At 73.0% G+C, this 55,830-nt stretch carries 53 protein-coding genes and 3 tRNA genes (1 of these 56 only partly in view); 30 read left to right on the top strand and 26 right to left on the bottom strand.

Annotated features, from left to right (window positions below; genetic code table 11):
• The 4 genes from ACWGH1_RS05945 to ACWGH1_RS05930 form a co-directional block, all read left to right on the top strand.
• Positions 1-1,167, top strand: partial view of a lysine N(6)-hydroxylase/L-ornithine N(5)-oxygenase family protein gene (locus ACWGH1_RS05945; RefSeq protein ID WP_453353754.1) — the 3' portion only. Its footprint begins 135 nt before the window's first position; only the last 1,167 of its 1,302 coding nucleotides appear in the window; its start codon lies off the left edge, out of view; the stop codon is at positions 1,165-1,167.
• The gene (locus ACWGH1_RS05940) at positions 1,164-1,742 is read left to right on the top strand and encodes a GNAT family N-acetyltransferase (protein ID WP_453353753.1); all 579 of its coding nucleotides are present in this window, start codon (positions 1,164-1,166) and stop codon (positions 1,740-1,742) included. Before ACWGH1_RS05945 ends, ACWGH1_RS05940 begins: the two co-directional genes overlap by 4 nt.
• A complete protein-coding gene (locus ACWGH1_RS05935; protein WP_453408461.1) occupies positions 1,739-3,520 on the top strand; it encodes an IucA/IucC family protein in 1,782 nt (593 codons plus the stop codon). The genes ACWGH1_RS05940 and ACWGH1_RS05935 overlap by 4 nt, the downstream gene beginning before the upstream one ends.
• Before the next feature lie 80 nt (positions 3,521-3,600).
• On the top strand, positions 3,601-4,230 hold the full coding sequence (locus ACWGH1_RS05930; RefSeq protein ID WP_453353751.1) for a class I SAM-dependent methyltransferase: 630 nt from the start codon (positions 3,601-3,603) through the stop codon (positions 4,228-4,230).
• A gap of 22 nt (positions 4,231-4,252) precedes the next feature.
• Here the strand turns inward: ACWGH1_RS05930 and ACWGH1_RS05925 are convergent, their stop codons facing one another.
• On the bottom strand, positions 4,253-4,975 hold the full coding sequence (locus ACWGH1_RS05925) for a hypothetical protein (protein WP_453353750.1): 723 nt from the start codon (positions 4,973-4,975) through the stop codon (positions 4,253-4,255).
• 385 nt (positions 4,976-5,360) lie between these two features.
• On the opposite strand from ACWGH1_RS05925, the gene ACWGH1_RS05920 reads away from it, so the two are divergent.
• Positions 5,361-5,969, top strand: coding sequence for a DUF2867 domain-containing protein (locus tag ACWGH1_RS05920; RefSeq protein ID WP_453353749.1), 609 nt, complete (start codon positions 5,361-5,363; stop codon positions 5,967-5,969).
• Between the two features lie 139 nt (positions 5,970-6,108).
• Here the strand turns inward: ACWGH1_RS05920 and ACWGH1_RS05915 are convergent, their stop codons facing one another.
• Complete coding sequence (locus ACWGH1_RS05915) at positions 6,109-6,312, bottom strand: ATP-binding protein (protein WP_453353748.1); 204 nt, start codon at positions 6,310-6,312, stop codon at positions 6,109-6,111.
• Between the two features lie 20 nt (positions 6,313-6,332).
• Here ACWGH1_RS05915 and ACWGH1_RS05910 point away from each other — a divergent pair, with 20 nt between their 5' ends.
• Entirely contained in the window at positions 6,333-6,530 is a 198-nt protein-coding gene (locus ACWGH1_RS05910; protein WP_453353747.1) for a DUF397 domain-containing protein, read from the top strand.
• A 25-nt stretch (positions 6,531-6,555) separates the two neighbouring features.
• On the opposite strand, the gene ACWGH1_RS05905 is transcribed toward ACWGH1_RS05910, so the two are convergent.
• From ACWGH1_RS05905 to ACWGH1_RS05885, 5 genes are all read right to left on the bottom strand, one after another.
• Positions 6,556-7,545, bottom strand: a complete 990-nt coding sequence (locus tag ACWGH1_RS05905) for a YrhB domain-containing protein (RefSeq protein ID WP_453408460.1) — start codon at positions 7,543-7,545, stop codon at positions 6,556-6,558.
• Between the two features lie 584 nt (positions 7,546-8,129).
• Positions 8,130-9,827: a putative T7SS-secreted protein gene (locus tag ACWGH1_RS05900; RefSeq protein ID WP_453408459.1), complete on the bottom strand. Its 1,698-nt coding sequence runs from the start codon at positions 9,825-9,827 to the stop codon at positions 8,130-8,132.
• Positions 9,824-10,459 carry a hypothetical protein gene (locus tag ACWGH1_RS05895; RefSeq protein ID WP_453355245.1) on the bottom strand — a complete coding sequence of 212 codons (636 nt, stop codon included), beginning with the start codon at positions 10,457-10,459 and terminating at the stop codon, positions 9,824-9,826. The genes ACWGH1_RS05900 and ACWGH1_RS05895 overlap by 4 nt, the downstream gene beginning before the upstream one ends.
• On the bottom strand, positions 10,456-10,932 hold the full coding sequence (locus ACWGH1_RS05890) for an SseB family protein (RefSeq protein WP_453355246.1): 477 nt from the start codon (positions 10,930-10,932) through the stop codon (positions 10,456-10,458). The genes ACWGH1_RS05895 and ACWGH1_RS05890 overlap by 4 nt, the downstream gene beginning before the upstream one ends.
• A gap of 84 nt (positions 10,933-11,016) precedes the next feature.
• A complete protein-coding gene (locus tag ACWGH1_RS05885; protein ID WP_453355247.1) occupies positions 11,017-12,618 on the bottom strand; it encodes a beta-N-acetylhexosaminidase in 1,602 nt (533 codons plus the stop codon).
• Between the two features lie 52 nt (positions 12,619-12,670).
• Between ACWGH1_RS05885 and ACWGH1_RS05880 the strand changes: the two genes are divergently transcribed.
• The 3 genes from ACWGH1_RS05880 to glmS all read left to right on the top strand — a co-directional run bounded on the left by ACWGH1_RS05880 (position 12,671) and on the right by glmS (position 15,851).
• Positions 12,671-13,573, top strand: coding sequence for a DUF4429 domain-containing protein (locus ACWGH1_RS05880; protein WP_453355248.1), 903 nt, complete (start codon positions 12,671-12,673; stop codon positions 13,571-13,573).
• A gap of 107 nt (positions 13,574-13,680) precedes the next feature.
• Entirely contained in the window at positions 13,681-13,956 is a 276-nt protein-coding gene (locus ACWGH1_RS05875; RefSeq protein ID WP_453355250.1) for a hypothetical protein, read from the top strand.
• A 77-nt stretch (positions 13,957-14,033) separates the two neighbouring features.
• Complete coding sequence (gene glmS, locus ACWGH1_RS05870; protein WP_453355249.1) at positions 14,034-15,851, top strand: glutamine--fructose-6-phosphate transaminase (isomerizing); 1,818 nt, start codon at positions 14,034-14,036, stop codon at positions 15,849-15,851.
• Between the two features lie 76 nt (positions 15,852-15,927).
• Here glmS and ACWGH1_RS05865 read toward each other — a convergent pair whose 3' ends face one another.
• Complete coding sequence (locus ACWGH1_RS05865) at positions 15,928-16,497, bottom strand: acetate uptake transporter (protein WP_453356309.1); 570 nt, start codon at positions 16,495-16,497, stop codon at positions 15,928-15,930.
• Between the two features lie 99 nt (positions 16,498-16,596).
• Positions 16,597-17,127: a universal stress protein gene (locus ACWGH1_RS05860; RefSeq protein ID WP_453356308.1), complete on the bottom strand. Its 531-nt coding sequence runs from the start codon at positions 17,125-17,127 to the stop codon at positions 16,597-16,599.
• Positions 17,128-17,548: 421 nt separating this feature from the next.
• Between ACWGH1_RS05860 and ACWGH1_RS05855 the strand changes: the two genes are divergently transcribed.
• The 4 genes from ACWGH1_RS05855 (at position 17,549) to ACWGH1_RS05840 (ending at position 20,348) form a co-directional block, all read left to right on the top strand.
• Positions 17,549-17,869 (top strand): hypothetical protein, encoded by a 321-nt coding sequence (locus tag ACWGH1_RS05855; protein ID WP_453356307.1) that lies wholly within the window; start codon positions 17,549-17,551, stop codon positions 17,867-17,869.
• A gap of 376 nt (positions 17,870-18,245) precedes the next feature.
• The gene (locus ACWGH1_RS05850) at positions 18,246-19,412 is read left to right on the top strand and encodes a helix-turn-helix domain-containing protein (protein WP_136214349.1); all 1,167 of its coding nucleotides are present in this window, start codon (positions 18,246-18,248) and stop codon (positions 19,410-19,412) included.
• A gap of 140 nt (positions 19,413-19,552) precedes the next feature.
• Positions 19,553-20,155 (top strand): oligoribonuclease, encoded by a 603-nt coding sequence (orn, locus tag ACWGH1_RS05845; protein WP_453356306.1) that lies wholly within the window; start codon positions 19,553-19,555, stop codon positions 20,153-20,155.
• A 120-nt stretch (positions 20,156-20,275) separates the two neighbouring features.
• Positions 20,276-20,348, top strand: a tRNA-His gene (locus tag ACWGH1_RS05840).
• A gap of 56 nt (positions 20,349-20,404) precedes the next feature.
• On the opposite strand, the gene ACWGH1_RS05835 is transcribed toward ACWGH1_RS05840, so the two are convergent.
• Positions 20,405-21,430, bottom strand: coding sequence for a LacI family DNA-binding transcriptional regulator (locus ACWGH1_RS05835; RefSeq protein ID WP_453357283.1), 1,026 nt, complete (start codon positions 21,428-21,430; stop codon positions 20,405-20,407).
• Between the two features lie 113 nt (positions 21,431-21,543).
• Between ACWGH1_RS05835 and ACWGH1_RS05830 the strand changes: the two genes are divergently transcribed.
• From ACWGH1_RS05830 to ACWGH1_RS05815, 4 genes are read left to right on the top strand one after another with little or no spacing between them, the layout of a single operon-like run.
• Positions 21,544-22,875, top strand: coding sequence for an ABC transporter substrate-binding protein (locus ACWGH1_RS05830; protein WP_453357282.1), 1,332 nt, complete (start codon positions 21,544-21,546; stop codon positions 22,873-22,875).
• Positions 22,876-22,903: 28 nt separating this feature from the next.
• Positions 22,904-23,857: a carbohydrate ABC transporter permease gene (locus ACWGH1_RS05825; protein ID WP_453408480.1), complete on the top strand. Its 954-nt coding sequence runs from the start codon at positions 22,904-22,906 to the stop codon at positions 23,855-23,857.
• Positions 23,788-24,678, top strand: a complete 891-nt coding sequence (locus tag ACWGH1_RS05820; RefSeq protein WP_453355522.1) for a carbohydrate ABC transporter permease — start codon at positions 23,788-23,790, stop codon at positions 24,676-24,678. Before ACWGH1_RS05825 ends, ACWGH1_RS05820 begins: the two co-directional genes overlap by 70 nt.
• Positions 24,679-24,683: 5 nt before the next feature.
• Positions 24,684-26,009 carry a GH1 family beta-glucosidase gene (locus ACWGH1_RS05815; RefSeq protein ID WP_453355521.1) on the top strand — a complete coding sequence of 442 codons (1,326 nt, stop codon included), beginning with the start codon at positions 24,684-24,686 and terminating at the stop codon, positions 26,007-26,009.
• Positions 26,010-26,071: 62 nt separating this feature from the next.
• Here ACWGH1_RS05815 and ACWGH1_RS05810 read toward each other — a convergent pair whose 3' ends face one another.
• From ACWGH1_RS05810 to ACWGH1_RS05800, 3 genes are all read right to left on the bottom strand, one after another.
• Positions 26,072-26,404: a DUF3303 family protein gene (locus tag ACWGH1_RS05810; protein WP_453355520.1), complete on the bottom strand. Its 333-nt coding sequence runs from the start codon at positions 26,402-26,404 to the stop codon at positions 26,072-26,074.
• 65 nt (positions 26,405-26,469) lie between these two features.
• Positions 26,470-27,846, bottom strand: a complete 1,377-nt coding sequence (locus ACWGH1_RS05805) for a sensor histidine kinase (protein ID WP_453355519.1) — start codon at positions 27,844-27,846, stop codon at positions 26,470-26,472.
• 10 nt (positions 27,847-27,856) lie between these two features.
• The gene (locus ACWGH1_RS05800) at positions 27,857-28,543 is read right to left on the bottom strand and encodes a response regulator transcription factor (protein ID WP_453355518.1); all 687 of its coding nucleotides are present in this window, start codon (positions 28,541-28,543) and stop codon (positions 27,857-27,859) included.
• Positions 28,544-28,621: 78 nt separating this feature from the next.
• Between ACWGH1_RS05800 and ACWGH1_RS05795 the strand changes: the two genes are divergently transcribed.
• Together ACWGH1_RS05795 and ACWGH1_RS05790 are read left to right on the top strand one after the other, a co-directional pair.
• Positions 28,622-29,161 (top strand): hypothetical protein, encoded by a 540-nt coding sequence (locus ACWGH1_RS05795; RefSeq protein ID WP_453408458.1) that lies wholly within the window; start codon positions 28,622-28,624, stop codon positions 29,159-29,161.
• Positions 29,162-29,198: 37 nt separating this feature from the next.
• The gene (locus ACWGH1_RS05790) at positions 29,199-30,692 is read left to right on the top strand and encodes a class I adenylate-forming enzyme family protein (protein ID WP_453353075.1); all 1,494 of its coding nucleotides are present in this window, start codon (positions 29,199-29,201) and stop codon (positions 30,690-30,692) included.
• Here the strand turns inward: ACWGH1_RS05790 and ACWGH1_RS05785 are convergent.
• Complete coding sequence (locus tag ACWGH1_RS05785; RefSeq protein ID WP_453353076.1) at positions 30,689-31,555, bottom strand: spermidine synthase; 867 nt, start codon at positions 31,553-31,555, stop codon at positions 30,689-30,691. The two genes, ACWGH1_RS05790 and ACWGH1_RS05785, sit on opposite strands and share 4 nt — an antisense overlap.
• Before the next feature lie 67 nt (positions 31,556-31,622).
• Positions 31,623-32,066 carry a hypothetical protein gene (locus tag ACWGH1_RS05780; protein WP_453353077.1) on the bottom strand — a complete coding sequence of 148 codons (444 nt, stop codon included), beginning with the start codon at positions 32,064-32,066 and terminating at the stop codon, positions 31,623-31,625.
• Positions 32,067-32,310: 244 nt separating this feature from the next.
• Here ACWGH1_RS05780 and ACWGH1_RS05775 point away from each other — a divergent pair, with 244 nt between their 5' ends.
• Positions 32,311-33,639: a tetratricopeptide repeat protein gene (locus tag ACWGH1_RS05775; protein WP_453353078.1), complete on the top strand. Its 1,329-nt coding sequence runs from the start codon at positions 32,311-32,313 to the stop codon at positions 33,637-33,639.
• Positions 33,640-33,653: 14 nt separating this feature from the next.
• Here ACWGH1_RS05775 and ACWGH1_RS05770 read toward each other — a convergent pair whose 3' ends face one another.
• Positions 33,654-33,917 carry a VOC family protein gene (locus ACWGH1_RS05770; protein WP_453353079.1) on the bottom strand — a complete coding sequence of 88 codons (264 nt, stop codon included), beginning with the start codon at positions 33,915-33,917 and terminating at the stop codon, positions 33,654-33,656.
• A gap of 62 nt (positions 33,918-33,979) precedes the next feature.
• Complete coding sequence (locus ACWGH1_RS05765) at positions 33,980-34,576, bottom strand: histidine phosphatase family protein (RefSeq protein ID WP_453353080.1); 597 nt, start codon at positions 34,574-34,576, stop codon at positions 33,980-33,982.
• Between the two features lie 206 nt (positions 34,577-34,782).
• Here ACWGH1_RS05765 and ACWGH1_RS05760 point away from each other — a divergent pair, with 206 nt between their 5' ends.
• From ACWGH1_RS05760 to ACWGH1_RS05750, 3 genes are read left to right on the top strand one after another with little or no spacing between them, the layout of a single operon-like run.
• Positions 34,783-35,964, top strand: a complete 1,182-nt coding sequence (locus tag ACWGH1_RS05760) for a hypothetical protein (protein WP_453353081.1) — start codon at positions 34,783-34,785, stop codon at positions 35,962-35,964.
• Positions 35,952-37,520 (top strand): hypothetical protein, encoded by a 1,569-nt coding sequence (locus ACWGH1_RS05755; RefSeq protein ID WP_453353082.1) that lies wholly within the window; start codon positions 35,952-35,954, stop codon positions 37,518-37,520. The genes ACWGH1_RS05760 and ACWGH1_RS05755 overlap by 13 nt, the downstream gene beginning before the upstream one ends.
• Positions 37,517-38,848, top strand: a complete 1,332-nt coding sequence (locus tag ACWGH1_RS05750; protein WP_453408457.1) for an AAA domain-containing protein — start codon at positions 37,517-37,519, stop codon at positions 38,846-38,848. Before ACWGH1_RS05755 ends, ACWGH1_RS05750 begins: the two co-directional genes overlap by 4 nt.
• Before the next feature lie 9 nt (positions 38,849-38,857).
• Here ACWGH1_RS05750 and ACWGH1_RS05745 read toward each other — a convergent pair whose 3' ends face one another.
• A complete protein-coding gene (locus ACWGH1_RS05745) occupies positions 38,858-39,355 on the bottom strand; it encodes a MarR family winged helix-turn-helix transcriptional regulator (RefSeq protein ID WP_453353083.1) in 498 nt (165 codons plus the stop codon).
• 137 nt (positions 39,356-39,492) lie between these two features.
• Between ACWGH1_RS05745 and ACWGH1_RS05740 the strand changes: the two genes are divergently transcribed.
• The 5 genes from ACWGH1_RS05740 to ACWGH1_RS05720 all read left to right on the top strand — a co-directional run bounded on the left by ACWGH1_RS05740 (position 39,493) and on the right by ACWGH1_RS05720 (position 41,892).
• Positions 39,493-40,050 (top strand): NADPH-dependent FMN reductase, encoded by a 558-nt coding sequence (locus ACWGH1_RS05740; protein ID WP_453353084.1) that lies wholly within the window; start codon positions 39,493-39,495, stop codon positions 40,048-40,050.
• A 78-nt stretch (positions 40,051-40,128) separates the two neighbouring features.
• Entirely contained in the window at positions 40,129-40,389 is a 261-nt protein-coding gene (locus ACWGH1_RS05735; RefSeq protein WP_453353085.1) for a hypothetical protein, read from the top strand.
• Between the two features lie 402 nt (positions 40,390-40,791).
• Positions 40,792-41,139: a hypothetical protein gene (locus ACWGH1_RS05730; RefSeq protein ID WP_453353086.1), complete on the top strand. Its 348-nt coding sequence runs from the start codon at positions 40,792-40,794 to the stop codon at positions 41,137-41,139.
• Between the two features lie 110 nt (positions 41,140-41,249).
• Entirely contained in the window at positions 41,250-41,828 is a 579-nt protein-coding gene (locus tag ACWGH1_RS05725; RefSeq protein WP_453353087.1) for a bifunctional DNA primase/polymerase, read from the top strand.
• Positions 41,819-41,892: transfer RNA gene (locus tag ACWGH1_RS05720), tRNA-Lys, on the top strand. The genes ACWGH1_RS05725 and ACWGH1_RS05720 overlap by 10 nt, the downstream gene beginning before the upstream one ends.
• A gap of 74 nt (positions 41,893-41,966) precedes the next feature.
• Here the strand turns inward: ACWGH1_RS05720 and ACWGH1_RS05715 are convergent.
• Positions 41,967-43,202, bottom strand: coding sequence for a M6 family metalloprotease domain-containing protein (locus ACWGH1_RS05715; RefSeq protein ID WP_453356784.1), 1,236 nt, complete (start codon positions 43,200-43,202; stop codon positions 41,967-41,969).
• 477 nt (positions 43,203-43,679) lie between these two features.
• Between ACWGH1_RS05715 and ACWGH1_RS05710 the strand changes: the two genes are divergently transcribed.
• Positions 43,680-45,437, top strand: coding sequence for a putative bifunctional diguanylate cyclase/phosphodiesterase (locus ACWGH1_RS05710; protein WP_453356785.1), 1,758 nt, complete (start codon positions 43,680-43,682; stop codon positions 45,435-45,437).
• A 112-nt stretch (positions 45,438-45,549) separates the two neighbouring features.
• Here the strand turns inward: ACWGH1_RS05710 and ACWGH1_RS05705 are convergent, their stop codons facing one another.
• Both ACWGH1_RS05705 and ACWGH1_RS05700 read right to left on the bottom strand, forming a co-directional pair.
• Entirely contained in the window at positions 45,550-47,250 is a 1,701-nt protein-coding gene (locus ACWGH1_RS05705) for a glycosyl hydrolase family 18 protein (protein WP_453356500.1), read from the bottom strand.
• Between the two features lie 254 nt (positions 47,251-47,504).
• On the bottom strand, positions 47,505-48,707 hold the full coding sequence (locus tag ACWGH1_RS05700; RefSeq protein WP_453356501.1) for an LLM class flavin-dependent oxidoreductase: 1,203 nt from the start codon (positions 48,705-48,707) through the stop codon (positions 47,505-47,507).
• A gap of 238 nt (positions 48,708-48,945) precedes the next feature.
• Between ACWGH1_RS05700 and ACWGH1_RS05695 the strand changes: the two genes are divergently transcribed.
• On the top strand, positions 48,946-49,704 hold the full coding sequence (locus tag ACWGH1_RS05695) for an IclR family transcriptional regulator (protein WP_389662630.1): 759 nt from the start codon (positions 48,946-48,948) through the stop codon (positions 49,702-49,704).
• An 87-nt stretch (positions 49,705-49,791) separates the two neighbouring features.
• On the opposite strand, the gene ACWGH1_RS05690 is transcribed toward ACWGH1_RS05695, so the two are convergent.
• The 5 genes from ACWGH1_RS05690 to ACWGH1_RS05670 all read right to left on the bottom strand — a co-directional run bounded on the left by ACWGH1_RS05690 (position 49,792) and on the right by ACWGH1_RS05670 (position 54,825).
• Positions 49,792-49,865 (bottom strand) — tRNA-Lys (locus ACWGH1_RS05690).
• Positions 49,866-49,929: 64 nt separating this feature from the next.
• The gene (locus tag ACWGH1_RS05685) at positions 49,930-50,577 is read right to left on the bottom strand and encodes a hypothetical protein (RefSeq protein WP_453356333.1); all 648 of its coding nucleotides are present in this window, start codon (positions 50,575-50,577) and stop codon (positions 49,930-49,932) included.
• 49 nt (positions 50,578-50,626) lie between these two features.
• Positions 50,627-52,297 carry an AMP-binding protein gene (locus ACWGH1_RS05680; protein WP_453356334.1) on the bottom strand — a complete coding sequence of 557 codons (1,671 nt, stop codon included), beginning with the start codon at positions 52,295-52,297 and terminating at the stop codon, positions 50,627-50,629.
• Between the two features lie 26 nt (positions 52,298-52,323).
• Positions 52,324-52,929 (bottom strand): lytic polysaccharide monooxygenase auxiliary activity family 9 protein, encoded by a 606-nt coding sequence (locus ACWGH1_RS05675; protein WP_453356335.1) that lies wholly within the window; start codon positions 52,927-52,929, stop codon positions 52,324-52,326.
• A 174-nt stretch (positions 52,930-53,103) separates the two neighbouring features.
• Positions 53,104-54,825 carry an SPFH domain-containing protein gene (locus tag ACWGH1_RS05670; protein WP_453408456.1) on the bottom strand — a complete coding sequence of 574 codons (1,722 nt, stop codon included), beginning with the start codon at positions 54,823-54,825 and terminating at the stop codon, positions 53,104-53,106.
• Positions 54,826-55,830: the final 1,005 nt, after the last annotated feature.

Here is a 55,830-nt window from a genome sequence, read left to right as displayed (position 1 = left end):
CACGCCGGGATGTTCCTGGACGGCGCTCACCTCCAGACGCCGTTCATGTCGGACCTCGTCACCCTCGCCGACCCGACGTCGCCCTTCTCCTTCCTGAACTACCTCAAGGACAAGGACCGGCTGTACTCCTTCTACATCCGGGAGAACTTCTACCCGCTGCGCGCCGAGTACAACGACTACTGCCGCTGGGCCGCGGACCGCCTGGACAACGTCCGGTACTCGACCTCCGTCACCGAGGTGACCTACGACGAACGGGCCGGGCTGTACGAGGTCCACACCGACCGCGGTGAGACCCACCTGGCCCGCCACCTGGTCCTCGGCACCGGCACCCCGCCGTTCGTCCCGCCCGCGTGCGCGGGCCTGGGCGGCGACTTCACCCACAACAGCGCCTACATGGAGCACAAGGCGCAGCTCCAGCAGAAGGAGTCGATCACCCTCGTCGGCTCGGGGCAGAGTGCCGCCGAGATCTACTACGACCTGCTCGGCGAGATCGACGCACACGGCTACCGGCTCAACTGGGTGACCCGCTCCCCGCGGTTCTTCCCGCTGGAGTACACGAAGCTGACGCTGGAGATGACCTCCCCCGAGTACGTGGACTACTTCCACGCGCTGCCCGAGGAGACCCGCTACCGGCTGGAGTCGCAGCAGAAGAACCTGTTCAAGGGCATCGACGGCGAGCTGATCAACGCCATCTTCGACCTGCTCTACCAGAAGCGGATCAGCTCCCCCGGACCGGTCCCGACCACCCTGCTCACCAACACCTCCCTCAACTCGGCCGCGTACGACACCACGTCGGGCAGGTACACGCTGGGCCTGCGCCAGGAGGAGCAGGAACGGGACTTCTCCCTCACCACCGAGGGCCTGGTGCTCGCCACCGGCTACCGCTACACGCTGCCCGAATTTCTGGCGCCCGTACGCGAGCGGCTGCGCTTCGACGGGCACGGCCGGCCCGACGCGGCCCGCAACTACAGCATCGACGTCACCGGCCGCGGGATCTTCCTGCAGAACGGCACCGTCCACAACCACTCCGTCACCGCGCCCGACCTGGGCATGGCCGCGTACCGCAACGCGTACATCATCGGCGAGCTCCTGGGGCGCGAGCACTACAAGGTCGAGAAGTCCATCGCGTTCCAGCAGTTCGCCGCCCCGGAAGGCACCCTGGCATGAGCACCACCGAACTCCTCTTCACCCGTACCGATCCGGCCCTCGGCGATTTCGCCCTGCGCCCCCTGGACCCGTTCTCCGACGCGGAGCTGCTGCACGGCTGGGTCACGCACCCCAAGGCGGCCTTCTGGCTGATGGGGGACGCCTCCCTGCCGGACGTGGAGCGCGAGTACATGCGGATCGCCGCGGCCGAGCACCACGAGGCGTTCATCGGCCTGCACGACGGCCGGCCCGCCTTCCTGATGGAGACCTACGATCCGAGCCGACTGGAGCTGGTCGGCCTGTACGACGCCCAACCGGGCGATGTCGGCATGCACTTCCTGGTCGCCCCCAGCGACACGCCCGTCCACGGCTTCACCCGCGCGGTGATCACCACCGTCATGGCGGCCCTGTTCGCCGACCCGGCCACCCGCCGGGTGGTGGTCGAGCCGGACATCCGCAACACCGCGGTCCACGCGCTCAACGCGGCCGTCGGCTTCGTGGCGGACGGCCCGGTGCGAAAGCCCGAGAAGGAAGCCCTGCTGAGCTTCTGCACCCGTGAGCAGTTCGAAGCGGCCACCCGGGAGGGATCCATATGAGCCTCGCCGACGCCGTCTCCCACCTCTCCCCCGAGCTGTGGGCGCGGGCGAACCGCGCCCTGCTCCGCAAGGCCCTCGCGGAGTTCTCCCACGAGCGCCTGCTGACCCCCCGGCCACTGGGCGACCGGCGGTACGCGGTCACGAGCGACGACGGCAGCGTGGAGTACCGCTTCCGCGCCGCCCGGTACGCGCTGGACCACTGGGCCGTGGACGAGTCCTCGATCACCCGGCACCGCGACGGGACCGAGCTGCCGCTCGACGCGCTGGACTTCCACATCGAGCTGCGCGAGACCCTCGGTCTGAGCGCGGAGGTCCTGCCGGTGTACCTGGAGGAGATCTCCTCGACCCTGGCGGGCGCCGGGTTCAAGTACACGAAGCCGCAGGTCTCCTCCGCCGTCCTCGCCAAGTCCTCCTTCCAGGACATCGAGACCGGCATGACCGAGGGCCACCCCTGCTTCGTCGCCAACAACGGCCGCCTCGGTTTCGGCGTGCACGACTACCTCTCGTACGCCCCGGAGGCGGCGAGCCCGGTCCGCCTGGTGTGGGTGGGGGCCCACAAGGACGTCTCCACCTTCACGGCGGGGGCGGGCCTGGACTACGACTCCTTCATCCGCGAGGAGCTGGGCGCGGAGACCGTCGCGGCCTTCGCCGCCCGGCTCGCCGCGCTGGACCTCGACCCGGCGGACTACCACCTCTTCCCCGTGCACCCCTGGCAGTGGTGGAACAAGACGACGGTCACCTTCGCGGCGGAGATCGCCAACCGCCGGCTCGTCCTGCTGGGCGAGGGCTCGGACGCCTACCTGGCCCAGCAGTCGATCCGGACGTTCTTCAACACGAGCGCCCCCGGGAAGCACTACGTCAAGACCGCCATCTCGGTGCTGAACATGGGCTTCATGCGGGGCCTGTCGGCGGCGTACATGGAGGCCACCCCGGCGATCAACGACTGGCTGCACCAGTTGATCGGGGCCGATGCCGTGCTGCGGTCGGTGGACTTCTCGATCATCCGCGAGCGGGCGGCGATCGGCTACCACCACCGGCAGTACGAGCGCGCGACGGACCGCTACTCGCCGTACCGCAAGATGCTGGCGGCGCTGTGGCGCGAATCCCCGGTGTCCTCGCTGCGGGAGGGCGAGCGGCTCGCCACGATGGCGTCCCTCCTGCACGTGGACGCGGAGGGCAAGTCCTTCGTGGGCGCCCTGATCGAGGAGTCGAAGCTGCCGGTCGAGGACTGGCTGGCCGCGTACCTGCGCGCCTACCTGGTCCCGCTGCTGCACTGCTTCTACGCGTACGGCCTCGCGTACATGCCGCACGGCGAGAACACCATCCTGGTCATCGAGGGCGGTGTGGTGAGGCGGGCGGTCTTCAAGGACATCGCCGAGGAGATCGTGGTCATGGACCCGGACGCGGTCCTGCCGCCGGCGGTCGAGCGGATCCGGGTCGACGTCCCGGAGGACATGAAGCTCCTGTCGGTCTTCACGGACGTCTTCGACTGCTTCTTCCGCTTCCTGGGCCCGATCCTGGCGGCGGAGGGCATCTGCGAGGAGGAGACCTTCTGGCGGGCCGTGGCCGGCTGCGCCCACGCCTACCAGGATTCGGTGCCGGAGCTGGCGGAACGTTTCGCCCGCTACGACCTCTTCGCGCCGGAGTTCCAGCTGTCCTGCCTGAACCGCCTCCAGCTGCGCAACAACCGGCAGATGGTCGACCTCGCCGACCCCTCGGCGGCCCTCCAGCTGATCGGGACCCTCGAGAACCCCGTCGCGCCCTTCGCCCGGCGGTGACCGGGGAGGGGGGCGGGCGTCGATACGGTCCCTCGGCGCCCGCCCCCGGCCACGACCTGCCCGGGTGTTAGCTTCTCCCCGTGGCGGAGCACCAGGACGAGACCAGGGCGGCCTACGACGGGATCGTCGGGCTGTACGCGTCGATGTTCGCCGACCGGCTGGAGACCCGGCCGTTCACCCGGGCCATGGTCGCCACCTTCGCCGAGCTCGTGCGCGGAACGGGGAACCGGCGGGCGGCCGACGTAGGGTGCGGGCCCGGACACCTGACGGCCGTGCTGCACGGCCTGGGGCTGGACGCCTTCGGGCTCGACCTCTCCCCGGCGATGGTCGAGCACGCCCGGCGGGCCCACCCGGCGTTGCGGTTCGACGAGGCGCGGATGGAGGCACTGCCGGTCGAGGACCGCGCGCTGGGCGGCGTACTGGCCCACTACTCGATGATCCACACCCCGCCCGGGGAGCTGCCGGCGCTGCTCGCCGAGCAGGTGCGGGTCCTGGCGCCGGGGGGCCTGCTCCTGGTCTCGTTCTTCGCCACGGACGGACCGGAGCCGGTCCGCTTCGACCACAAGGTGACGCCCGCCTACAGCTGGCCCGTGGACCGGTTCGCGGAGCTGCTCACCGGGGCCGGGATCGTCCCGTTCGCCCGGCTGCTCCACGACCCGGCCTCCGAGCGGGGCTTCCTCGACGCGCACGTGCTGGCGCGCCGCCCGTGACCCCTGCGGTCGGGCTCTGCCGTCAGGCCTTGCCGGTGAGGGACGCCGCCAGCTGCTTCGTCAGCTTGGTGCCGCCCGCCATGCCGTTGTCGGTGCTGCTGCTGACGAGCACGGTCGCCACCGAGGTGCCGACCCGCGCGGCCACCAGCGTGGTGCCGCCCTGCCAGGCGGTGCTGGTGAGGGTGATGGTCCAGGCACCGTCACCGACGCCGGCCAGGGGCTTCTCGGTGACCGTCACCTTGGCGTGGGTGTCGCCGTCGGTGTAGCTGGGGCAGGCCTTGGAGATCTTGCCCAGCGCGTCGAGCACGGTCGTGGCGGTCGCACCCCGGTAGACGTCGATCTCCTGGGCGAACTCCTCGGAGGAGTTCTTGTTCACGTACGCGTTCTGCGCGAAGGAGACGCCGTTGATCCCGGTGATCTCCACCCAAGAGGTCCCGCCGAGCTTGGTGCAGTCGGGGGTGGGCACGTCGGCGGTGGCCGGCAGCTGGTAGCCGTTGCCGGTGTCGCGTTCGAGCTCCGGGTCGGAGGTGAAGCCGGCCGCGAAGAACGAGGCGGGTGCGAGCGCAGCCTTGAGCTGCTTGCCCGTCAGCAGGCCCTTGTTGGGGTCGGCGGCCGGCGCCGCGGCGGCCGACGGCGATCCCGCGGCCTTCGGGGTGGCCTTCGGGGTGGTGAAGGAGCAGGCGGTCAGCGCCAGCGGAAGTGCCGCGACGGTGAGCAGTCTGGCGGCGGGGGATATCTGACGCACGATGTGACTCGACCTCGATGTTCGCATTCAGCAGAGGGACTCGCGCATCCCATCGGGTTGCCCCCGGCAGGACAAGAGCCCGGCAAATGCTTTGCCAGAAGATAGAAAACGTTTACCGGAATACGTCCGTCCAGGCTCGGGCTCTGCTAAAGTCCGCCGCCGAACTGATCTTGAGCAGTGGGTCATGACCGGCCGATAGGTCACGGTGAACGGCCGTACGGGGCACGGGACTTCTGTAGCCGTACCGGCTGCGGCGGCCGCCGCTGGGCGGCAGGACGGTCCTGCACGGGATCGAGTGGACGTTCCGGACCAGGGTCGACCGTCTCGCGCGTATAACGGGCTGGCGGGGCGACGACGTCCCGCCGCAGGAGAGGTGGCGGCAGCCATGAGACTTCCCCGCACGGCCCACACCGAGCAGCCGTGGCGGATCCACGGGTTCGCCCGCGACTTCGACGTCGAGGACGTGTGGTCGTACCGCACGCCCGGCGCCGGGCCGGAGGACTTCCCCCTGATGCTCGCCGCGATCTCGGCGGCCGGCCGGATCGACCAGCAGAACCCGGTGGCCCGCGCCCTGTTCGCGGTGCGCTGGAAGCTCGGCGCCCTCTTCGGCTGGGACCGGCCCGGTACGGGCGTGGGCGCGCGGGTCGAGTCCCTGCGCGACCGCGTCCCGGCCGAACTGCGCGAGACCGCGGACGGCTCGGGTGCGGGCGGCCCGTTCACCACGGTGTACGAGACCCGCGACGAGGCGGTCCGCGAACTGGCGAACAAGACCGTCCACACCCTCATGCACCTGGGCTGGGTACCGGCCGGGGACGGCGGGTACGAGCTGCGGATGGCGGTGCTGGTGAAGCCCAACGGCCGGTTCGGCCGGCTCTACATGGCCCTCATCGCGCCGTTCCGCCACCTGGTCATCTACCCGGGACTGACCCGCCAGTGGGAGCGCGCCTGGCGGGAGCGCGCTCGGCCGTCGGCTGGGCCCGCTGGAAGTCGGTGACGATGCGGCGGCAGCCGGTGTGCCGGGTCCCGCACGTCGGGGCCGTCGGCGGGGCAGGTGGTGCACTCGGCCTCGTGGACGGGGGCGCTTCCGGTCCGGTCGGCGGTCAGCATCCAGTCGGACGGGCTCACCACCCCCCTCACCGGGGCGCCCCCTTCACGTCCAGCTCGGCCCACAGCCGTTTTCCGGGCCCGCCCCGCCCGCCGACGGCCCACCGATCGGCGAGCGCGGCGACGAGGAAGAGCCCGCGCCCGCCGTCGGCGTACGCGTCGGGAGCCGCGGCGACGGGCCGCGCGTCGCTGACGTCGTGCACCTCCACCCGCACCCCGGCCGGCAGCCGCACGAACCGCGTCTTGGCTGGACATGACCGCAGAGATAGTCGGCGACTACCGTAAGTCGTCCTACTCGGACCAGCTGAACGACTGCGTCGAGGTGGCCGAGACCGCCGACGGCGGGCGGGCCGTCCGGGACAGCAAGGACACCGCCCGGCCCGGCTTCCGCTGCGCAGCGCCCGCCTGGGCGGCCTTCCTCCACGACGTGAAGACCGCCACCCGCTCCTGAGCCAGGCGACCCGACGCCCTCGACGTCAGCGGTACCGGATGACCCGGACCCCGGACTCCCGCAGCCCGTCCAGGCTCGTGAAGTCCGCCGCGGAGCCGTCCACGAGTCCCACGAACCCGGCCTCGGAGCGCAGACCGGTGAGCAGCAGGCCCGTGGACTCCCGGCCCCTGTCGTCCAGGCGGCGCACCCACACCACGGCGCGGCCTCCGGGCGGCAGCGCCGCGATCGCCTGGATCGAGTCCACGACGGTCGGGAACTCGGACACCTCCATGACCGGTCCCAACTGGCTCATCGTGGTGGCGAACCAGTCGGCCTTGCCCGGTGCCGGCGTGGGGCCCGCCTCCTCACCGCGGTCCCAGCGGGCGAAGAATCCCCACGGGTCGGAGTTGGGCAACAGGAACGGCTCCCCCAGCCCCTTCGGTACGACCACCGCGGCGTCGAGCATCGAGTGCCGCCAGTCCCCGCCCCTCAGCGCGGCCGTGGTCTGGCAGGCGAACAGCCAACCGCGGGCGGTCTCGTCCGCCGGGTCCGGTGCCACCAGTTCCACCGGGTCCTCGTACGTCCGCCGCAGCCACTCCTCGGCCTTGAGCCGGGCCGCCCCGAACTTATCGACCTTCCCAGGCGCTTCCAGCTTCATCCGGGCAAACACCAGGCCCAGCACCCCGTCGGTGTCCAGCCTCGCCAAGCCGCCGGTCATGCCGTCCAGAAACACCGCATCGCCGTTGCTGTTGTGTGCGTAGATCAGATGCCCGCTCACTTCGGCTCCGCCGATCGTCCTTCGGACCCACACCACACCCTGGGTGCCCGGGCCGGTCTCCCGGACTCGCCGGATCACCTCGTCCCAGCTCGCGCACCGCAGTTGCTCTGCGGTGGGGAAGTAGCGCTTGAGAAGCAACTCCCACCATCCCGGTGCCTCGTGCGCCGACTGCCAGGGCAACGGCGACGACGGCGCCCCGGCGATCATGGCGGCCACCGTGACCACACACCCCCGCGAGTTCAGCCGCCGTACCTGCACCTGCGGATCCCGGGGTGACGGAGCGCGTGTGTAGGCCGCCGCATCGCCCAGTGGGTCGTCCGCCGCCGGGTGGAACGGGGGCCCCCCGTCCTTGGGTACCACCACGGACGCTGCAAGCATCGGCGTCCGGGGATACCCCGGCTGCTCAATGGTCCGACAGGCAAACAACCAGGTCCCGGTGTCCTCGGCCACGGGATTCGACTCTGCCAGCTCGACGAGCCCTCGGTATGTGGCATTGAGCCACTGCACTGCCATGCGCTGAGGTTCGATCATCAGTCGAGTTCAATCCTAGGTAGGGGGCCAGTCGCCCGCTGCCAGCCGGTCAAGGTATACGGCCACGGGGAGGTGGGTCGGCGGAAAATGAGGCGCCTCCCCATTCTTCGGAACAACCACTACGCGAGTGAATGGCGCCAGCGCTCGGTTTCCTGTATCGATATGTTCCTGCGAATCGAAACGAACACACCACGCGAAGCTATGCTCGAACGACAGGTCAGGCTGCAGGACGATCGTGAATTGCGCATCCAAAAAGGCCCCCGACAAGAACCTGCGGGCACTGATATGCGCTTCCGTCCGCGATACCGACATCATTTCCCTCCACCATAGGGAATATGGCCAATGTATGGCACATCTTCCAGAGTTGCCAATTTCCCAGTCTGCCCATCGATGAAAGCTACTCCATACTTGGTGTGCACGGCGTTGAACACATGAGCGCTGCCGTCAGACCGCTCGATGTATACGACACTTCGAGCATCTGGCCCACGCTCCTTGATATCACGGATTATGTCATCATAACCGTCTACCCAATCGTATTCGCCGAGCGCCCTATCTTTCAGGCCGAGCACCTCCGGAGGAACGTGCGCGCCTTCCGACCTTGGAGCAGCCGACACCTCCATCCCCTGCATCCTCTGCTCCACAGCCACCACATTGTGCGAACAGTTCATCGTGTAGCCTGGGCGGCCAGTCGGGTTCAGCTTATCGAGCCACGGAAACACGTCATCTGTGAATTTCTCGGCGTCTGCGACCGAAACCGACCCATCATGAATGGATTTCTCGGAGACCTTTTCAGTCGACTTGGCCAGGTCTTTCCAGTCGTGGGGCTCAGTCGGAGTGGCGGCGGGTTTTACAACACTCTTCCCTGCAGATTTTACTGAGCTCCCCGCGCCTTCTTCGGCCAGGCGCACGCCGGCGCGGGCTTCGCCCAGGCCCTTGGTGCCGATGAACTCGGGGAACAGACGGCCGAGGCCCTCGCTGAAGTCGTCCTTGAAGGGGTCCAGCAATGCGGCCGGGACGCGTTCGGGGTGGGACGCGGTGGAGACGAGTCCCGCCAAGGTCATGTTGACGTGCTGCGAGTACTCGGCCGGATGCGTCAGGTTGTAGGGGTCGTAGGGGTTCAGGCCGCGGGCGAAGTCGAGGATCCCTGCAGTGCCCTTGACCACGCCGCCTACGAAATGGTTCAGCTCCACCGCCTGGCCGGCCTCGTAGTCGAGGAAGCCGTCCCATGCCCGGTCGGATGCCGACGGCATGGCCGGAGCTTTTGCGGTGGCCGCGTCGATGGCCCGCTGGGCCGTACCGGCGGCGTCGTTGCGCTGGCGGCGCGCCTCCGTGAGGATCTCCTGGGCACGGCGGCGGGCCGCCTCGCCCGGGTCGGCACCAGGTGCGGGGCAGGGGCCCGGGTCTCGGCCGGCCCGGGCGGCGGCTTCGTAGGCGTCGGCCTTGGCCCTGTAGGCCTCCGCCGCCTCCCTCGTCTCCTGCACGCCCTGCCGGTAGAGGTCGATGGCCTGCTGGGCCTGCTGCTGCGCCCATGCCACGGTGTCCGCGTAGTGCGTGAGGGCGTCGGCCGCGGCCTGGCACGCGTCGGAGGCGTGCAGCCAGTCCGCGGGGTGCATCGCGAACTCCTCACGGAACGCGTCGGCCGCGGCCCCCTTCCAGTGGCCGGAGTCCAGGGACTTCATGCCCTGGCCGACCCGGTCGAACGCGGCTTGGAAGTCGGTGAGGTGCCCCGCGGACTCCCGGATCGTCGACGGCTTGCCGTGGATCAGTTCGTCCGCCTGCTGCGTCTGGCCGAGCTGCTGCTCGCCTATGGAGGCGCCGAGGTCCGAGGCCAGGTCGTCGCCCCAGTCCTCGATCTTGTCCGCCCAACCGTGGGCGCCCACCCGGTCCAGAACGTCGCCAACTCCGTGGGCAGCCATGTCCACGCCCTCGCCGACCACCTTCTTGGTGGCGCCCCAGCTGTCCTCCAGATTGTTCAAGCCCCTGTCGACCAGCCCGCCCCAGTCGGTCATCCGTGCTCACCGCCTGCCTGGGGCCGGGGCGCGGGGCCGATCATGTCGTCGACCGCCGCGTCCACGTCGTCCCGTAGACCGGCGGCATCGACTATCTGGTTGGGCAGGAGCGTTTTGGAGCTGTTGACGTCCCGGAGGGCGCTCTTCCAGGCTTCCTTGCTGTTCTCGTTGGCCCGCTCGAAGGACTCCGGGCTGTAGTCCGCGTTTCTGATCTGCGTGTACGGGTTGTCGGCGAGGACGTCACCCCAGCCCTTCTTGGTGACGTCGTCCTCTGACGCGTACGGGTTGCCCATCGCCGAGTTGGCGAGCACCTTGAAGCCGCCCTGGATGTACTGCTCCTGCTCGTACACCAAACCGGCGGACAGGCCGACCTTCGCCGCGAAGTCATTGCCCTGCTGCACCAGGGAGCGCACGCCCCACTCCCAGCGCTCGCAGAACGATCCGAAGGAGGACGTCAGGCCGTCGTGACCGGTCTCCATCCCCGACAGCGACAGGTCCGAGAAGCCGCGACCCATACTGGCCGTGCCCACCATCCCGAGTTCCTGCAACTCGGCCAGGGCCTGCGTGATCCCTCCGGCTATCTCGCCAAGCGCCTGCTTCGACACGTCCAGATCAGCGCCGTCCCCGCTCACTCCGCCACCTCCCCGTCCAGCGCCGCCGCGTCCGGCACGGTGCCGCGCAGCGGCGGGTACACCGCCCCGACGGGCCCAGCTGCGTCCAACGCGACCCCGCAGGGGAAGTCCAGCGCCGGCACCACCTCGTCCAACAGCCGCGCACCGATCACCCGCCGGTACGGCCACTCCCGCCCGGTCTCGCCCCGCGCCTCGGCGAACCGGGCCAGTGCCTCCTCGTCCGAGAACGCGCAGATCCAGTCGAGACCGCCGAGTTCGGCGGTCCACAAGCCACCCTGGGCGTCCAGCGGCACGAGCACGACTCGGCTACGGAGATCCGACAGCCGTGCTTCCGCCGCCTCCCGTGCGGCGTCGAGCGGATCCGTCCCGACCGCGGGAGCCGCCGTCGCGGCCGTCGGCATGACGGCGGGCGCCGATGCCACGCGTTCGGCTGCCGCCGCCCGCAGTTGTGCCCATTCCTCGTCGAACCCCACCCGGAACTCCCCCCCTTGCTGCGCACCGGCCGGCCCCCCGGCCGAACGAATCGTCGCACGCAATCCGCGACGGGCCCGGGGCCCCTATCCCCAGGGCACGTCCGGGGCGCGGTAGTACGTGACGCCCTGGGCGTCCAGGCGGGGGGCCTGGGCTGCCAGGCGGTGGCTGTACGACGGCCAGTCGTGGGAGGCCGCGGGGGACCAGCCGAGTTCCGCGAGGCCCAGCATCCGGGGGAAGGCCATGAACTCCCAGTCCGCCCGGGTCCCGATGGTCTCCGTCCACAGCGCCGCCTCGACGCCCAGCACCGCCGGCTCCGGGACCCCGGGCAGGAACGCCCCCGGGTCCCAGTCGTAGGACCGCTTCACCGGGACGTAACCCGCCCACGCCAGGCCGGGCTTCGTCGTTGCGTCGTACTTCATGTCCAGGTACAGCCGGTCCGCCGGGGACAGGATCAGCGGGTGGCCCGCCTTCGCCACCTGCGCGAGCCGCTCCTTCTCCTTCGCCGGGGTCCCGCCGTGGCCCCAGTACTGGAGCACCGCCCCAGGCGCCGGCCGGGCGGCCGCCAGCTGGTGCCAGGCCACCACCGTCTTGCCGTACTTCGCGACCACCGCCTGCGCCCGGTCCATGAAGGCCGCGTAGTCCGCCGCCGGCGTCGCGTGCGCCTCGTCGCCCCCGATGTGCAGGTACTTGCCCGGCGTCAGCTCCGCGAGCTCTCCCAGCACGTCGTCGATGAACTCGTACGTCCGCTCCTTGCCGACGCACAGCGAACTGAACCCGACCTTCGTCCCCGTGAACCGCTCCCGCGCCTTGCCGTCGCAGTTCAGCTCCGCGTACGAGGCCAGCGCCGCGTTCACGTGGCCCGGCATGTCGATCTCCGGAACCACGTCCACGTACCGCTCGCCCGCGTACGCCACCAGGTCCCGGTACTCGTCCTTCGTCCAGTGGCCGCCCGGTCCGCCGCCCACCTCGCTGCCGCCGCCGTACTCCGCGAGCCTGGGCCAGGACGCGGACTCCAGCCGCCACCCCTGGTCGTCGGTGAGGTGGACGTGCAGGACGTTCACCTTGTACTGGGCGAGCTGGTCCACGTACCGCTTGACCTGCTCGACCGTGAAGTGGTGCCGCGCGATGTCGACCATCGCCCCGCGGTACGCGAACCTCGGCGCGTCCGTGACCGTCCCGCCCGGCACCGTCCCCGCGCCGCTCACCGGCAGCAGTTGCCGCAGCGTCTGCCCCGCGTGGAACAGCCCGGCCGGGGTGCGGGCGGTGAGGGTGATCCCGTCCGTCCGGGTCTCCAGCCGGTAGCCCTCCGCGCCGGTCCCGGGCGCCGCCGGATCCAGCCGCAGCCGGACCCCGTCGCCGCCCTCCCCGTCGACCACCGGCAGCGGCAGCCGGCTCGGCCCGCGCAGCTGCTGCGCCAGGAGTTCGCCGACCCGGCGGACCTCCTCGTCCGGGCCGGAGGTACGGATCACCGTGCCCGCCCCGAACCGGTACCCGGCGCCCGCCACCCGTACGGAGGCCGGCGCGGGCAGCAGCCGTGCGTACGGGGCCGGGGCGGCCGCGGGACGGGCGGAGGAGCCCGGGCGGCCGTCCCCGGGCCCGGCGTCGACACCGTGGGCGGCTGCGCAGGACAGGGCGGCGCCGCCGAGGACGAGGAGGGTACCGAGCGTGCGTCGCAGGACTCTCATGCGCCCAGGTATAGGCCACCGCGGCCGTCAACACCGGTGACAGAATCACAAGATGGCGGAAATCATCCAGAAGGACGGCACATGGACCTTCGACGGGGACGCGGTGCGCATCGTCCCGGGCCGGGACAAGGACGTGGGCCCGCTGCGCCAGGCCCTCGGGGAACTTTCGGTACCGCTCCACGCGATCGCCGGGGTCTCCTATGAGCCGGGCCGCAAGTCCGGCCGGCTGCGCCTTCGGCTCCGCGACGGCGCCGACCCGCTGACGCAGGGCACCGGCGGACGGCTGCCCGACGCCGCCGACCCGTACAAGCTGACCGTGGACGCGGCCAGGGCCGGGGTCGCGGAGTACTTCGTGGACGAGGTGCGCAACGCGCTGCTGCTCGACCAGGTCGACCCCGGCCCGGCGCAGGCGTACCTGCTGCCCGGGCCACCGGTGCCGGTGACGGCCGAGGCGGGCGACGCGACGGTGTCCTTCGACGGCGACGCGATCACGCTGGACTGGAACTGGACGGCGGAGGACGCCAAGCACTCGGCGGGCCCCAGCCGGTTCCGGGTGGCGGACGTACGGGCGGTGGACTGGGTCCCGGCCAAGGGCCTCTCCAACGGCTGGCTCCGGTTCACTCTGACGGGTGCCCAGGCGGCGCCCGCGGCCAAGTACGACCCCCACACGGCCGAACTCTTCGGCTTCGGCAAGAAGGAGCTGCTGACCGCGCTGGTCGCGGCGGCCGTGACCGTACGCCTGGCCCACCCGGCCGCGTCGGCCCACCCGGGCGCGTCGGCCGACCCGGCCGCCGCGAACACCGCGCCCGTCCCCGCCGCGCTTCCCCGCCCCGTCTCGGCCGACCACGACGCCCTCCTGCGCCGGCTGCGCGAGCTCGGCGAGCTGCACAAGGAAGGCGTCCTCACCTCCGAGGAGTTCCTCACCGCGAAAGCCGCCATTTTGGGGCATTTCTGACCGAGCCAGATCGGAGCCAGACATTCCTCTGGTCCAGACCAGCATGATCCTGCCCGTTTCCGGGCAGGATTTTTGCGTTCCGGCCCGTGGGCCGTCAGTATCTACGGGTGCTCGACCGCCGCCCGTCGCATGACGACCTCGTCGACCACCTGGTGCGCAGCACCTCGCTCCAGCGAGGCGAAGCCGCCCGGGTGGTGCTCGACGTGCTCGCGTACTTCGACGAGACGACCGAGGCGTTCGTCCGCCGCCGCCACCGCGAACTGCAGTCCGGCGGCTCCGTCAACGCGGAGACCTTCGAACGCATCGCGGCCGAACTGCCGCACCGCGCCGTGGCACCCCCGGAGCTCTCGCTCCGGCAGCTGCGCCGCATCGTCTACGGCTGAGCGGGCCCCACGAGGGCCGGGCCCCACCGGGCCGGGTACGAGCACGATCCACCGGACTTCAGGAGGGGCAAGACCGTATGTGCGGAATTGTGGGTTACATCGGCAAGCGTGACGTCGCACCGCTGCTGCTGGAGGGTCTCCAGCGCCTGGAGTACCGGGGTTACGACTCCGCGGGCATCGTCGTCAACAGCCCGAAGTCCGCGGCCCTGAAGGTCGTCAAGGCCAAGGGCCGGGTCCGCGAGCTGGAGTCCCGCGTGCCCAAGCGGTTCGCCGGCACCACCGGTATCGCCCACACCCGCTGGGCCACCCACGGCGCGCCGAGCGACATCAACTCCCACCCGCACCTGGACGCCGAGAACAAGGTCGCGGTCGTCCACAACGGCATCGTGGACAACGCCTCCGAGCTGCGCGCCAAGCTGGAGGCCGACGGCGTCGTCTTCCTCTCCGAGACCGACACCGAGGTGCTCGTCCACCTGATCGCCCGCTCCCAGGCCGACTCCCTGGAGGAGAAGGTCCGCGAGGCGCTCAAGGTCGTCGAGGGCACCTACGGCATCGCCGTCATGCACGCCGACTTCCCGGACCGCATCGTCGTCGCCCGCAACGGCTCCCCGGTCGTCCTCGGCATCGGCGAGAAGGAGATGTTCGTCGCCTCGGACGTCGCCGCGCTGGTCGCCCACACCCGCCAGATCGTCACCCTGGACGACGGCGAGATGGCCACCCTGAAGGCCGACGACTTCCGTACGTACACCACCACCGGTACGACGACCACCGCCACGCCGGAGACCGTGGAGTGGGAGGCCGCCTCCTACGACATGGGCGGCCACGACACGTACATGCACAAGGAGATCTCCGAGCAGGCGGAAGCCGTCGACCGCGTCCTGCGCGGCCGGATCGACGACCGCTTCTCCACCGTCCACCTGGGCGGCCTGAACCTGGACCCCCGCGAGGCGCGCGGCATCCGCCGGGTCAAGATCCTCGGCTGCGGCACCTCGTACCACGCGGGTCTGATCGGCGCCGGCCTCATCGAGGGCATGGCGCGCATCCCCGCCGACGCCGAGCCGGCCTCCGAGTTCCGCTACCGCAACGCGGTCGTGGACCCGGACACCCTGTACATCGCGGTCTCCCAGTCGGGTGAGACGTACGACGTCCTCGCGGCCGTCCAGGAGCTCAAGCGCAAGGGCGCCCGCGTCCTCGGCGTGGTCAACGTGGTCGGCTCCGCCATCGCCCGCGAGGCGGACGGCGGCGTGTACGTGCACGCCGGCCCGGAGGTCTGCGTCGTGTCCACCAAGTGCTTCACCAACACGGTCGTGGCGTTCGCGCTGCTCGCCGTGCACCTGGGCCGCATCCGGGACCTGTCGGTGACCGACGGCAAGCGGATCATCGAGGGCCTGCGCAAGCTGCCCGCCCAGATCCAGGAGATCCTGGAGGGCGAGGAGGACATCAAGAAGCTGGCGGCGGAGTACGCCCAGGCCAAGTCGATGATGTTCATTGGCCGGGTACGCGGTTACCCGGTGGCCCTGGAGGCCTCCCTCAAGCTGAAGGAGATCTCCTACATCCACGCCGAGGCCTACCCCGCCTCCGAGCTCAAGCACGGTCCGCTCGCGCTCATCGAGCCGGCGATGCCGACGGTCGCGATCGTCCCGGACGACGACCTGCTGGACAAGAACCGCGCGGCCCTGGAGGAGATCAAGGCCCGCAGCGGCCGGATCCTGGCGGTCGCCCACCGCGAGCAGGAGAAGGCCGACCACACGATCGTCGTCCCCAAGAACGAGGACGAGCTGGACCCGATCCTGATGGGCATCCCGCTCCAGCTGCTGGCGTACCACACCGCCCTGGCCCTGGGCCGGGACATCGACAAGCCGCGCAACCTGGCCAAGTCGGTCACGGTCGAGTAGCCACCGGCGCATCACACCGGCACGCGGAACGGGCCCCGGGGGATTTCCCCCGGGGCCCGTTCTCAGCCGCGGGTCCTCACCCGGCGGCGACGGCGCCGCGCCGGGAGCCCCGGCCGACCGCCATCGGCCAGTGGGCCAGGGCGGCCGTCGCCCCGTACCAGGCCAGCAGGCCGGCGACCGCCGCCACCCAGCCGGCGACCTTGCCCAGTCCGCCGCTGCCGGCGAAGGTGCCCACCGCGAGGAGCACCAGGGAGAGGGTGAGCAGGCCGTAGACGCCCTGCCCGAAGGGTCCGCCGGCCGCGCCCACCGTCAGGGTGAGGGCGAGGAGGGCGAAGAGGACCAGGAACAGGCCGGCCGCGTGCGCCGACACCTTGGCGTCGGCTCCGCCGGCCCAGGTGAACCAGAAGGCCCCGAGGCCCGCGAACGCGGTGCCGTTGAAGCCGTTGCCACCGCGGTACTCCAGGAGTCCCAGGACGAAGAGGGCGAGACCGCCCACGTACATCGCGAGGGATACGGAGTCTGCCGCGCTCACGCCGCTGATGATGCCGGTGTGGCCGATACCGAATGCGAGAAGGGTGAGACCCAGGGCTATGTGCCCGAGGGTCGAAGTCGAGGCCGTGCTTCCCGCAGAGACACCATTGTCCACGGCGGGCTCCCTTCGATCTGCAGTTGTTTGCTGCGTCCCAGCAGCATTTATCTACCCCTTACAACGGGGCTCACAACCGCACAACCGGCGAACGGAGTGTTACGGAATCACAACAACGGGTCGCTGGGCGCGTTTGGCGAGGCGTCCCGCCACGGAGCCGAAGATCCGGCCGACGATGCCGTGCGTGGAGCCGACCACGATGGCGTCCGCCGAGTACTCGCGGCCGACCTCCTCCAGCTCGTGGCAGATGTCGCCGCCCCGCTCGACCAGGATCCACGGCACCTCGGTGAGGTAGTCCGCGCAGGCGAGCTCCAGCCCCAGCACCTCGGTGCGGTGGTCCGGGACGTCCACGAAGACGGGCGGCTCGCAACCCGCCCACACGGTGGTGGGCAGCCGGTTGGCCACGTGGACGATGATCAGACCGGAGCCGGAGCGCCGGGCCATCCCGATGGCGTACGCGAGGGCGCGCTCGCTGGACGTGGAGCCGTCGAAGCCGACCACGACGCCGTGCCGGAAGGCCGGGTCGCAAGGGTGGCGCGTCTGTTCCACCGCGCGCAGGTCGGCCGACGCGGAGTCGGCGAGGCGCTTGCGCTTGCGGTCCGCGGGTTCGGAGTATTCGTGACCGGCCATGGATGTCTCGGCGAGGGGTCCTCGGGGGAAGCGACAGGTTTCGGCGACGCACTGTGACGGAGCTCTGTCCGGGAAGCATCTTCCCAAGCCCTTACCCTTCAGGGTACGGCGACACCCTTGTCCTGCACAGGGCTTGCCGCCCTTGAGGAGCGTCCCAGGGAGCATGCCCGAGGGGCGGCCCGTTGGCAATGGCGACTGTCCCCTACAGCCAGTGACGAGAGCGCCGCGCGCCACCCGTGCGCGCAGTGACCGAGCCGCGCCGCCCGCCGTTGGACAAGGGTCCGACCGTCCAGGAAGAGCCCGCAGGGAGTACGCCGTGCCCGGCCATCCGGATCGCCCCGTCCAGCCCGCTCCGCCCACCCGCTCCGGCCGGTCCGCCGGACCGGGACCCCGCTTCGCCCCTTCTGCGGTTCACCCGTCCGTGCGCCCGGCGCGGCACTCCCATGACGACCCGGCGGGGGAGGTGGTGCGCTGGGCCGCGTTCAGCTGTCTGCTCGTCCCCGTGGTGCTGGTGGTATACGGGACCTCCTTCGGCGGGGCCGCCGTCGCGACGCTCGGCCTGGCGGCCGTCACGGCCGCCTGCCGGGTGCTGCTGCGGCACTCCGAGAAGGCGGAGCGGGCCGCAGCCCGGGTCCGGGCCGAGGAAGGGCCCCCGTCCACCCACCGCGGCCGGCACTCGCGCGGCGGGTCCGGTTCACACCGCGGCTGTCACGGCCCCGGCGCGTTGTCCCCGCACGACTGACCGGTTCGCACGTACACACCCAACTGTTTTCGGCCAACTTCCCGGCAGGGTCCGTTCCTTGCCGGAATGTCCCCCCGACCCCGCTACCACCAGCGACGACGGAGCACCGGCGCCCTGTCGACCCCATGAGTACTGGCCATGGCCGGACCGAGCGCTTCCTGAACGGGTAGCGGAGTGGAACCCTTACTGATCGAATGCTTTTCGCCAAGTTGCCAAGTCGACATAGCGCTGCGTGCTGAACTTGTCACGCCGACACCACGGGACGCAGTAGATTCGATCATGTATTTACGGCGGGGGATCCACGTGCAAGGCCGAGGGGAAACGTGCAGGTGCGACCAGACCAAGGAGTCGCGACACCCAAGGGGGGCTTAGCGCCATGAGCCAGGATTCCACCGCAGTCGTCGCGGACGCGGGCCGGAAGCTCGCGGGGCGTCGCCGCAGGGAGATCGTCGCGGTGCTGCTGTTCAGCGGCGGGCCGATCTTCGAGAGTTCCATTCCACTTTCCGTGTTCGGCATCGACCGGCAGGACGCGGGAGTTCCACGCTACCGACTGCTCGTGTGCGCCGGTGAGGACGGTCCTCTGAGGACCACCGGCGGACTCGAACTGACCGCGCCGTACGGGCTGGAGGCGATCGCCCGGGCGGGCACGGTCGTCGTTCCGGCCTGGCGGTCCATCACTTCACCGCCGCCGCCCGAGGCGCTCGACGCACTGCGTCTGGCGCACGAGGAGGGGGCCCGGATCGTCGGACTGTGCACGGGGGCCTTCGTCCTCGCCGCCGCCGGTCTGCTCGACGGCCGGCCCGCGACGACGCACTGGATGTACGCGCCGACGCTGGCCAAGCGGTACCCGTCCGTCCACGTCGACCCGCGCGAGCTGTTCGTCGACGACGGCGACGTACTGACCTCCGCGGGCACCGCGGCCGGAATCGACCTGTGCCTGCACATCGTGCGCACGGACCACGGCAGCGAGGCGGCCGGGGCCCTGGCCCGCCGGCTCGTCGTCCCGCCGCGCCGCACCGGGGGCCAGGAGCGCTACCTCGACCGGTCGCTACCGGAGGAGATCGGCGCCGATCCGCTCGCCGAGGTCGTCGCCTGGGCGCTGGAACACCTCCACGAGCAGTTCGACGTGGAGACGCTGGCCGCCCGCGCCTACATGAGCAGGCGGACCTTCGACCGCCGGTTCCGCTCGCTCACCGGCAGCGCGCCGCTCCAGTGGCTGATCACCCAGCGGGTGCTCCAGGCACAGCGGCTGCTGGAGACCTCCGACTACTCGGTCGACGAGGTCGCCGGACGCTGCGGGTTCCGTTCGCCCGTCGCGCTGCGCGGGCACTTCCGGCGCCAACTGGGGTCCTCCCCGGCCGCCTACCGCTCCGCCTACCGGGCGCGCCGGCCGCAGGCCGACGTACCGCACGTGGCCGAGCTGTCCGGCGGTCCGGTGCCGCACCAGCGCACCCCGCAGCGGGCGGCGGCGGCCCTGGCCGCGGCCGGTCCGACGGTCACCGAGCTGTACTCCCCGGGCCGGGTCCTGCGCGAGCACGCGTAGCCCGTACCGCGAGCGCGCGACGAAGGTCCCCCACATCGGCCGTCCCCGATGCGGGGGACCTTCGCGTCGCGCGGCCGGCCGCGGTACCGCGGGCCCCGGGGCCGGCCCTGATCCGGCGCAGACCCCCTAAGCTGGGGCCCATGAACGATCGCATGGTGTGGATCGACTGCGAGATGACCGGGCTCTCGTTGACGGACGACGCACTTATCGAGGTGGCCGCACTGGTCACCGACTCGGAGCTCAACGTGCTCGGCGAAGGCGTGGACATCGTGATCCGCCCGCCGGACGCGGCCCTGGAGACCATGCCCGACGTGGTGCGCCAGATGCACACCGCATCCGGCCTGCTCGACGAGCTGGCCGGCGGAACCACCCTGGCGGACGCCGAGGCACAGGTCATGGCGTACGTACGGGAGCACGTCAAGGAGCCCGGCAAGGCGCCGCTGTGCGGGAACTCGGTCGGCACCGACCGCGGTTTCCTGCTGCGGGACATGGCCGCGCTGGAGTCCTACCTGCACTACCGGATCGTGGACGTGTCCTCGGTCAAGGAGCTGGCGCGCCGCTGGTACCCGCGGGCCTACTTCAACAGTCCGCCGAAGAACGGAAACCACCGGGCGCTCGCGGACATCAAGGAGTCCATCGCCGAGCTGCGCTACTACCGCGAGGCGGTGTTCGTCCCGCAGCCCGGACCCGACTCCGACACGGCCCGCACCATCGCCGCCAAGTACGTCGTCGCCGGCGAATAGGGCCGGTGGACGGGCCCGCCGTGGTCTGCCGGAGGGGGGGGTACGGGGAAAGGGGGGAGCGAGCACCCTCCCGGACCCTGTACCCTTTTCTTCGGCCGGTCGCTCACGCGACCGGGCATGGTGGGTGTAGCTCAGTTGGTAGAGCACCTGGTTGTGGTCCAGGTGGCCGCGGGTTCAAGTCCCGTCACTCACCCTGTGGGAAGGCCCCGGTACGCGGAAGCGGCCGGGGCCTTCCGCATGTCCGGCGCGTCAGGACGACTCCCGGACCACCAGCTCGGTCGGCAGCACCACGGCGGCGTCCGCCGGGCCGCCCGCGATCCGCTCCAGCAGCACCCGCGCCATGGTCCGGCCCATCTCCTCGATCGGCTGGCGCACGCTGGTCAGCGGCGGGTCCATGTGCCGGGCGACCACAGAGTCGTCGAAGCCCACCAGCGCCACGTCCTCGGGTACCCGGCGCCCCGCGGCCCGCAGCTCCAGCCGGGCACCCGCCGCCATGACGTCCGAGGCGGCGAAGACGGCGTCCAGGGCGGGGCGGCGCTCCAGCAGCTCGCGCATGGCCCGCCGGCCGCCCTCCTCGGTGAAGTCACCGGTGGCGACCAGCAGCTCGTCCGCGGGGTGCCCGGCGGCGGCGAGGGCCTGCCGGTATCCGTCGAGGCGGCACTGGGCCCCGTACACGTCCAGCGGCCCGGTGATGGTGGCTATCGCCCGCCGGCCCCGGCCGAGGAGGTGGCGCACGGCCCCGGCGGCGCCCGCCAGGTTGTCCGAGTCCACGCAGGGCAGCGCCTCGGCGGCCGAGCGGCGGCCGCTGATCACCGCCGGGATGCCCAGCTCGGCCAGCAGCTCCGGCAGCGGGTCCCCGGCGTGCACGGAGACCAGCAGCACCCCGTCGACGCGGTGGCCGGACAGGTACTGGGCCAGCCGACGGCGCTCCCGCTCGCCGCCCGCGAGGGTGAGCACCAGCTGGACGTCGGTCTCGGCGAGGGTCGCGCCGACGCCCCGCACCACATCGGAGAAGTAGGGCTCGGCGAAGAAGCGGGCCTCGGGTTCGGGGATGACGAGGGCGATGGCGTCCGTACGGTTGGCGGCGAGGGCCCGGGCCGCGCGGTTGGGCACGTATCCGAGTTCGGCGACGGCGGCCTCCACTACGGCCCTGGTGTGCTCGCTGACCCTGGCGGATCCGTTGATCACCCGGGAGACGGTGCCGCGTCCCACCCCGGCCCGGACCGCGACCTCCTCCAGGGTCGGCCGTCCCCCGCTGCGCCCTTGCCCGCTCATGGCTTCCTCCCGGCTGTGAATCTACCTCTCGACCGCCTCTTGACGATCGTGGGAGCGCTCCCACACTGTGGCACACGACACCCGGCACGTCCTGTCCTTCCAGGAGGATCCTGATGCGAGCCCGATCCCGGCCCCACTGCCCCACGCCCCTCAGAGCCCTGGCCGTCGCCGCCGCGGCGGCCCTGCTCCTCGCGGGCTGCTCCCAGGACGCCGCCGACCCCCCGGGCCCGGGCGCCCGGGCCGGCGGCAAGGCGACCACGACCCTCACCGTCGGGGTGTTCGGCGCGTTCGGGCTCAAGGAGGCCGGCCTCTACGACGAGTACATGGCGCAGAACCCGGGCGTGCGGATCGAGCAGACCTCCATCGAGCGCAACGAGAACTACTACCCGCAGTTGCTCACGCACCTGGGCACCGGCAGCGGCCTCGCCGACATCCAGGCCGTCGAGGTCAACAACATCGCGGAGATCACCGCGACGCAGGCGGACAAGCTCGTCGACCTCGGCAAGGCGCCCGGTGTGGACAAGGCGGCGTACCTGCCGTGGAAGTGGGCGCAGGGCACCGCCAAGGGCGGCGCCACCGTCGGGCTGGGCACCGACATCGGCCCCGAGGGCATCTGCTACCGCAAGGACCTCTTCGCGGCGGCCGGACTGCCCACCGACCGGACGGCGGTCGGCGCGCTCTGGGCGGGCGACTGGAACAAGTACCTGGAGACGGGCAAGGCCTACAAGGCGAAGGCGGGCGACGGCAAGGCGTTCGTCGACTCGGCCTCCGGCGTGATGGCGGCCGTCACCGGCGGCTACGCCCAGCGGTTCTACGACGGCCAGGGCAAGGTCGTCTACAAGACGAACCCCGCGGTGCGCGGCGCCTTCGACCTGGCGGCCCGGTTCGCCTCCGAAGGGCTGAGCGCGAAGCTCCAGCAGTTCACCCCGGCCTGGGACCAGGGCTTCTCCAACGGCGGCTTCGCGACCGTCTCCTGCCCGGCCTGGATGCTCGGCTACATCCAGGACAAGGCGGGCCCGGACGGCAAGGACAAGTGGGACGTGGCGGCGGCCCCGAAGCCGAGCAACTGGGGCGGTTCGTTCCTGGTGGTGCCCAAGGCGGGCAGGCACGCCCAGGAGGCGGCGAAGCTGGCCGCCTGGCTGACGGCACCTGCGCAGCAGGCGAAGCTGTTCGAGAAGCGCGGGAGCTTCCCGAGCGCGAGCGCCGCGTACAAGCTGCCGACGGTGGCCGGGGCGCACCACGCGTACTTCGGCGACGCCCCGATCGGGGAGATCTTCGCCCGGGCCGCCGAGGGCGTGCCGGTGACCGTGCTCGGCCCCAAGGACCTGGTCATCGCGCAGAACCTCGCGGACATCGGGATGCTCCAGGTCGACCAGAAGGGCCGGTCGGCGCAGGAGGGCTGGGACGCCGCGGTGGCGGCGATCGACAACGCCCTGGACCAGTGAGGCGGCGGTGACCGACGAGACCGTCCTCCTGTCGCCCGCGTCCACCCCCTCGGCGGGGGCGGACGCGGGCGGCCGGGGCCAGCTGTGGCGCTCGCGCCGCTACCGGTGGGACCTGCGCCTGAGCCCGTACGCCTTCGTGGCGCCCTTCTTCCTCTTCTTCACCGCCTTCGGGCTCTTCCCGTTGCTGTACACGGGGTGGGCGGCGCTGCACCAGGTGGAGCTGACCGACCCGGACTCGATGACGTGGGTGGGGCTGCGGAACTTCACCCGGCTGTGGGACGACGCGTTCTTCTGGAACGCGCTGCGCAATACGGTCACCATCGGGCTGCTGTCGACCGTGCCGCAGCTGCTGATCGCACTGGGCCTGGCACACCTGCTGAACCACCGGCTGCGGGGCTCGGCGTTCTTCCGGGTCGCGGTGCTGACCCCGTACGCGACCTCCGTGGCCGCCGCCACGCTCGTGTTCGTGCTGCTCTTCGGCCGGGACCACGGCATGGTCAACTGGGCGCTGTCGGCGGTCGGGTTCGGTCCGGTGGACTGGCAGAACGGCACCCTGGCCTCCCAGGTGGCGGTGTCCACGATCGTGGTGTGGCGGTGGACCGGGTACAACGCGCTGATCTACCTGGCGGCCATGCAGGCGATCCCCGGGGACCTGTACGAGTCCGCCGCGCTGGACGGGGCCTCGCGGTGGCAGCAGTTCCGGCACGTGACGGTGCCCTCGCTGCGTCCGACGATCTTCTTCACGTGTGTGGTGTCCACCATCGGGGCCACCCAGCTGTTCGGCGAGCCGCTGCTGTTCAACGGCGGGTCGGGGGCGACGGGCGGTTCCGACCACCAGTTCCAGACGCTGGGTCTGTACCTGTACGAGCAGGGCTGGGTGAACCTGCACCTGGGGCGGGCCTCGGCGATCGCGTGGGCGATGTTCCTGATGCTGCTGCTGGTCGCGGGCGCGGCCCGGCTGGTGCGGGGAGGTTCCCGGTGAAGGTCCTGCGCGCGGGCAAACCCACGTACGTCGTCCTGGCGCTGTTCACCGCCGGTTCCCTCTTCCCCCTGGTGTGGACGGCGATCGCGGCCTCCCGCACCAACACCCGGCTCGCGCAGACCCCGCCGCCGTTCTGGTTCGGCGGGAACCTGGGCCGCAACCTGTCGATCGCCTGGACCGACGCCCGCATGGGCACCGCCCTGCTGAACACGCTGGTGGTCGCGGGCACGGTCGCGGCGGGGACCGTGCTGCTGTCCACGCTGGCGGGCTTCGCGTTCGCGCGGCTGCGGTTCCGGGGCAGCCGCGGGCTGCTGGCGCTGGTGGTGGCGACGATGCTGATCCCGCCGCAGCTGAGCGTCGTACCGCTGTACATGCTGATCGCCGAGCTGTCGTGGACGGACCGGCTCCAGGCAGTGGTCCTGCCGGCGCTGGTGTCCGCCTTCGGGGTGTTCTTCATGCGGCAGTACCTGGCGCAGGCGCTGCCGGTGGAACTGGTGGAGGCGGCGCGGACGGACGGGGCGAGTTCGCTGCGGATCGTGTGGCACGTGGTGTTCCCCGCCGCCCGCCCGGCGATGGCGGTGCTGGGGATGCTGACCTTCGTGATGACCTGGAACGACTTCTTCTGGCCGATCATCGCGCTGACGCAGAACGGCAGTCCGACGGTGCAGGTGGCCCTGACCGGACTGGGCCGCGGCTACATCCCCGACCAGTCCGTGATCATGGCGGGGGCGCTGCTGGGCACGCTCCCGCTGCTGCTGGTGTTCCTGGTCTTCGGCCGCCACATCGTCGGCGGCATCATGCAGGGGGCGGTGAAGGGTTGAGCGCGATGGAGTTCCCCGAGGGGTTCCTGTGGGGCGCGGCCACGGCGGCGTTCCAGATCGAGGGCGGCGCAGGATCGCGCGGCCCGTGCATCTGGGACACCTTCTGCCGCACGCCGGGCAAGGTGCGCGGCGGTGACACCGGGGACGTGGCGGCGGACCACCTGCGGCTGTGGCGCGAGGACGTGGCGCTCATGGCCGGACTGGGGCTCGGCGCCTACCGGTTCTCGGTGTCCTGGCCCCGGGTGCGCGCGGGCGGGATCGGCTTCTACGACGCGCTCGTGGACGAGCTGCTCGCGCACGGGATCCAGCCCTGCCCGACCCTGTACCACTGGGACCTGCCGCAGGAGCTGGAGGACGCGGGCGGCTGGCCGGAGCGCGAGAGCGCCTACGCCTTCGCCGCGTACGCCGAGCAGGTCGGGCGGGCGCTGGGCGACCGGGTCGGGCTGTGGACGACGCTCAACGAGCCCTGGTGCAGCGCCTTCCTGGGTTACGCCGCCGGGGTCCACGCCCCCGGCCGCACCTCCCCCGCCGACTCACTGCGCGCCGCGCACCACCTGAACCTCGCGCACGGCCTGGCGGCGGCCGTCCTGCCGTCCTCGGCGAGGGCCGGCATCGCGCTCAACCCGAGCGCGGTGCGGCCGCTGACCGGATCGGCGGCCGACGCGGACGCGGCCCGCCGGATCGACGCACTGGCGAACAGGATCTTCACCGGGCCGCTGCTGCACGGCGGCTACCCGCAGGACCTGCTGGAGGACACCGCCGAAGTGACGGACTGGGCGTTCGTCCGGCCCGGTGACGAGGCCTTGATCCGGCAGCCGCTGGGCTTCCTCGGGGTCAACTACTACACCCCGGCGGTGGTGTCGGCGGCCGGCCCGGGCGGCCCCCGGGCGGACGGGCACGGCGCCGGCGGCCACACGCCCTGGCCGGGGGCGGATTCGGTCGCCTTCCACCAGCCGCCGGGCGAGCTGACCGACATGGGCTGGTCGATCGACCCCAGCGGCCTGCACGACCTGCTGGTGCGCTTCTCCCGCGAGGCACCGGGCCTGCCGCTGCTGGTCACCGAGAACGGCGCCGCCTGCGCCCCCGACCTGCACGACCCCCAGCGCATCCGGTACGTGCGCGAGCACCTCGCGGCGGTCCACGGCGCCATCGCGGACGGCGCTCCGGTGGAGGGGTACTTCCTGTGGTCGCTGATGGACAACTTCGAGTGGGCCCACGGGTACGCCAAGCGGTTCGGCATCGTCCACGTCGACTACGAGACCCAGGCCCGCACCCCGCGCTCCAGCGCCCGCTGGTACGCCGCCGTGGCCCGCACGGGCCGGCTCGACTGACCGGGGACCGCCGGGGCGGGCGTCCCGCCGTCGCCCGTGCGGGCCGGCGACGGGAGCGGTGCTCAGCGGGAGATGGCCTGGGACCCCTTGGCCAGGTCCTCGGGGGTCATGACGGGACAGATCTCCAGCTCGGCGCCCAGCTGGCCGAACAGGTCCTCGGCGATCGCCGGCAACTGGGAGCTGTCCTGCATGTCGAAGACGATCCAGCACGAGCGGACGCCCTCGGAGAGGCCGAAGTAGGCGGACTCCGGCTTGAGGGTGTCCAGCAGCTTGCGGATGGCCGCCGGGGGAGAGCCGGCCTTGATCGCCTCGTTGGAGGCGGCGGTGTCCATGTGGGCGCGGAGCATGACGCGCATCGGGGCCCCTTCGGTGGTGGTGGCGGGTCGGCCGTTCACCGGCCACCCTCCGGGCCGCCGGTGGGGGCGGCAACCCGTGCACCGCCGTCCGGGGCGCACTCCGCCTACTTGGCTCCGCGCGCTTTGCGGCGGCTGCGACGGCCCCCGCCCCGCGTCCGGCCGTCCAGGGCGATCCACATCCGCACCTCGGTGCCGCCGAGCACCGAGCGGCCCAGCCGGACGTCGCCGCCCGTAGACTCCGCGACCCGGCGCACGATGTCCAGGCCGAGCCCCGTGGAGCCGTCCCGGCCGCCGTCGTTGCCGCGCCGCAGGGCCGCGTCCGGGTCGGCGATCCCGGAACCGGCGTCCGAGACGAGCACGATCACGGCGTCGCCCGCGTCGTGCACGTCGACCGCGAAGGGGGTGCCCTCGGGGGTGTGCCGGAAGACGTTGCCCAGCAGGGCGTCCAGGGCGGCCGCCAGCTCGGGCCGGGCCACCGGGATCCGTACGGGACGCTCCACCCCGGCGAGGCGGACCTCGCGCCCCTCGTCCTCCGCGAGCGCCGACCAGAACGCCATCCGGTCGCGGATCACCTCCGAGGCGTCGCACCCGGCCCCCGCCCCGGGGCCGCCCGCGACGGCCGGGGCGCGCTGCTCGCGGGCGGTACGGATGATGGTGTCGACCTCCCGCTCCAGCTGCTCCACGGCCTCCCGGGTCTGCTCGGCGGCCGGGCCGTCCCCGAGCGAGGCCGCGTTGAGCCGCAGCACCGTCAGCGGGGTCCGCAGCCGGTGCGAGAGGTCGGCCGCCAGCTCCCGCTCGTTGGCCAGGAGTTCCACCACCTGGTCCGCCATCGCGTTGAACGCGACGGCCGCCGAGCGCAGTTCCTTCGGCCCCTGTTCCGGTACGCGCACCCCGAGCCGCCCCTGCCCCAGCCGGTGCGCGGCGTCCGCGAGCCGTTCCGCCGGCCGTACCAGACGGGCGCCGAGCCGGTCCGCGACCGCCACCGAGCCCACGATCAGGGCGAGCCCGACCCCGGCGAGCACCAGCCAGGCGGTGGTGACGCCGTTGCTGACCTCGCGCTCCGGTACGTAGATCTCGATCACCGCGATGTCGCCGGAGCCGAGCGCGGTCGGCTGGAGCAGCGCCGATCCGCCGCCCGCCACCGAGGCGGTCGTGGCGCGGCCCATCCGCCGGGTCTCCTCCACGGCGTGCGGCCCCGCCCAGCCCGCGCCGATGTCGACCGCCGGGCGGCCGCCGACCGGCGGGACGTGGACGGCCATCCGCTGGGCGGCGCCCATCAGGGTGGACTCGACCGCCTTGCGCAGCTGGCCGGGATCGGTGGTGATGGACAGGGTCGGCGCCATGCTCGCGGCCTGCCGTTCGGCGTTGGAGAACGCCCGGTCGCTGGCCATCTCCTTGACCACCAGCCCGAGCGGCACGGCGAACGCGATGACCACCATGGCGGTGACGGCGAGGCACACCTTGACCAGCGCCCACCTCACGGCTGCCGCCTCACCGCGGTGGCTCCAGCTTGACCCCGACCCCGCGCAGGGTGTGCAGGTAGCGGGGGCTGGCGGCGGTCTCGCCGAGCTTGCGGCGCAGCCAGGACAGGTGGACGTCGATGGTCTGGTCGTCCCCGTACGACTGCTGCCACACCTCGGCGAGCAGCTCGCGCCGGGCCACCACGACCCCGGGGCGCCCGGCGAGGAAGGCCAGCAGGTCGAACTCCCGGCGGGTCAGGTCCAGTACCGCGCCGTCGAGCTCGGCCTGGCGGCGCAGCGGGTCGATGGCGAGGCCGCCCACCCGCAGGACGCGCGAGGGCGGTTCGGCCCCGGCGGCCCGGGAGCGGCGCAGCACGGCGGCCATCCGGGCGGACAGGTGCTCCACCGAGAAGGGCTTGGTGAGGTAGTCGTCGGCGCCGTCGTTGAGCAGGCGGACGATCTCGGCCTCGTCGTCCCGGGCGGTCGCGATGATGACCGGTACGTCGGTGATGCCGCGCAGCATCTTGAGCGCCTCGGACCCGTCGAGGTCGGGCAGGCCGAGGTCCAGGATGACCACGTCGAAGCGGTGGTGGGCGACTTCGCGCAGCGCCTCCAGGGCCGTGCCGACGCTGCGCACGGTGTGGGAGGCGTCGGTCAGGTGCCGGATGAGGGCGGATCGTACGAACTGGTCGTCCTCGACCACGAGCACACTTGCCATGGCGGCACCGTAGTCCATCCGGGCGACCGGGCGGGGTGTCGGTCCACCCTTGGGGCGGGTGGTGCAGTATGTGCCCTGATGCACCGGGGACTTCTGCACGCGTTCGCCTGGACGCTCGCCACGGGGGCGGCGGTGACGCTGTCGTGGTGGGGCGTTCACACCGTCATGTCCGGAACGGCCTACGATCCGCCGCGCGCCGTTCCGCTGGCCGCATTGCCGCTGTCCTCCGCCACGCAGGGTTCGCAGGCGCCGGTGCCCGCGCCCCCGGACCCGCCGGCGTCCGCGTCCGGTTCCCCTTCGCCGTCCCCGTCCGGGGCCGCCTCCGTGACGCCCTCGCCGTCCGCCGCCAGGCCGGCGGCCCCGCAGCCGCCGCGCCGGGCGGCGGGCGAGGAGCCGGGGGACGTGAAGGGGTACACGGTCTCGGGCGGCCGGGTGGTCTTCGACCTCGGCGACTCCTCGGCCGAGCTGGTCTCCGCGACCCCCGCGGGCGGCTGGCGCATGCAGGTGTGGAAGCAGGACTACTGGATCCGGGTCACCTTCACCCGTGACGGCCGCGAGGTATCGGTGTTCTGCACCTGGTACAACGAGGCGCCGCGCGTGCAGCTGGACGAACGGTAGGGATACGGGCGCGCGGCGGACGGCGGGAGCGGTGGGCATGGCTGATGGGGCGCGGTACGTCACGGAGCTGGTCGGGGCGTGCGAGCGGTACGGCGCCGCGCCCGCGATCGGCGCCGGTCCGGTGCTGCTGTCGTACGCCGACGTGCTGGCCTGGACGTACCGGCTGGCGGGCGCCCTGGAGGAGCTCGGCGTGCGGCGCGGGACGGGGCTGGCCTGTGTGACGGCCGGGAACCGGTACGAGGCGCTGCTGGTGCGGCTGGCCGCGCACGTGCTGGGGGCGCGGCTGACCCAGGTGAGCGTGGGGCCGGCCACCCACGGGCTGGACTTCCTGCTGCGGGACTGCGAGCCGGTCCTGGTCGTCCACGACACCCCGGTCCCGGACACCGGTGCCGCGCGGACCACCCTCGCGGCGCTGCTGGAGCGGGCCGCCGCCCGCGCGGCGCGGCCCGTGCCGGTGCGGGCGCGCGAGGAGGACGTGGCCCGGGTGACCTACACGGGCGGTACGACCGGGCGGCCCAAGGGGATCGCCTCCACGTTCGCCGCGCTGGCGGCCCGGGACGCCGCCCGGAGCGCGGACACGGTGTACCTGTCGGTGACCTCCCTGGCCCAGCGCTCGGGGGGCCGCTGCCTGGAGCAGCTGCGGGCGGGCGGCCGCTCGGAGGTCCTCGGCGGCCCGTTCGTCCCGCGCGGGTTCGCCGCCGCGTGCCGACGGCTCGCGCCCGTCTCCACGTACCTGACCACCTCGATGGTGTACCGGCTGCTGGACGACCCGGTGACCGCCGCGGGCGTGCCCGGCCTGGAGCGCGTCTCGTACGGCGACTCCCCCATCGCCCCGGAGCGGCTGCGCCAGGCCCTGACCCGCTGGGGTCCCGGCGTGCGCTGGCGCCAGGGGTACGGGATGAACGAGGCCGGGGTCGTCTGCCGGCTCTCGGAGGCCGACCACGACGCCGCCCGGGCCACCCGCCCCGAGCTGCTGGGGTCGGTCGGGCGGCCCGCCCCCGGGGTCGAGGTGGAGGTGCGCGGCACGGACGAGGTGGCGCTCCCGCCCGGCACCACCGGTGAGGTGTGGGTGCGCTCCCGGACGGTGATGGCCGGCTACTGGAAACGGCCCGGGCTGACGGCCGGGGTGCTGCGCGACGCCTGGCTGCGGACGGGGGACCTCGGGCACCTCGGCGCGGACGGCTACCTGTACCTCGACGACCGGGCCAAGGACGTGGTGATGGTGGACGGGGAGAACATCTACTGCGGCCCGGTGGAGGCGGCCCTGACCCGGCACCCCGCGGTGGGCGGGGCGGCGGTGGTCGGCCGGCCGGACCCGGTCACCGGCGAGCAGGTGTGCGCCTTCCTCGTCCCCGCCCCGGGGCACGCCCCCGGCGACGGGGCCGCCGCCGAGGCGTGCGCGCTGGTGGCCGCCGAGCTGGCTCCCGGCCACCGGCCTACGGCGGTGTTCTGGGTGCCGGCCCTGCCCTTGACGGACCGCGGCAAGCCGGACAAACGCCGCCTGCGCGCGACGGCGGCCGGGGAAGGCTAGCGGAACACCGACGGCGGGGGCTCCGGCGAGGCCACCGCCGAGGCGTCCGCGACGGGGGCCGCGCCGCCCGCGAAGTCCGCCAGGGCCCGGCCGTGCTCCACCCGCCCGGGATGCGGGTCGCTCGCCACCCGCCGGGTGAACTCCGCGACGGGCAGCTCCCGGTCGGCGGCGACGAGGACCGCGTTGCCGAAACGTTTCCCCCGCCACACCACCGGGTCCGCGGCCAGGGCCAGTTCGGCGAACCGGGAGGCGGCGGTGGCGATCTGGCCGCGCAGGTGCGCGAGCGGCGGCCCGTCCGTCAGGTTCGCCACGTACCACCCGGCCGGCGCCAGGGCCCGGCGTACGTCGTCCAGGAACTCGGTGCTGGTCAGGTGGGCGGGGGTGCGGGAGCCGCTGAACACGTCCGCGATGACCAGGTCCGCCCAGCCGTCCGGCACCTTGGCCAGCCCGGCCCGCGCGTCCACCGCCCGGATCCGGACCCGCGTCTGCGGGTCCAGCGGCAGGTGTTCGCGTACGAAGGCCACCAGGGCGGCGTCGATCTCCACCACCTGCTGGGTGGAGCGGGGGCGGCTCGCGGCGGTGTAGCGGGCCAGGGTCAGCGCTCCGCCGCCCAGGTGCACCACGTTCAGCGGACGGCGGGCGGGCGCGGCGAGGTCGATGAGGTGGCCGATCCGCCGCTGGTAGGCGAAGTCCAGGTGGAGCGGGTCGGCCAGGTCGACGTGTGACTGCGGGGCGCCGTCGATGAGCAGGGTCCAGGCCCGGGCGCGCTCGCGGTCGGGCGCCAGCTCCGCCAGACCGCCGTCCACCTGCCCGACGAGCGCCTCGTCGGCCCCGCGCCGCTTGCCCCTGCTCTTACCTGCCATTGCCCCATTATGACCGGCGCGCCCGGCCGGCGGGCCTGGCCCGTGGGCGTCTTGGCTGGTCAGCGGCTCAGCGACAGTTGTCCGCCGCCTCGATCAGCCGGGCCGCCTCGCCGAGCGCGGCGCGCAGCACCTCGGGGTCGGTGACCGGGCCCACGGCTTCCGGCGGCAGCAGCCAGGCGGTGTCCCCGGGCGCGGGCGGGGCGTCCGCGGCGCCGCCGACGAGGTCGCCGAAGCGCATGCCCCGCCCGTTGGTCTGCGTACAGGCGCTGCCCGGCAGGTCCCAGGCGTCGGCGGTGCCGGGCGGGACGAGGAAGCCCAGGGTGTCGCCGGAGCCGTCGTGCAGGACGGGGCCGACCCCGGGGGCGGTGCGGCCGGTCGCCCGGCGGATGATGTCGACCGCCTCCAGGCCCTGGCGGGTGGGCACGGTCACCAGGTCGGGCGCGTCGGCCGGCCCTCCCGCGGTCAGGGCTGCGCCCGGCCGGGGCGCGGTGTTCGTTCCAGTGCTCTCCATGCCGCCCTCCATCAAGGGAACCCCTCCTCGATCCGCGTACGAGCCACTCCGCATGGGTTCAACGCGGCGGAACGTCAACGGGTGCGGCGCAACGTTGCCGCAAAGGATGGCAGTTCATGGCAGATCGCGGGTGAGATATCCGTTTTGTAGGCAAACATCGCATGAACGGTCCTCCGGCGGCGGTACGTTCGTGCCCGCCGGGCACCAGTGTGTACAAAGCCCGAAGTCCAGAGAGGCCACGTCCATGGCGGCGTCCACCCACTCACCCAACACCGCGTTCCGGCGGCTGCGCGGCGCCCGCTCCCCAGCAGAGTTCGCGGCCATGGTGCGCCGCGCGGCACGAGAGATCGGCGAAACGGTTTCCTGCGACGCCCGTTACATCGGCCGGGTCGAGTCGGGGGAGATCCGCTGCCCCAACTACGCCTACGAGCGGGTGTTCCTGCACATGTTCCCCGGCCGTACGCCGGCCGATCTCGGGTTCTGCCCGCGCGAGTCGGTACGCGGCCGCTCGGGACGGCGCACCGCACCGGCGCCGTCCGCCCCCTCCCCCTCCCACCTCCTCCACCGTTCCAAGGAGAGTGACGTGCTGCGTCGCGCGTTCATGGCCGGCGGCTCCGCGACCGTGGCGGCCGCGACGCTCGGCCTCACCGTGCCCGGCGACTCGCGCCGGCCGCCGTCCCGCGCCGGGGCGGCGGAGGCCGCCGCCGTCGAGGACGCCGTACGCCAGATCCGGCTGCTGGACGACCGGCACGGCGCCGACGCCCTCTACCGGCGGGCGGCCGAACCGCTGCGCGCCGCCTACGCGTTGCTCGATGCGGGGGCCACCCGCCAGTCGACCGAGGACCGGCTGCACGCGGGCGCCGGCGAACTGGCCGTCTCGGTGGGCTGGCTGGCCCACGACTCGGGCCGCTTCGAAGACGCCCGCTCGCACTACGCGGAGGCGCTGGCGACGGCCCGGGTGGCGGGGAACGCGGCCCTGGAGGCGCACGCCTTCAGCAACATGGCGTTCCTGGCCCGGGACTGCGGGCGGCCACGCGAGTCGGTGCGCGCCGCCCAGGCGGGCCGCCGCGCCGCGCGTTCGCTGGGCTCCCCGCGACTGCTCTCGCTCCTCGCGCTGCGGGAGGCGGGCGGCTGGGCGGGGCTGGGCGAGCGGAAGTCCTGCGAGGAGGCGCTGGCCCGGGCGCACACGGAGTTCGCACGGGGCGCGGCGGCCGCCGACCCGGAGTGGATGAGCTTCTTCGGCGAGGCCGAACTCGAGTCCCTGGAGTCCCGGTGCTGGGCCGCGCTCGGAGAGCACGCGCGCGCGGCCCGGCACGCCCGGCGCGCGGCGGACCTCCAGGACCCGCACTTCGCGCGGAACGTGGCCTTCTACACCGCCGAACTGGCCGGCGACCTGGCCCACGCGGGGGCGCCCGACGAGGCCGCCTGGGCGGGGGGCCGGGTGCTGGACCTGCTCGCCGAGGTCCAGTCGACGCGGATCCGCTCCATGCTGGCGACGACGGCCCGCGCCTTGCTCCCCCACCAGCGCTCCCCGCGCGTGGCGGCGTTCCTGTCCCGCCAGTCGGCGCCCTGAGCGGCGCGGCCGGGTCAGCTGCCGACGTACTCGTACACCGCGCCGTCGGGATGGCGCAGTACGGACCGGCGCCCGTTGGAGATGTCCGCGGGAGCGCCGATCAGCTCCGCCCCGGCGTCCACCCCCGTAGCCACCACCGCGTCGAGGCCGGCGACGCCTAGGGTGGCGCTGACCCCGGCGAACCGGGCCGGTGTCCGCCCCGTCAGCTTCTCGCAGCAGGGCAGGGCCTGTTCCAGGTCGTCGACCTGGCGCCGCAGCACCACAGAAGTGACCGTCATGCGGACGATCCGCTCATCCCGCGGCCGAACGCGTCGTCCCTCACGGCACTTGGCGGACCACGCTACCCGTCCAGGTGGCCCGTGTCGTTCCAGCGTTCCAGCGCCGGGGCGCCGTAGGCCCAGCCCAGTACCGACAGGGAGGTGGGGTCCAGCCGGATGCGGGCGCCGAAGGAGGCCTCGAAGCCGAGCCAGCGGGCGGCGAGGGTGCGCAGGATGTGGCCGTGCGCGAAGAGCAGGACGTCCCGCTCGGCCGAGCGGGCCCAGGCGACGACCTCGTCCGCGCGGGCCGCGACATCGGCGACGGACTCGCCGCCCGGCACCCCGTCGCGCCAGATGAGCCAGCCCGGCCGGACCGCCTGGATCTCGGCCGGGGTCATGCCCTCGTAGTCGCCGTAGTCCCACTCCATCAGCGTGTCCCACGGCTCGGCCTGCGCCCCGAAGCCCGCCAGGTCACAGCTCTCGCTGGCCCGGACCAGCGGGCTGGTGCGCACCTCCAGGCCGCGCAGGCCCGCCCACGGGTCCCGCGCCAGCCGCTCGCCGAGCAGCTTCGCGCCCTGCCGGCCCTCCTCCAGCAGCGGCACGTCCGTGCGGCCGGTGTGCTTGCCGAGCTGGGACCACGCCGTCTGGCCGTGGCGGGCCAGCAGGATGCGGGGGGCCATGTGCTTTTCTCCCGGTCCGGATGGATCGATACACCGATGTACGGAAACACCCGTAAATCGGGACGGATGCGTCCGTCCATCATCCATGACGCGGGGAAGGGCCACCGCGCCGCGTCCCGCCCCGGACCACCGTTCCGTTGCCGCGACGCAGCCGGATTTCGGCCGTAGGGCCACGATTGTCAGTGGCGGATGGGACACTTCCGCCCGTGAGCTCCTACCCGCCCAGCGTCCCTCCGCAGACGACACCGCAGACGCCACCCCTGCGGCAGCGGCTCGCCGACCTGCGCGGCCCGGCCGTGCCGCCCCGGCCGCTCGACGCCCGCGCGCTCGCCGCCCTCGCCGCCAACCCCGGCTGCGGCAGACGGGCCCTGCTCGACGGTGCCGGCGTGGACAAGACGGCCCTCGCCGCGGCCCTCGGCTCGCCCTCCGCCTTCGGGCAGTCGCAGTTCGCCATCATCCGGGGGAACTCCTTCGAGGCCAAGGTCAAGGGCGACGGCGGAGCGGAGCTGCTGCGCCTGGTGTACGAGCGCCTCGGCGCCGGAGCCGAGCCGCCCGGCCCGCCCGGCCCGGCCGCCCTCGTCCCCGACCTCACCGCCGCCGGCCCCCAGGGCCGCGCCGCCCGCACCGCGCTCGCGCTGCGCGAGGCGACGGCCGCCGGCGCCTGGACGCTGCTGGACCACCCGATGCTGGCCCTGGAGGTGGCGGGCTCCCCCGCGTACCTGGAGCCGGACGCCGTCGTCGTGCACCCCGACGGCCGCTGGACGGTGGTGGAGATCAAGTCGTTCCCGATGATCGACGGGAGCGCCGACCCGGCGAAGGTCGGCGCCGCGGCCCGGCAGGCCGCCGTGTACGTACTGGCCCTGGAGAGCACCGCCGGGAAGCTGCCCGGGGCCACGGTGGGCCACCAGGTGGTGCTGGTCTGCCCGAAGGACTTCTCCAACCTCCCGACCGCCGCACTGGTCGACGTCCGCCGGGAGCGTTCCGTCACCCGGCGCCAGCTGGAGCGGCTCACCCGGGTCGAGGAGCTGGCCGCCCTGCTGCCCGCGGGCCTGTGCTTCGACCCCGCCCGGCCGGCCGGGGAGCTCACCGAGGCCGTCTCGGCCGTCCCCGCCGCCTACGCCCCCGAGTGCCTGGCCGCCTGCGAGCTGGCCTTCCACTGCCGCGGGCGGGCCCGCGCCGCCGACGAGGTGGGCGCCCTCGGCCGGTCGCTGCGGGCCGAGCTGGGCGGGCTGGGCACCGTCGGGGAGGCCCTGGCGGCCGCCGCCGGAGCCGGACCCGCCGAGGACCCGGCCGCGGCCGCGCTGCGCCAGGCCGCCCGGCTGCGGGCCGAGGCCCTGGCGCTCGCGCCCGCCCGCACCCCGTCGGAGGACTCCGCATGCCCCTGCTGACCACCCTCGCCCGGCTGGAGGCGGTCCGCGCGGGCCGGGCCCGGGCCCTGGCGACCGTACGGCACCGGCACCTGAGCGAGCGCCCGCTGGTCCTCGTACCGCTGACGACCTCCGGTGAGGCCGGTGCGCCGCTCGGCGCGCTGGTCGGCACCGACCGGAACGACCCGTGCCTGCTGGTCATACCGCAGCCGCGCGACCGGGACCTGCGCTGGGAGTTCCTGGCGGAGCTGGCGCGGCAGGTGATGCCGTACATCGACGGGTACGCCGATGCGGTCGAGCCGGCCGAGCGCACCGAGACCGACCCGGAGAGCGGCAAGCGGGTCAAGGTGGAGACGGAGCTGTGCGTGGACGCGCCGCAGCTGATCGTGCCGAGCCGGGCGGGCGTGGAGTACGTCCGGCTGCTCGGGCGGTCGATGCGGTTCCGGCGCACCGCCGAGGACGACCCGGAGAACCCCTACCCGGTCCCGACCCAAGTTCCCTTGCTTGGCCGCTGGTTCACGCACCTCGCGGAACGCTCCCGGGTACCCGGCTCCGCCCTCCTGCTGTCGGCGGCCGAACTGCTCGCCCGGCACTGGGCGACCGGGCAGAGCAGCGTGGAGGACCAGCACCTGGGCGCCCTGCTGGCCTGGATCGCCCCGCCCGACGGGGAGAGCGGCGCGGAGGCCGCCCTGCGCGCGGAACTGGCCCGCGACCGGGACGGGCAGCTGCTGGTCCCGCCCGCCGGGCCCGCCACCGACCCGGCCTTCGACAACAAGCTGCTGGCCCCGGCGATGGCCCGCTACGACGCGGCGCGCGCCGCGGGCGGCCGGGAGGCCGCCGAGCGGGCCGAGCAGTCGGTGCGCGAGCTGGTCGGCGGACAGCTCCGCCCCACCTGGGACGCGGTGTGGCGCTCCCTGGACCTGCTGCGCACCCTGCCCGCCGGGGAGCGGACCGCGGAACGCTGGACCCGTGACCGCTGGTCGTACACCGGCCACCGCGACCGGGTACGGGCGGGCGAGCCGCCGCAGCCGCGCCGCGACGACGCGGTGACGGCGGCGCAGAAGCTGGCCACCCGGGAGACGGAACAGGTGCGCCTCGACGCCCAGGAGGCGCTGGACGACCCGCTGGTGATGGCGGGGCGGCGGCTCGCGGGCGAGGCGTTCGCGGGCGAGGTGACCGAAGTGGTCATGGAGTGGACGCAGTCCGCGCGCCCGCGCCCGAGGCCGCTGGTGACGGTGGTCACCGAGGACCGGCCGCAACTGGCCGACGGGGGCGGCGGGAAGGTGTTCCGGTCACTGGACGGACGTCCGCAGGCCGCCGAGTTCGTGGGTTTCGAGGAGTCCGGCGGCATCGTGCTGCGGCTGCTCGACAAGATGGGCTCGGGCCGGGAACCGGCGCCGGGCACGGTGCCGGAGAAGGGCGACCGGCTCTGCTGGACGCTGTTCGAGCACGACGCGCGCGGCGGCCCGAAGCTGCCGGACCCGGAGCGCACCCCCTGGACGCACGGCGGGCCGCCGGGATCGGCGACCGCCGCGCTCCTCCTCCCCGACCCGGTCACCGACGGAGACATCCTTTGACCGCCTTCGACCCGGGGGCGGCGGCCGCCCGGGCGACCGCCGCCATCCTGCACGACACCCTGCACGGCGCCGACCGGGGTGTCGTCGTCGACTCCCCGCCCGGGGCCGGCAAGTCCACGCTGGTGGTGCGGGCCGCGCGCGAACTGGCCGCCGCGGGACGCCGGCTGATGGTGGTCGCGCAGACCAACGCCCAGGTGGACGACCTGGTGCTGCGGCTGCACGAGAAGGACCCGGAGCTGAAGGTCGGCCGGCTGCACAGCAGCGAGGGCGACGCCTACGACCCGGCGCTGCGCGAGTTGCCCTCGGTCACCCTCTCGGCCAAGCCGGGGGAGCTCGCGGAGCTGCCGATCACCGTGTCCACGGCGGCGAAGTGGGCGTACGTGAAGGACGTCGAGCCGTGGGAGCACGCCATCGTGGACGAGGCCTACCAGATGCGTTCGGACGCGCTACTGGCCGTCGCCGGGCTGTTCGAGCGGGCCCTGTTCGTGGGCGACCCGGGGCAGTTGGACCCGTTCAGCGTGGTCGGCGCCGAGCAGTGGGCGGGGCTGTCCTACGACCCTTCGGCGTCGGCGGTCTCCACCCTGCTGGCGCACAACCCGCACCTGCCGCAGCACCGGCTGCCGGTGTCGTGGCGGCTCCCGGCGTCGGCCGCCCCGCTGGTCTCGCGCGCCTTCTACCCGTACAGCCAGTTCCGCAGCGGTACGGGCCCGGGTGCGCGGCGGCTGTCGTACGGGGTCGGCTCCGACGGGTCGGGCCCGGACCGGGTACTGGACGAGGCCGCCGAGTCGGGCTGGGGCCTGCTGGAGCTGCCCGCGCGGCACACCCCGCGCACCGATCCGGAGGCGGTCGCGGCGGTGGCGCTGGTGGTCCGCCGGGCCCTGGACCGGGGGGCGGTGACGCAGGACGAGCACCCCGGCGGCCCGGCCCCGCTGACGGCGGACCGGATCGCCGTGGGCACCGCGCACCGCGACCAGGCGGCCGCCGTCCGCGCGGCCCTGGCCGGCCTCGGCGTGCCGGGCGTCACGGTGGACACCGCCAACCGCCTCCAGGGCCGCGAGTACGACCTGACGGTGGTGCTCCACCCCCTCTCGGGCCGCCCCGACGCCACGGCCTTCCACCTGGAGACGGGCCGCCTCTGCGTCCTGGCCTCCCGCCACCGGCACGCCTGCGTGATCGTCGCCCGCGCGGGCGTCGCCTCGCTGCTGGACGACCACCCCTCGACGGAACCGGTCCAGCTGGGGGTGACGGTCAAGTTCCCGGACGGCTGGGAGGCGATGATGTCCACCTGGGACTTCTGGTCCGACCACCGCATCCCCTGGCGCCCGTAGGCCCTGTCGTCACTCCCCGCGCGAGGGCCCCTTCCGGCTGATCCCCCTGCCGGTGCGGAAGACCTCGCCGACCTCGACCAGGGTGCGGAGCTGTTCCGGGGTGAGGAGGTCGATCAGGTGGCGGCGGACCGACTCCACGTGGAGAGGGGCCGCGGTGGTGATCGCCTCGGTACCGGATCCGGTCAGGACCACCTCCGCGCCGCGGGCGTCGCTCGCCACGCCCCCGCGGCGGACCAGGCCGCGCCGTTCCATCCGGGTCAGCTGGTGGGACAGCCGACTGCGGGACCACTGCATCAGCTCCGCGAGCGCGCTGATCCGCATGCGGTGGCCGTCGGCCGAGCCGAGGACCGACAGGACGTCGTAGTCCGCCTCCGAGAGTCCGCTGTCCTGCGTCAGGTCGCGTGCGATCTCCGCGTTGACCAGGGGGAACATCCGCCGCCACGCGTACCACGCCTGCTGCTCGGACTCGGTGAGCCAGCGCGGCGCGGGCTCCGGGGGTTCGGTCACGGGTCCACTCTAAACAGGTCGGTGATACGTCACCTATCCAGTTGACATATCACGCAGCGGCGACTTCCCTTGGTGACACATCAACCAACAAACTGTTGCAACATCACTTCACCGATGCCCCACGGGAGTTCACACCCATGATCCGCCTGCACGTCGTCTCCGCCGCCACCCGGCCCACCTCCTCGGGCCGCCCGCTCGCGGCCTGGGTCAGCGAACAGGCCCGCGCCCACGGCGGCTTCGACGTCACCTCCGTCGACCTCGCCGAGATCGCCCTGCCGTTCCTCGACGAGCCCGAGTACGCCTCCAGCGGCGTCTACGCCAACCCGCACACGCTGGAGTGGAGCGCCCTGGTCGACTCTGCGGACGCGTTCGTCTTCGTCCTGCCGATGTACAACGGCGGCTTCACCGCGCCCTTCAAGAACGCCATCGACTTCCTCTACAAGGAGTGGAGCGGCAAGCCGGTCGCGCTGCTCAGCTACAGCGCGGGCCCCACGGGCGGCGCCCCGGCCGCCGAGATGCTGCTGCCCGTCCTGACCCGCCTCGGCATGCTCCCCACCGAGCACCGGCCGGCCGTCCCCGGCATCAACGCCCTGATCGGCCCGGACGGCTTCCGGGCCCCGGAAGGCCTGGCCGCCGAACTCGCCGCCCAGCTGGACGAGGTCGCGGCCCTCGCGTCGCAGCGCGTGTCCGCGTAGGCCTTCCGTCCGGATCCCCGAACCGGTCCGATGCCCGATGGGAACACCCTCGATGACGGATGGTCGGGGGGATGCCGAGTGGCGACGGTCGGGGGTGCCGACGACGCGGAGGCCGCGGGCCGGCGGCGCATCGGCCGCTCCGCGAGCGTCGGCGCGTGCTCCATGGGCGCGGTGTTCGCCGCGAAGATCGCGCCGGCGTCATGGTCCGCCGGGTTCGCCTGGTGGATCGCGGCGCCGCGCTCCCTCCTGTTCGGCGCCGGCGGGGCGGTGGCGGGCACCCGGACGGGCCGGATGGAGGGCACCCGCGAGGAAGCCCTCCTGCCGGGCAGGTCCTGCTGACCCCTTACGCCGTCCATCCCCTCGGCGAGGGCGGACGCGCGCCCACGACGTACGAGAGCGCCCGCTTCGAGCTGTGGGTGACGCACCGGGGACTCCGTCTCCGGGACCGGACCGAACAGCTCTGGAGCCGTCCCTGACCGACCCTGCGCCTGACGGCGGAGGGCGAGGTGGTGCTCGTGCACCACGACGGACACGTCATCGCGGAGTTCCTGGTGGATACGCAGGACGGTTCACCGGACGAACTGCAGCTCGGCGCGGACCGGCTGCGCGGGCGGTCCCGGCACGGATGACGGCGCGGGGGCGGCGGCTGCGGCGCGCGGGGGCACGCGTGCGCCCTTGCGGGGCGTTGGACAATGGAGGGTGGCCCGGAAGCATTCGCGCGCAGCACCCAGGAGGACAGGCATGGCAGAGCCCGAGCGGACCCGGCGGAAGCTGCGGCCCGCGCCGCTGCTCTTCGAGCCCTCGGAAGCGGCTTCGGACCCCGAGCACTTCTTCGACCTGGAGTCGATAGAGGACCCGCGGGAGCTGCTGGCCCGCGCCACCGAGCTGACGCTGGCCTTCCGGGCGGCGCAGGACCGGGCCGTCGAGTTCCAGGCGCTGGCGGCGGCCCAGCTGGCGGACCCGCGGCGGTTCGACCGGCTGCCCGCCTCCGCGATCGCGGAACAGGCGGAGTGGACCGAGGACTACGCCGTGAAGATGATCGAGTTCGGCGAGAGCCTGCTGCGCGGCGGCGGTCCGGAAGACGCGTAGGCCGCGGCCCGTGGCATATGCGGGGCGCACCATACTCCCGGCCGGCCCGCCCTGTCCCGGAATTCGGTAACTCCGGGGAGTTGCCCCGCTACCCCCGGTAGACCTGGGGCATGACGACCCTGACCGGCTCCTGCTCCGCCCTCGACGTCCGGCCCGCCCCCGCCACCGAGGTCACCCACGAGGGCGCCGCCTGGCTCACCTCCGCGTGCGCCCACCCGCGCGGCGCCCTCGCGGCCTGGGCGGAGCGGCCCGCCGCTCCGGCGGTGCTGCCCTGCGGGACCGCGTTCGACGTCGTCAACGTCCCGCTCTTGCTCGGCCGGCGGATGCTCGACCTGCTCTGGGGCGAAGGCCCCGGCTGCGGGCCCGCCGCCGTGCACCGCGGCCGGATGCTGCTCTTCGCCGCCCCCGGTACGGCGCAGCGGCTGCCCGCCCTGCTCGCCTGGGAAGAATGGAGCCCGGACGCGGCCGCGCCGATCTGCCACGGGCTCGGCGACGCCGTCACCGTCCCGCCGCTCGTCACGACGCCCGGACCGGCACGCTGGCTGGTCGCCCCGGACTCCCGGCGGCCCTGGCTGCCCGGGCCCGACACCCTGCTCTGGGCGTTCCTGCACGCCGCCCGCCTGCAGGTATCGATTTTTCGTTCCGCCGATCGGGATGCTAATGTCTACGACGTCAGCAGGCGCCGCTAGCTCAGTTGGTTAGAGCAGCTGACTCTTAATCAGCGGGTCCGGGGTTCGAGTCCCTGGCGGCGCACAGACGGAAAGAGGCCCCCACGCGAGTGGGGGCCTCTTTCGTGTGCCCGGGCCGGACTTCCGGCGCCCGGACCGCTAGGTCGTGATCTTGACCGTGTACGCGCCGGACGGGGTGCGGTCCGCCACCTCGATCCGGATCCGCTCGCCGGGCACCGTGAACGTCTCCCCCACCTCCAGCGGGGCGTCCGCCAGCGGCGGGTAGACCGAGCGGTCCCAGCACGCCTCCGAGCGCGGATGGCCGTCGATCACCTCGATCGGGCCGCCGCCCGAGGCCGCCTCGTTGCGGACGCGGTAGACCAGTACCCCCTCGGTGCAGGTGTCCCCGTCGTTGCCGGCGGAGCCGCGGGCCTCGATCGCGATGGCGCTGCCCGGTCCGGTGCGGACCACCGCGAGCCGGGTCCCGCCGGAGCCGCCCCTCGGGACGCCCTCGGCGATCGGCTGGAGGGTGTGCAGGGAGGTGCCCGACGGCACGCAGTCCACCTGGGAGGCGTCGAGCCAGCCCAGCTTCCACTTGTGCCAGGCGAACAGGTCCGGGGCCATCCCGAACTGGCTGCCCATGACGTCCCAGTCGCCGACGTACGTGTCCCAGTCGCCCTTGCCGTCCGACGGCCGGTGGTAGAGGTCGGGCAGGTCGAAGACGTGCCCGGTCTCGTGGGCCAGGACGTTGCGGTCCGGCGGGTGCCGTTCGAAGACGGTCACGATCCGCCGCAGCTCCGTGCCGTCGGCGATGAGCGGCCGGTCGAAGTTGACGACCTTGGTGGCGTCGGAGTCGACCCCCGGCGCGTTGGGGTCGGCGACGAAGTACACGACGTCGTACCGGCTGAAGTCCACCGCCGGGTCGGCGGCCGCGACCGCGTCCCGCAGGTAGGCCGCCCGGTCCTCGGGGGCCCAGTCGCGCTGCATCCCGTACGCCGTGGACGGCTTGGGCATCGCGATCCACCGCTTCTGCGGGTGCGGGACCAGCCGGAAGCGTCCGTAGGAGGCGCGCTCGAAGAAGTTGCTGGTGGCGGGGAAGTAGTCGCCGGTCAGCTCGTCGGGGGTGACGGCGGCGCGGTGGTCGGGGAAGGAGAGGAAGACCATCACCGCGTTCAGGGTGCGGACGGGTTTGGGGTAGGCCCGGTTCCAGGTGTCCAGGCCGAGCGAGTGGTGTGCGGCCGTACGGGTCAGGGCGCAGGGGCCGGCGCCGGACGCGGCGGCTGCGGGGGTGGCGACGAGCGACATGGCGGCGACCGCCGCCATGGAGGTGAGAACCGCCGCGGCACTTCGGATGCCGGGATGGTCCACTCCCCCGGGTGTCTGCTGGGGCGGCACATCGACCTCCGGTGGTGGATTCGTACCCTCCCGTCCACCTTGAGGCGATTGTCTTACTTATGCCCTGTTCCGGTGCCCCACATGAGTGAGCAGTAGGGCAAGTCGGTGACCCCCGGGCTTCACGGCCCTGTCTACAGAACGTCACGACCGATCACCCGAGATCAGCGACGGGCCGTGCACGCTCACAGCCGCGCAGAAACGATCGCCCGCGATCGGCCCGACGAACCGTCATCGCGGCGTCATCCCGCCGAAGTAGGTTCCCTCACCCGGCGACGCCGCTGGATGACGCCGTCCGGCAGCCTCTATGATCGGCACACTTTCCTGCACGGACACTCACGAGCACTGCGGGAGCCAACGGTGAGCGGAACCTCAGAGGGAACCGGTTCGGCGGCCGACCGCACCCGATCGGCCATTACGGAGCGTCACCCGGCAGTGCCTGCCCTGCCGGGCATGTCGAGCGAGCCGGAGGTTGCGTCCATGCTGAGCTCGCCCGCCCGGCCCGCGCCGGGAGGCCGCGACTTCCGGGCCGTCTTCGACGCGGCCCACCTCGCGATGGCCGTCGTCGACCGCGAGGGCTACGTCGTCGCCGCCAACCGGGCCCTGGCCGCACTGCTGGGCTCCGCCCCGCACGAACTCGTCGAGCGGGCCGCGGCGGAGCTGGTCGACCTGGCGGCCGAGGCCCGTACCTGGCAGGCGTACCAGGAGGTGCTCCGCGGGCGCCAGGCGCGGCTGCGCTGCACCCGCCGGCTCAAGCACCCCGACGGGCACTCGCTGTGGACCGAGGTGACCCTGGGGCCGGTGCCCGGAACCCGGGACGTACTGCTGTCCGTTGCCGACATCAGCGACCGGCGCGACCTACAGGCCCGGCTGCGCCACCTCCAGATGCACGACCCCGTGACCCGCCTGCCCAACCGGGCGCTGTTCTTCGAGCGGCTCTCCGCCGCCCTGGAGGCCGCCTCGTACGAGGACGGCGGGACGGGCCGGATCGGCCTGTGCTACCTGGACCTGGACGGCTTCAAGGCGGTCAACGACACCCTCGGCCACCGCGTCGGCGACCGGCTGCTGACCGCGGTGGCGGCCCGGCTGACCCAGTGCGCCGACCAGTCCGGCTACGGGCGCACCAGCGGGCACCTGGTGGCGCGGCTCGGCGGCGACGAGTTCGCCCTGCTCGTCGAGGACTCCACCGGCACCGAGCAGCTCGCGGAGCTGGCGCGCAGCGTACTGGCCGCCGTACAGGAGCCGTTCGACCTGGCCGGGCAGCGGCTGTCGGTGTCGGCGTCCATCGGCGTGGTGGAACGGGCCGCCGCCGGGACCTCGGCGACCGGGCTGATGCAGGCCGCGGACACGACCCTGTACTGGGCGAAGGCGGACGGCAAGGCCCGCTGGACCCTGTTCGACCCGGAGCGCAACGCCCACCGGATGACCCGGCAGGCGCTCTCCTCCTCGCTGCGGCCGGCCGTGGAGCGGGGCGAGTTCGAGCTGGAATACCAGCCGCTGGTGGACCTGGAGAGCGGCGCGGTGCGCGGGGTGGAGGCGCTCGTGCGCTGGAACCACCCGCAGTTCGGGACGTTGACGCCGAATCGGTTCATCGGAATTGCGGAAGAGGACGGGTCCATCGTCCAGCTGGGGCAGTGGGTGCTGCGGACCGCCTGCCGGCAGGCGCGGCGCTGGCAGATCGAGCAGCCCAGCGACTCGCCGGTGTTCGTGTCGGTGAACGTGGCCGTGCGGCAGGTGTGGGACTCGGACCTGGTGGGCGACGTCGCGGAGATCCTCGCCGAGACGGGCCTCGCGCCGCAGCTGCTCCAGCTGGAGCTGACGGAGTCGGCGGTGATGGGTTCGGCGGGGCGGCCCCTGCAGGCGCTCCAGGCACTGAGCGACATGGGCGTACGGATCGCCATCGACGACTTCGGCACCGGGTACTCGAACCTCGCCTACCTCAGCCGGCTGCCGGTGTCGGTGCTCAAGCTGGACGGCTCCTTCGTGCGCGGCTTCCGCTACGAGGAGGGCGCCCACCCCAACCCGGCCGACGAGACCATCGTGGAGGCCCTGGTCCAGCTGGCGCACCGGCTGGGCCTGACGGTGACGGCCGAGTGCGTGGAGACGGCCGGCCAGGCGGCCCGGCTGCGCCGCGTCGGCTGCGACACGGGCCAGGGCTGGCTGTACTCCCGCGCGGTGGCCCCGGAACGCATCGCGGAGATGATCGGCACCCGCCCGGAGGCAGGGGACCACCGCTAGTGCTGTGGCCGGAGGCCGGGGCCACCGCGGGCCGTCGTACGGCGCGCCTCCGCCCCGCACCCCCTGGGTGGGGGGCGGGGCGGAGGGCCGCTCGGCGCGGGGTGGGGGGAGATCAGCAGGCGCCGAGGTCCTTCCAGACACCCCATTCACCGGTGGTGCCGGGCTCCTCGTTCTGCGTCCACCACTGGGCCTTCCACTTGTGGCCCTTGTGCGAGACCTCGCTGCCGCCGGTGTAGACCGTGCCCGCAACGTAGGCGGGGGCGGTGCAGCCCGTCGTGGGCGTGGCGGTCGGGGTCGCGGTGGGGGTCGCCGTCGGCGTGGCGGTCGCCGTGGGGGTCGCGGTCGGGGTGACCGGGGGCTGGGTGGAGCCGCCGAGGGCGGCGGAGATCTGGTTCAGCAGCGTGGCCTTGTCGTCCAGGCCGAGCAGGGAGTACATCATCGCGCCGGCCAGGCCGCGCTGCTTGCCGTAGTCGACCCGGGCCTGGACGGACTTCTGGTTCAGGCCGGTGAAGAACTCGCCGTCCTTGTAGAAGTACGAGGCCTTCGCCTGGTCGTCCCAGAAGGTGGTCGCCGGATTGTCGACGATCCCGCCGAGCTCCTTGTAGTTCGCGATGCCGGCCTGCTGGCTCGTGGGCCGGGCGGCGGAGGGACCGGTCGCCGACTGGGCGAGGCCGTTGGCGGGCCCGGCGGGGACGCCCTTCCAGCCGCGGTAGTAGAACTCGTAGCCCAGAGTCAGCTTGCCGGCCGGGAATCCGCCCGCGATGCCGTAGGCCGGGTTGCCGTCGAGCCAGGAGTCGATGGCGTTCTTGATGCTGTACTTCTCGGTGCCCGGCGCGATCGGGTCGGTCGGGTCGGCCGCCGAGGGGTAGAGCGGGGACTGGTGGTAGGTCGGCCCGTCGCCGTCCCAGGCGCCGTGCATGTCGTAGGTCATGATGTTCGCGTAGTCGAGGTACGCGCCGATCTTGTCCGTCTCGATGTACTTGATCTTGTCCTGGCCGGCCGGGAGCGCCGACGTCAGCAGGTACTTCTTGCCGCCGTTGGCCTGGCCGTAGGCGTCGAGCTGGGTACGGAACTCCTTCAGCAGCAAGGTGAAGTTCTGCTTGTCCTCGGGGGCGTAGTGGTTGCCGAGGTGGCCGCCCGCCGAGCCCGGGTACTCCCAGTCGATGTCGATGCCGTCGAAGATCCCGGCCGCGCTGCCCGGGCCGCCGTAGCCGCCCTCGACCGGCAGGTTGCCCTTGATGTACTGGTCGATGCAGGAGGAGACGAGCTTCTTGCGGGAGGCGTCCGTCTTCGCCGCGTCGCTGAAGTACTTCGAGTACGTCCAGCCGCCGATCGAGATGTTGATCTTGAGGTGGGGGTACTTCGCCTTGAGCTGCTTGAACTGGTTGAAGACGCCCACGATCGGCTGGTCCCACTTGTCGGCGACCCCGCCGACGCTGTCGGCCGCGCCGAACGACTTCTGGTAGTCCGCGTAGGAGTCGCCCGCACCGTCACCGGCACTGGCGTTGTTGTCGTCACCCGCCGCCTTGTTGGCCTCGAAACAGGTGAGGTCGGTGGGGTGGATGTTGCCGAACGAGTAGTTGATGACGTCGAGCTTGCCCGCTATGCCACGGGTGTCGAGGTGCTTGGGGTAGAAGGCGTTCCCGTACACGCTCCACTGGTCGTAGTAGGCGATCTTGACGTTGCCCGCGGCCGCCGCGGTGGTGGCGGCGCCCGCGGCCTGTGCGGTGCCGAGTCCCGCGAAGGCGGCCAGCGCTCCGGCTGCCAGCGCGGCCGTGGCGGCGGCCGCGATGAGGGGTTTACGGATGTGCATGAACTGACTCCGTGGGGGTGGGAGGGGATGCGTCAGCTTCGGGTGAGAGAAGTGATAGCGATCACTCCGTGCCCCAGTCAATGGTTTGGACCAAAGAAGGACTAGACCACTCGACGGTCAAATCCGCTCGTCAGAGACCTGAGCGCACATCAGAAACCGCTCGCCACCCCGGGTGACGAGCGGTTTAAGCCTCCCCTAAGACACACTCCGGCAAGGTTTCCGCAACGAACCAGCCGAACCCCGTTCGCCTCCGCTCAAGCCGGAAGCGAGCCCTCCACCGGCATCCCGTACGCATCTGCTACGAGCGCGTAGGAGCGCAACCGGGCCGCTCCGCCATGGGCGTTGGCCGTCAGCATGAGTTCGTCCGCCCCTGTCCGCGCGACCAGCGCGTCGAGCCCGGAGCGGACCTCTTCGGGGGTGCCGTGGACGATGTTCGCCGTCCAGCCGTCGACGAACTCCCGCTCCGGCGGGGAGAAGGGGTACGCGGCCGCTTCCTCGGGCGTCGGGACGAGGCCGGGCCGGCCGGAGCGCAGCCGGAGCATCGACAGCGCGCCCGTGAGCACCTGGGCCCGCGCCTCCTGCCCGGTGTCCGCGGCCAGCGCCGATACCCCGATGACGGCGTAGGGGGCGTCCAGCACCGCCGAGGGGCGGAAGCTCTGCCGGTACAGGTCGAGCGCGGGCAGCGTCCCCGCCGCCGAGAAGTGGTGGGCGTACGCGAAGGGCAGGCCGAGCTCACCGGCGAGGCGGGCGCTGAAACCGGAGGAACCCAGCAGCCATACCGGCGGCCGCCCGGCGGGCCCTTGGACCGGACCGGGCACGGCGTGCACCCGGGCGTAGGGGTGCCCGTCGGGGAAGCTGTCGTCGAGGAAGCGGATCAGCTCCCCCAGGCGGCGCGGGAACTCGTCGTGCGCCTCCTCCGCCCGCGCGGGTCCGCGCAGCGCGGCCGCCGTACCGGGGTCGGTCCCCGGGGCGCGGCCGAGGCCGAGGTCGATCCGGCCCGGGGCGAAGGCCTCCAGGGTGCCGAACTGCTCGGCGACGGCCAGCGGGGCGTGGTTGGGCAGCATGACGCCGCCCGATCCGAGCCGGATCCGGGAGGTGTGGGCGGCGAGGTGGGCCAGGATCACCGCCGGGGAGGAGCTGGCCACCCCGGGCATGGAGTGGTGCTCGGCGACCCAGTGGCGGTGGTAGCCGCGGGACTCCGCCAGCCGGGAGATGGCGACGCTGGTGCGCAGCGACTCGTGCGCGGTGCTGCCCGCCCCGACGGTGACCAGGTCCAGCACCGAGAGCGGCACCGGGGCCCGGCCCAGGGCGACCCCGCGGACGGGGTCGGCGGGGGCCGCGCCGCTTTCCGCGCTCGCGCCCGCTCGCGCACCCGGCCCCGCCCCCGTATTCACGTTCGGGCCCCCGGCCGCGTCCACGCCCGTTCCGGCGTCCCCGGTGTCCCCGGCGTCGTTCATCGTCACTCCCGTCCCATGCCGCTCTCCTGCACGTCTGTACGAAGAAGTCGAACCATGGGACGGGGCCGGGCATTCCCGGCAGACCGGAAGGAAGCGAATGCCCCCGGCATATGCCAGCGGGGTACCTGCTGGCGGAGCGACTTGATTGAGCCATCAATCTCATCAACAGGCGCTCCGGATGGGCCTCTTGATGGCTATCGTGGTAGGGCAAGCGGTAACAACCTGGTAGGGGGAAACCGTGGCGCTGAAGCCCGAGCCGACCGCGCCGTTCCACTCGGTGCAGTACGCGCTTCGCGTACTCGAGACGATCGCTCGTCACACCGGTGGTGTGACGGACGCGCAGATCGCGCGTGAGACCGGCCTGCCCGCGGCCCACCTCGCGCCGATGCTCCTCATGCTGCGCCGGGAGGGCTACGTCCTGCAGGTGTCCGACGGCGCCTACGCCATAGGGGACTCGCTGGTCCTGCTCGGCTCCGGGACCGACCGGAAACAGGCGCTGCAGGAGAAGCTCCAGGAAACCCTGGACCGGCTGCGGGACTCGGTCGGCGCGGCCGTCTACATCAGCCGGTACGTGGACGGTGAGGTCCGCATCACGCAGTTCGCGGACAGCCCGCGCACCCCGAAGGTGCACGAGTGGGTGGACTTCCGCTCGGCGGCGCACGCCAGCGCGGTCGGCAAGTGCCTGCTCACCCAGCTCGACCAGAACGGGCGCCGCGACCACCTGGCCCGGCACAAGATCGCCCGGCTCACGTCGAAGACGATCGTGAACGAGCGGATCCTGTTCTCGAAGCTCGACAGCCAGCCGGCCACCGTCCCGGTGCTCGACCTCCAGGAATACGCCGTCGGCACGGTCTGCGCGGCGGTCCCGATCACCGCCGGGGCCTCCGTCGGCTGCCTGGCCCTGTCCATGCCGGTCGAACACGCGCACCGGCTGCGGGCCGCCGCGGACGCGCTGAACCGGAAGGCCGCGCCGCTGCTGCTGTCACTGACGCTGTGAAAAGGGCGCGGCGACGGGGATGCGGGATCAAGGCCGGAAAACACTTCGGGCGGTTACCGGTGAACCGGTAACCGCCCGAAGTACAGGTGCGCCGCCAGGGACTCGAACCCCGGACCCGCTGATTAAGAGTCAGCTGCTCTAACCAACTGAGCTAGCGGCGCCTGACAGAGAAAATAGTACCTGGTCCCGGGGGGTGCTCAAAACCGGTTCCGGGGCCGCCGGCGATCACCAGGACGTGGTGACCTTGACGTCCTGCTCCGTCCGCACCCCGACCGTGCCCCGGTCGCCGAAGACCTCCTGCCGCCAGGCGCCGAAGAGCCGGGCGACCCGGCGGGCGTCCTCGCCCTCGCCCTTGCCGACCGCCCGGGTGGAGAAGGTGATCCACGCCTCATTGGCCCCGGCCGTCTTGCGGATCCGCACCCGGGTGACGCTGCCCGCGGGCATGAAGGTGTCCTCCTCCGTGCGGTGGCGGGCGTAGTACTCGTTGAACTCGCGGGTCATGTCGTACCAGCCGTCGACCACCTGGCAGGGCGGTGCGCCGTCGGTGGGCGGCCCGGGCGCCGCACTGTCCTGGTCGGTCGGCGGGTTCGGCGGACCGGTGTCCTCCTCGGTCGGGACGTTCGGGCCGCCGCCGGTCTCGTCTTCCGTGGGGACGTTCGGGGTGCTCGCCGTCTCTTCCCCGGTGGGCGGGTTCGGCGGACCGCCCGTCTCCTCCTCGGTGGGGAGGTTGGGTGCGCAGGTCGGCGGGGCCGGGACGGCGGACGGCGGGGCGGCCGACCGGCCCGCGACGTGGGTGCCGCACGCGGCCAGCAGCGCGCACAGCGCCCCCGCCGCCACCGACCGGGCGACAGCGGCCGTCGTCCTCGCGTTCATCGCACACCCCCTCCGCCTCCAAGACGAGCACCGGGCCCGGCGGGTTGCCTCAGCGGTCCAGCAGGTCCCGGCGGCCCTGGGCCCCGTACGCCGCCAGCAGCGCGCGCAGGTCCTCCTCGTCCAGGCGGCGGTAGCCGTCGGTGCCGGGCGGGCGCCACCAGACCGGTTCGGGGACGAGGAAGCCGGCCCGGCGCAGGGCGACCCGGTGGATCTTGTTCGTGGCCGTCACCGGCAGGGCGTCGAGGACCCGGACATAACGCGGGGCCATCTTCGTACCGAGGTCGGGCTGGGCCGCGAGGAAGGCCGCGAAGACCCGCGGGTCGAAGGACGCGCCTTGGCGCAGGGCCACGGCAGCCATCACCTGGTCCCCCGCCACCTCGTCCGGGACCGCGTACACGGCGACCGCCGAGGCGTCGGACCAGCGGGCCAGGATGTTCTCGATCACCGCCGCGGCCAGGTTCTCGCTGTCGACCCGCAGCCGGTCGTCGGTGCGGCCCGCGAAGTAGAGAAAGCCCTCGGGGTCGCGGAAGAAGAGGTCCCCGGTCCAGTACCAGCCGTCGCGGGTGCGGGCCGCCTCGGCGTCGGGGTTGCGCCAGTAGCCCTCGAACAGGCTGCGGCCCCGGTTGACCAGCTCGCCTATGGCCTCCTCCCCGTTGAGGAGGCGGCCCCGCCCGTCCAGTCGGGCCGGCGGGCACTCCTTGCCGGTCTCCGGGTTGATGACGGCGAGGTCGTCGCCGGGCGCGGCCCGGCCCAGCGCGGCCGCCGGGGTGCCGGGGGTCCGCTGGACGGAGGCGCCGCCCTCCGTCGCCCCGTAGCCCTCCACCAGCCGGACCCCGAACCGCTCGGCGAAGCGGGCGGCGTCCACCGCGCCGGCCTCGGTGCCGAAGCCCACGCGCAGGGTGTGGTCGCGGTCGTCGGGGCGGGGCTCGGTGGCGAGGAGGTACTGGACGGCCCGGCCGACGTAGGTGAAGTACGTCGCCCCGTACGCCCGTACGTCGTCCAGGAAGGCGGTGGCCGAAAAGCGGCGGCGCAGCGCGACCGAGGCGCCGCCGGCCAGGGCGGGCAGCCAGTCGGCGATGACGGCGTTGCCGTGGAAGAGCGGCATGCACACGTAGTGGACGTCGTCCGGCGTGACCCGGAAGGTGCGGGCCAGGGAGGCTCCGGCGGCGGCGAGCCGGCCCTGGCTGCACAGCGCCGCCTTGGGCGCGCCGGTGGAGCCGGAGGTGAAGTAGAGGAGGAGGCGGGAGCCGGGTCCCGGGCCGCCGCCGAGGACCGCCGCCCCGGGGGCGGCCGCGGCGAAGGGGGCGAGGAGTTCGGCGTACTCCCCGCCACCGGTCACCAGGATCCGCACCCCGGGCAGGTCGAGGCCGCGCAGCAGCGGCAGGTGGGCGGGCTCGGTGACCAGGATCCGGCAGTCCGTGTGCAGGATGTCGCGGGCCAGCTCGGGGCCGCGCCGGGTGGGGTTGATCCCGGCGACGGCGGCCCCCGCGAGGGCCGCCGCACCGAGCCAGAAGGGGAACTCGGGGGTGTTGTCGAGCAGCACCCCGATGTGCGGCTCGGCCCCCGGCGGCAGGAGGTCGACGAGCAGCGCGGCGCGCGCGGCGGCCTGCTGGGCGCACTGGTGGTGGGTGAGGACGGTGTGCTCGTGCTTCAGCCCGGGCCGGTGGTCGCCCCATTGGCGCGCTATGAGCTCCGCGACGGTTTCGGGTGTCGTCCGCATGCCGCCGGAGGTTAGCTGACGTTGCGTCAGAATTGAACGTCGGAGCAGGCGTAGAAGGCCATCGGGGTGTCGTTCACGGTCCAGACCGCCAGGATCATGTGGCGGCCGGTCTTCCCGGCCGGCATGGTGCCCTGGTGGACGGTGGTCATGGCGGGACGGGCGCCGTTGTAGGCGACGGTGAGGAAGGGCTGGGGGTCGAGGGAGGCCCGGGTGAGGGGCTTCTTGGGGTCCCAGCCGTTCTTGGTGACGTAGTACTTGAAGTCGGTGGTGGAGTGGTTGGCGGTGAACTGCCACCGGAAGGAGTAGCTCTGGCCGCTGGTCACGCCGGTGGCGGGCCAGGTGCCGCCGCGCGGGTCGTCGAGCTGGGCGAACTCACTGTGGCCGCCGGAGCAGATCTGGCCGTCGGCGGGGCCGGCGGCCGGGAAGCCCTTGTAGCCCTCGACGCTCTGCGGCTCCCACTGGATGGGGCCGCAGTCGGGGACGGCCTTGTTGGCGCAGAGCTTCTGGCGGCTGATGGGGGTGTCGGTGTAGCCGTGGCCGCTGGCGGTGGGGGCGCCGGCGAGGGTGACGGTGGCCAGGACGCCGAGCCCGAGCGCGGCGGCGGACCGTTTGGGCATGCGGAGGAGACGCATGATGCTCCTTGGACGTGGGGGGAGTCGGGCGGGAGAGCGTGCGCACGCGCTGGGGATGACGTTCAGGTCTAGACCAAGTTCCAGGTTATTGACGGGAGTTGGCCATGTCCATACCAACGGGAGAACGGGTGGTCCGGTCGTAACCGGCCACCCGTTCCCATGCCTTCCGTGGGGCTACTGGTCCGCCCGCCCGGTGTAGAAGGCGACGGTCAGATCCTTCACCAGGGCCTTGCGCTCGTAGTCGTCCAGCTCGACGATCCCGCGCGAGGTGAGCCGGTGGACGGTGTCGTCGACGGCGTCCACGACCGAGGTCAGGACGGTGTCCCGGTGCTTGGCGTCGATGGCCGCGACCCGCCGGCGGCGCATCGCCTGGGCGACCTCGGGGGCGTACTCGATGCGGGTGGGCTGGGCGGAGAACACCTCGATCCCGACGGCCTCGGTTTCGGCCGCCACCATCCGGGTCAGTGCGTCGCCGACGGCCTCGGCGTCGCGCAGGGTGGGGGCGTCCTCGTGGAAGGCGTCGGCGGGGAGCCGGGACAGGACCCGGGCCATGGCCGATTCCACCTGCTCGGAGAGGTACGCGGTGTGGTCGGCCACGGCCAGGGTGGCCCGGGCGGTGTCCTTGACCTGCCAGACCACCTGGACGACGGCCTGGAGCGCGAGGCCCCCGGCGTCGACGGCGGGCATGGGCTCGCTGCGCCAGTGGCGCAGCCGGACGTCGACCCGGCGGCGCAGCAGGAGCGGGCTGACCCAGGTGAGCCCGGTCCGCCGGACGGTGCCGCGGTAGCGGCCGAAGAGGGTCAGCACCCAGGCATGGCCCGTCTTGGCGCGGCCGAGACCGCCGAGGGCGAGCAGGGCGACGACGCCGAGGAAGGCGAGCGGGGGCCAGGAGGTGGCGGGCAGCCCGTGATAGGCGCGGGGGGCCAGCCCGAAGGCGATGGAGAGGACGTCGGGGACGGCGCCGGCCCGCCAGAGCACTGCCGTGCAGCCGGTGAGGGCGAGGGCGCCGATGCCGACGGCGAACCAGCCGGGCAGCACGGGGCCGCGGTGCTCGCGGAGGCCGTCGTCGCCGCGGGGGACGCGACGGCCGACGGCATCCGGCTTGGCCGGGCGCGCGGGGGGCTGCGGCCGGGGGTGCGGGGCGGGCAGCGGCGGCCGCACCTGGCCGAGGAACGGCAGGTGCACGGGGACCTCGGTGACGGCGGTGCCGCGGGCGTCCTTGCGTTCGCCCTCGCCTTCGTCCTCGTTCCCGGGGCCGATGACCCGGGCGACGGCCCGGCCGACGAGGTCGGCGACGAGCCCCTGGCGGGGCGCGGAGCCGGATTCAGCCCGGGCCCGGGCGGCCGGGATCCCGTCGGGGTGCGGACGCGGCTGCTCGGCCTCGGGGGCCGGGCCGGACCCGCCCACCGCGGCGAGTACCGGCTCCGACCCGGCGGTCCGATCGTGCCGCTCGCCCGCGCCCGGCACCGGCACCCGCCCGGCCCCGTCCTCACGGACCGGGTCCGAGGCCGGACCCTGAGGCGGAGCCACGGCCGAGGCGGGGGACGAGATGGCGGCCGGGACCGGGGCTGCCGTCCGGGCGGAGGGCCCGCTCACCTGCGCAGCCGCGCCCTGGCCTTCGCGGGCCGCACTCGATTCCGGGCCCGCGTCCGGGGCCGGGGCCTGAGACGGAGCCGCCGCCGACGCGGGGGCGGCGCCGACAGCCGAAACGGCTGCGGGCGCGGAGTACGGAGCCGCCGTCCGGGCCGGGGACTGGCCCGGCCGCGGGGCGGCAGCTGCCGCACTGGCCGCGTTCCGGTCGGGGGCCGCCTCGGCGGTGGCTTCGCCCGGGTGCGAGACCGCGGCCGGAGCCACCCCGGAGACCTGGGCTGCCGTCCGGGCGGAGGGTCCGCTCACCTGCGCAGCCGCGCCCTGGCCTTCGCGGGCCGCGCTCGATTCCGGGCCCGCGTCCGGGGCCGGGGCCTGAGACGGAGCCGCCGCCGGGGCGCGGGACGTGTTCGCGGCCGGGGCCGCCACCGGGAACGAGGCTGCCGCCGTCCGGGCACAGGGGTGGCTCGGCTGTGGGCCGGAGACCGCTACGTGGGCCGCGCTCTCCGAGGCCGAAGCCCGAGGCGGAGCCACGGCCGAGGTTCCCCCGGGGACAGCAGCGGAAGCGGCCGTCCGGGCAGGTTCCGGAGCCGCGGTCGAAGCGGCTGCCGGCCCGGCGTAGGGGGACTCGACCCGGGCCGAGGACCGGCTCGCCTGCGCAGCCGAGGCCTGGGCCGCGCTCAAGTCCGGGCCCGCGTCCGGGGCCGGGGCCTGAGCGGGACCCGTCGCCGGGAACCGGGCTGCCGTCCCGGCGGAATACCCGCTCGGGCCGGAGGCCGCCGCGCGGGCGGAGCCCAAGTCCGCATCCAGGGCCGGGACCTGAGGCGAAGTCGCCGTCCGGGCGGGTGCGGGGGCCGTCGCAGCGGCGTACGGGGACTCGGTCCGGGCCGAGTACCGGCTCCCCTGCGGAGCCGAGACCTGGCTCGGGGCGGAAGCCGTCGCGGGGTCCGCGCTCGGATCCGAGACCGGAGCCTGAGGCGAAGCCGCAGTCGAGCCCCCGCCCCCGCCGCCGGCCGTCGACGGGAACGGGGCCGCCGTCCAGGCCGAGGACCGGCTCGGCTGCGGGCCGGAGGGCGCTGCGGGGGCCGCGCTCACGTCCGGGGCCGGAGTCGGAGCCACCGCCGGGGTCCACCCCGGGACAGCATCGCCAGCGGCCGTCCGGGCCGGTTCCGGGCCCGTAACCGCAACAGCTGCCGGCGCGGCGTGCGGGGCCGCCGTGCGGGCCGCGTTCACGTCCGGGCCCGGGATCGGGGTCGGGAACCCGCCCGGGACAGCAGAGGCGGTCCCCGCCGCGGGGTACGCGGCCGCGTACCC

The sequence above is a fragment of the Streptomyces sp. NPDC054883 genome, from assembly GCF_053610645.1.
This window is presented reverse-complemented; position numbering and strand designations above follow the sequence as displayed.

Coding starts and splice junctions, on each gene's coding strand:
- ACWGH1_RS05940 (WP_453353753.1), top strand. CDS start 1,164: ATGAGCACCACCGAACTCCTCTTCACCCGTACCGATCCGGCCCTCGGC.
- ACWGH1_RS05935 (WP_453408461.1), top strand. CDS start 1,739: ATGAGCCTCGCCGACGCCGTCTCCCACCTCTCCCCCGAGCTGTGGGCG.
- ACWGH1_RS05920 (WP_453353749.1), top strand. CDS start 5,361: ATGAGACTTCCCCGCACGGCCCACACCGAGCAGCCGTGGCGGATCCAC.
- ACWGH1_RS05910 (WP_453353747.1), top strand. CDS start 6,333: ATGACCGCAGAGATAGTCGGCGACTACCGTAAGTCGTCCTACTCGGAC.
- ACWGH1_RS05900 (WP_453408459.1), bottom strand. CDS start 9,827: ATGACCGACTGGGGCGGGCTGGTCGACAGGGGCTTGAACAATCTGGAG.
- ACWGH1_RS05885 (WP_453355247.1), bottom strand. CDS start 12,618: ATGAGAGTCCTGCGACGCACGCTCGGTACCCTCCTCGTCCTCGGCGGC.
- ACWGH1_RS05880 (WP_453355248.1), top strand. CDS start 12,671: ATGGCGGAAATCATCCAGAAGGACGGCACATGGACCTTCGACGGGGAC.
- glmS (WP_453355249.1), top strand. CDS start 14,034: ATGTGCGGAATTGTGGGTTACATCGGCAAGCGTGACGTCGCACCGCTG.
- ACWGH1_RS05860 (WP_453356308.1), bottom strand. CDS start 17,127: ATGGCCGGTCACGAATACTCCGAACCCGCGGACCGCAAGCGCAAGCGC.
- ACWGH1_RS05850 (WP_136214349.1), top strand. CDS start 18,246: ATGAGCCAGGATTCCACCGCAGTCGTCGCGGACGCGGGCCGGAAGCTC.
- orn (WP_453356306.1), top strand. CDS start 19,553: ATGAACGATCGCATGGTGTGGATCGACTGCGAGATGACCGGGCTCTCG.
- ACWGH1_RS05835 (WP_453357283.1), bottom strand. CDS start 21,430: ATGAGCGGGCAAGGGCGCAGCGGGGGACGGCCGACCCTGGAGGAGGTC.
- ACWGH1_RS05830 (WP_453357282.1), top strand. CDS start 21,544: ATGCGAGCCCGATCCCGGCCCCACTGCCCCACGCCCCTCAGAGCCCTG.
- ACWGH1_RS05815 (WP_453355521.1), top strand. CDS start 24,684: ATGGAGTTCCCCGAGGGGTTCCTGTGGGGCGCGGCCACGGCGGCGTTC.
- ACWGH1_RS05800 (WP_453355518.1), bottom strand. CDS start 28,543: ATGGCAAGTGTGCTCGTGGTCGAGGACGACCAGTTCGTACGATCCGCC.
- ACWGH1_RS05795 (WP_453408458.1), top strand. CDS start 28,622: ATGCACCGGGGACTTCTGCACGCGTTCGCCTGGACGCTCGCCACGGGG.
- ACWGH1_RS05790 (WP_453353075.1), top strand. CDS start 29,199: ATGGCTGATGGGGCGCGGTACGTCACGGAGCTGGTCGGGGCGTGCGAG.
- ACWGH1_RS05785 (WP_453353076.1), bottom strand. CDS start 31,555: ATGGCAGGTAAGAGCAGGGGCAAGCGGCGCGGGGCCGACGAGGCGCTC.
- ACWGH1_RS05780 (WP_453353077.1), bottom strand. CDS start 32,066: ATGGAGAGCACTGGAACGAACACCGCGCCCCGGCCGGGCGCAGCCCTG.
- ACWGH1_RS05775 (WP_453353078.1), top strand. CDS start 32,311: ATGGCGGCGTCCACCCACTCACCCAACACCGCGTTCCGGCGGCTGCGC.
- ACWGH1_RS05770 (WP_453353079.1), bottom strand. CDS start 33,917: ATGACGGTCACTTCTGTGGTGCTGCGGCGCCAGGTCGACGACCTGGAA.
- ACWGH1_RS05765 (WP_453353080.1), bottom strand. CDS start 34,576: ATGGCCCCCCGCATCCTGCTGGCCCGCCACGGCCAGACGGCGTGGTCC.
- ACWGH1_RS05755 (WP_453353082.1), top strand. CDS start 35,952: ATGCCCCTGCTGACCACCCTCGCCCGGCTGGAGGCGGTCCGCGCGGGC.
- ACWGH1_RS05740 (WP_453353084.1), top strand. CDS start 39,493: ATGATCCGCCTGCACGTCGTCTCCGCCGCCACCCGGCCCACCTCCTCG.
- ACWGH1_RS05730 (WP_453353086.1), top strand. CDS start 40,792: ATGGCAGAGCCCGAGCGGACCCGGCGGAAGCTGCGGCCCGCGCCGCTG.
- ACWGH1_RS05725 (WP_453353087.1), top strand. CDS start 41,250: ATGACGACCCTGACCGGCTCCTGCTCCGCCCTCGACGTCCGGCCCGCC.
- ACWGH1_RS05710 (WP_453356785.1), top strand. CDS start 43,680: ATGCTGAGCTCGCCCGCCCGGCCCGCGCCGGGAGGCCGCGACTTCCGG.
- ACWGH1_RS05705 (WP_453356500.1), bottom strand. CDS start 47,250: ATGCACATCCGTAAACCCCTCATCGCGGCCGCCGCCACGGCCGCGCTG.
- ACWGH1_RS05700 (WP_453356501.1), bottom strand. CDS start 48,707: ATGAACGACGCCGGGGACACCGGGGACGCCGGAACGGGCGTGGACGCG.
- ACWGH1_RS05685 (WP_453356333.1), bottom strand. CDS start 50,577: ATGAACGCGAGGACGACGGCCGCTGTCGCCCGGTCGGTGGCGGCGGGG.
- ACWGH1_RS05680 (WP_453356334.1), bottom strand. CDS start 52,297: ATGCGGACGACACCCGAAACCGTCGCGGAGCTCATAGCGCGCCAATGG.
- ACWGH1_RS05675 (WP_453356335.1), bottom strand. CDS start 52,929: ATGCGTCTCCTCCGCATGCCCAAACGGTCCGCCGCCGCGCTCGGGCTC.